36 protein-coding genes are annotated in these 46,882 nt (G+C 41.9%); 16 read left to right on the top strand and 20 right to left on the bottom strand.

Annotated elements, in window-relative coordinates; translation table 11 throughout:
• Positions 1–124: 124 nt before the first annotated feature.
• On the bottom strand, positions 125–706 hold the full coding sequence (locus RMY31_RS29745) for a hypothetical protein (protein ID WP_322663936.1): 582 nt from the start codon (positions 704–706) through the stop codon (positions 125–127).
• 29 nt (positions 707–735) lie between these two features.
• Positions 736–2,289 carry a GTP-binding protein gene (locus RMY31_RS29740; RefSeq protein WP_322663938.1) on the bottom strand — a complete coding sequence of 518 codons (1,554 nt, stop codon included), beginning with the start codon at positions 2,287–2,289 and terminating at the stop codon, positions 736–738.
• 243 nt (positions 2,290–2,532) lie between these two features.
• On the opposite strand from RMY31_RS29740, the gene RMY31_RS29735 reads away from it, so the two are divergent.
• On the top strand, positions 2,533–3,057 hold the full coding sequence (locus tag RMY31_RS29735) for a DUF937 domain-containing protein (RefSeq protein ID WP_322663940.1): 525 nt from the start codon (positions 2,533–2,535) through the stop codon (positions 3,055–3,057).
• A gap of 123 nt (positions 3,058–3,180) precedes the next feature.
• On the opposite strand, the gene RMY31_RS29730 is transcribed toward RMY31_RS29735, so the two are convergent.
• Positions 3,181–3,711 (bottom strand): pentapeptide repeat-containing protein, encoded by a 531-nt coding sequence (locus RMY31_RS29730; protein ID WP_322663942.1) that lies wholly within the window; start codon positions 3,709–3,711, stop codon positions 3,181–3,183.
• Positions 3,712–3,955: 244 nt separating this feature from the next.
• Between RMY31_RS29730 and RMY31_RS29725 the strand changes: the two genes are divergently transcribed.
• Positions 3,956–4,846, top strand: coding sequence for a hypothetical protein (locus RMY31_RS29725; protein ID WP_322663944.1), 891 nt, complete (start codon positions 3,956–3,958; stop codon positions 4,844–4,846).
• 102 nt (positions 4,847–4,948) lie between these two features.
• On the opposite strand, the gene RMY31_RS29720 is transcribed toward RMY31_RS29725, so the two are convergent.
• The 4 genes from RMY31_RS29720 to RMY31_RS29705 form a co-directional block, all read right to left on the bottom strand.
• Complete coding sequence (locus tag RMY31_RS29720) at positions 4,949–5,803, bottom strand: sulfite exporter TauE/SafE family protein (protein ID WP_322663946.1); 855 nt, start codon at positions 5,801–5,803, stop codon at positions 4,949–4,951.
• A gap of 203 nt (positions 5,804–6,006) precedes the next feature.
• The gene (locus tag RMY31_RS29715) at positions 6,007–8,613 is read right to left on the bottom strand and encodes a polynucleotide kinase-phosphatase (protein WP_322663948.1); all 2,607 of its coding nucleotides are present in this window, start codon (positions 8,611–8,613) and stop codon (positions 6,007–6,009) included.
• Between the two features lie 63 nt (positions 8,614–8,676).
• Positions 8,677–9,471 carry a HEAT repeat domain-containing protein gene (locus tag RMY31_RS29710; RefSeq protein ID WP_322663950.1) on the bottom strand — a complete coding sequence of 265 codons (795 nt, stop codon included), beginning with the start codon at positions 9,469–9,471 and terminating at the stop codon, positions 8,677–8,679.
• Positions 9,468–10,850 (bottom strand): 3' terminal RNA ribose 2'-O-methyltransferase Hen1, encoded by a 1,383-nt coding sequence (locus RMY31_RS29705; protein ID WP_322663952.1) that lies wholly within the window; start codon positions 10,848–10,850, stop codon positions 9,468–9,470. The genes RMY31_RS29710 and RMY31_RS29705 overlap by 4 nt, the downstream gene beginning before the upstream one ends.
• 496 nt (positions 10,851–11,346) lie before the next feature.
• On the opposite strand from RMY31_RS29705, the gene RMY31_RS29700 reads away from it, so the two are divergent.
• Both RMY31_RS29700 and RMY31_RS29695 read left to right on the top strand, forming a co-directional pair.
• Complete coding sequence (locus RMY31_RS29700) at positions 11,347–14,151, top strand: tetratricopeptide repeat protein (RefSeq protein WP_322663954.1); 2,805 nt, start codon at positions 11,347–11,349, stop codon at positions 14,149–14,151.
• Positions 14,152–14,488: 337 nt separating this feature from the next.
• On the top strand, positions 14,489–15,313 hold the full coding sequence (locus RMY31_RS29695) for a hypothetical protein (protein ID WP_322663956.1): 825 nt from the start codon (positions 14,489–14,491) through the stop codon (positions 15,311–15,313).
• A 566-nt stretch (positions 15,314–15,879) separates the two neighbouring features.
• Here RMY31_RS29695 and RMY31_RS29690 read toward each other — a convergent pair.
• The 3 genes from RMY31_RS29690 to RMY31_RS29680 all read right to left on the bottom strand — a co-directional run bounded on the left by RMY31_RS29690 (position 15,880) and on the right by RMY31_RS29680 (position 19,200).
• Complete coding sequence (locus RMY31_RS29690) at positions 15,880–16,857, bottom strand: aldo/keto reductase (protein ID WP_322663957.1); 978 nt, start codon at positions 16,855–16,857, stop codon at positions 15,880–15,882.
• A 102-nt stretch (positions 16,858–16,959) separates the two neighbouring features.
• Positions 16,960–17,718: a circadian clock KaiB family protein gene (locus RMY31_RS29685; protein WP_322664006.1), complete on the bottom strand. Its 759-nt coding sequence runs from the start codon at positions 17,716–17,718 to the stop codon at positions 16,960–16,962.
• Between the two features lie 180 nt (positions 17,719–17,898).
• Entirely contained in the window at positions 17,899–19,200 is a 1,302-nt protein-coding gene (locus RMY31_RS29680; protein WP_322663959.1) for a type IV pilus twitching motility protein PilT, read from the bottom strand.
• A 716-nt stretch (positions 19,201–19,916) separates the two neighbouring features.
• On the opposite strand from RMY31_RS29680, the gene RMY31_RS29675 reads away from it, so the two are divergent.
• Positions 19,917–20,291 (top strand): hypothetical protein, encoded by a 375-nt coding sequence (locus RMY31_RS29675; RefSeq protein WP_322663961.1) that lies wholly within the window; start codon positions 19,917–19,919, stop codon positions 20,289–20,291.
• A gap of 339 nt (positions 20,292–20,630) precedes the next feature.
• The gene (gene wecB, locus RMY31_RS29670) at positions 20,631–21,746 is read left to right on the top strand and encodes a non-hydrolyzing UDP-N-acetylglucosamine 2-epimerase (RefSeq protein WP_322663963.1); all 1,116 of its coding nucleotides are present in this window, start codon (positions 20,631–20,633) and stop codon (positions 21,744–21,746) included.
• A gap of 228 nt (positions 21,747–21,974) precedes the next feature.
• Here wecB and RMY31_RS29665 read toward each other — a convergent pair whose 3' ends face one another.
• The 4 genes from RMY31_RS29665 to hemC form a co-directional block, all read right to left on the bottom strand.
• Positions 21,975–22,817, bottom strand: coding sequence for an SGNH/GDSL hydrolase family protein (locus RMY31_RS29665; RefSeq protein ID WP_409878814.1), 843 nt, complete (start codon positions 22,815–22,817; stop codon positions 21,975–21,977).
• Between the two features lie 484 nt (positions 22,818–23,301).
• Complete coding sequence (locus RMY31_RS29660; protein WP_322663967.1) at positions 23,302–24,225, bottom strand: M23 family metallopeptidase; 924 nt, start codon at positions 24,223–24,225, stop codon at positions 23,302–23,304.
• A gap of 175 nt (positions 24,226–24,400) precedes the next feature.
• The gene (gene glgA / locus RMY31_RS29655) at positions 24,401–25,825 is read right to left on the bottom strand and encodes a glycogen synthase GlgA (RefSeq protein ID WP_322663969.1); all 1,425 of its coding nucleotides are present in this window, start codon (positions 25,823–25,825) and stop codon (positions 24,401–24,403) included.
• Positions 25,826–26,049: 224 nt separating this feature from the next.
• Positions 26,050–27,021: a hydroxymethylbilane synthase gene (gene hemC, locus RMY31_RS29650; protein ID WP_322663971.1), complete on the bottom strand. Its 972-nt coding sequence runs from the start codon at positions 27,019–27,021 to the stop codon at positions 26,050–26,052.
• A gap of 8 nt (positions 27,022–27,029) precedes the next feature.
• Between hemC and RMY31_RS29645 the strand changes: the two genes are divergently transcribed.
• Positions 27,030–27,233, top strand: a complete 204-nt coding sequence (locus RMY31_RS29645) for a hypothetical protein (protein ID WP_409878811.1) — start codon at positions 27,030–27,032, stop codon at positions 27,231–27,233.
• A gap of 250 nt (positions 27,234–27,483) precedes the next feature.
• On the opposite strand, the gene RMY31_RS29640 is transcribed toward RMY31_RS29645, so the two are convergent.
• Positions 27,484–27,888 carry a lysozyme inhibitor LprI family protein gene (locus tag RMY31_RS29640; protein ID WP_322663973.1) on the bottom strand — a complete coding sequence of 135 codons (405 nt, stop codon included), beginning with the start codon at positions 27,886–27,888 and terminating at the stop codon, positions 27,484–27,486.
• A gap of 195 nt (positions 27,889–28,083) precedes the next feature.
• Between RMY31_RS29640 and RMY31_RS29635 the strand changes: the two genes are divergently transcribed.
• Together RMY31_RS29635 and RMY31_RS29630 are read left to right on the top strand one after the other, a co-directional pair.
• On the top strand, positions 28,084–29,055 hold the full coding sequence (locus tag RMY31_RS29635; RefSeq protein ID WP_322663975.1) for a YegS/Rv2252/BmrU family lipid kinase: 972 nt from the start codon (positions 28,084–28,086) through the stop codon (positions 29,053–29,055).
• A 121-nt stretch (positions 29,056–29,176) separates the two neighbouring features.
• A complete protein-coding gene (locus RMY31_RS29630) occupies positions 29,177–30,772 on the top strand; it encodes a metallophosphoesterase (RefSeq protein WP_322663977.1) in 1,596 nt (531 codons plus the stop codon).
• An 86-nt stretch (positions 30,773–30,858) separates the two neighbouring features.
• Here RMY31_RS29630 and RMY31_RS29625 read toward each other — a convergent pair whose 3' ends face one another.
• The 5 genes from RMY31_RS29625 to RMY31_RS29605 form a co-directional block, all read right to left on the bottom strand.
• Complete coding sequence (locus RMY31_RS29625) at positions 30,859–33,099, bottom strand: cation:proton antiporter (protein WP_322663980.1); 2,241 nt, start codon at positions 33,097–33,099, stop codon at positions 30,859–30,861.
• 399 nt (positions 33,100–33,498) lie between these two features.
• Positions 33,499–33,906, bottom strand: coding sequence for a hypothetical protein (locus tag RMY31_RS29620; protein WP_322663982.1), 408 nt, complete (start codon positions 33,904–33,906; stop codon positions 33,499–33,501).
• Positions 33,907–34,362: 456 nt separating this feature from the next.
• Positions 34,363–34,800, bottom strand: coding sequence for a CAAD domain-containing protein (locus RMY31_RS29615; protein ID WP_322663984.1), 438 nt, complete (start codon positions 34,798–34,800; stop codon positions 34,363–34,365).
• Between the two features lie 216 nt (positions 34,801–35,016).
• Positions 35,017–35,490 carry a BON domain-containing protein gene (locus RMY31_RS29610; RefSeq protein WP_322664008.1) on the bottom strand — a complete coding sequence of 158 codons (474 nt, stop codon included), beginning with the start codon at positions 35,488–35,490 and terminating at the stop codon, positions 35,017–35,019.
• 134 nt (positions 35,491–35,624) lie between these two features.
• On the bottom strand, positions 35,625–37,220 hold the full coding sequence (locus RMY31_RS29605; RefSeq protein WP_322663986.1) for a general stress protein: 1,596 nt from the start codon (positions 37,218–37,220) through the stop codon (positions 35,625–35,627).
• 750 nt (positions 37,221–37,970) lie between these two features.
• Here RMY31_RS29605 and RMY31_RS29600 point away from each other — a divergent pair.
• From RMY31_RS29600 to RMY31_RS29570, 7 genes are all read left to right on the top strand, one after another.
• Entirely contained in the window at positions 37,971–41,111 is a 3,141-nt protein-coding gene (locus RMY31_RS29600) for an MFS transporter (protein ID WP_322663988.1), read from the top strand.
• 423 nt (positions 41,112–41,534) lie between these two features.
• The gene (gene modA, locus RMY31_RS29595; RefSeq protein ID WP_322663990.1) at positions 41,535–42,491 is read left to right on the top strand and encodes a molybdate ABC transporter substrate-binding protein; all 957 of its coding nucleotides are present in this window, start codon (positions 41,535–41,537) and stop codon (positions 42,489–42,491) included.
• A 143-nt stretch (positions 42,492–42,634) separates the two neighbouring features.
• Positions 42,635–43,303: a PEP-CTERM sorting domain-containing protein gene (locus RMY31_RS29590; protein WP_322663992.1), complete on the top strand. Its 669-nt coding sequence runs from the start codon at positions 42,635–42,637 to the stop codon at positions 43,301–43,303.
• 262 nt (positions 43,304–43,565) lie between these two features.
• Entirely contained in the window at positions 43,566–44,294 is a 729-nt protein-coding gene (locus RMY31_RS29585) for a PEP-CTERM sorting domain-containing protein (protein ID WP_322663994.1), read from the top strand.
• 622 nt (positions 44,295–44,916) lie between these two features.
• On the top strand, positions 44,917–45,063 hold the full coding sequence (locus RMY31_RS29580) for a hypothetical protein (RefSeq protein WP_322663996.1): 147 nt from the start codon (positions 44,917–44,919) through the stop codon (positions 45,061–45,063).
• A 109-nt stretch (positions 45,064–45,172) separates the two neighbouring features.
• On the top strand, positions 45,173–45,943 hold the full coding sequence (locus RMY31_RS29575) for a pentapeptide repeat-containing protein (protein WP_322664002.1): 771 nt from the start codon (positions 45,173–45,175) through the stop codon (positions 45,941–45,943).
• 158 nt (positions 45,944–46,101) lie between these two features.
• Entirely contained in the window at positions 46,102–46,722 is a 621-nt protein-coding gene (locus RMY31_RS29570; protein WP_322664004.1) for a TenA family protein, read from the top strand.
• Positions 46,723–46,882: the final 160 nt, after the last annotated feature.

The following is a 46,882-nucleotide window of genomic DNA, read 5'->3' as shown; positions in this document are numbered from 1 at the left end:
CAATCGTAGATAGCTTGGCGGAATTTTTCTAGTTGTGTCAGGATCATCACGTCAATGATTTATCGATTACTTTCATTGACTTTACGGCAGTCAGCAGTAACACTGACTGCTTTTCTCTAGCCTTTTAGTCCAAAGTCCAGTCAGGAACGCGATAAAGTTTAATATTTTCTGTAACCAGCTTCTGTTCTCTATGAAGTGTACCAAATTTCCAATCATCGCCATTAGTAACTGCTCCATATAAAATAGACGATTGATTATCTAAAGATTTATCCAGAGCTATTAATTCTACTGCTAACTGTGTAAATCCCCTTCTTATATCTGATTGTTTGGCTTTTATTACTAATAGTGAGTTAGATTTATGCAAGTAATAATCCAAAGTTCCTTTGAGCTTGTCATTTACATTCAGGGGATACTCACTATATAGTTGAGCCTGTGTCTGGTCGTATATTTCAGCAAGGATAGGAGCAATCAAAAATTCTCTAATTGATATTTCTGCTATAGGATTAAAAAGTCTTATATTACGTTGTAAATATTCTTGCAAAAACTCCAAGTATTTAATTTCATCAGAATACCTGGACAAAACCAAACTTGTACGTTCATAGCTATACTCAAATTCAGCCACAATCTCTGCTGTGGAATTAGTTAGTTGAAAATATTGGCTAAAGGTATAACTCTGGTCAGGTTTTAAGATGTTGTGTTTGCTCATGTTTGCGGTATATGATAATACTATAAATATTAATTTTGAGCTTCTTCATCATGTTCAATTACCTCAGATTTATCTGTTAACGGCTTAACTACTCGCGCGATCGCTTCTTGTACAAAAGCTTTAATAAATTCATCTCTGCGATTAATTTGAAACTGTCGTTGCACAACTTCTGTCATGCCACCATCGCCCCAATCTTGGTCATGACGAAAATATTCAATAAAACTTTTACCAGCAATCCGCGTTAAATAAGCTGCGGTTACGCCTTGAATTGCCCTACCCACAATAAAAGTGGCAGGATTAGTTTGCAAAGCGGTAGAAAGTAATTGGATCGCTCCCTTGACTATACCCAGACTGGCGATGGTTTTTGCTAAAGAAAGGGCTAACTCTCGTCCCCGTTCCATATTCAGTTCGCAGCCATAGACTTTGCCAATTTCTACAACCATTTGAGCATTGACAGCAGCTGTTGCCAATAAATCGACAACTGGTAGGGGCATGACAGATACTACACCAGCACCAATCCATTGAAACCGTTCCACAATTTTGTCGGCTTGACGGCGACGTTGGCTATCAATGAGTTTTCGCGCTTCCTCTCCTAGTCGCAACGATTGCAGGAGAATGTTATCTGCTACCAAATCTTCACCCTCAGCCCTTAAAATAGCTGCCATCCGCCGCAGCAACGGTACAATATCTGCTTCTGGCTGGAAGGTTTCGCCAGTTTCTAATTGTGCAGATTGGGGATTAGCCGCGATCGCAACTACATCACTGGTTGCAATAAATCCCCGCACCCGTTGACGCAACCGTGCTAAAATAGCTTCCTTATCATCATCTGTGTATAAATCAGTTTTGTTGAGAACAAGCAGCGATCGCTTGCCAATTTCCGCTAAACCCCGCAGTGGTTCATATTCCGAACGCCGCAGGTCATTATCTACCACAAATAATAGTAAATCTGCTGAAGTGGCTAGTTCTCTTGCTAACTGTTCCCGTTCCGTTCCTGCTACCCCTGCTTCTAAAATCCCTGGCGTATCTGTAATTAAAATCTTGCGTTCCAATCCTTTCAGCCGCAGACAATAGGTTTCACCAACCTGAGTTGTACCCATAGGCGCATCCACTTGACCCACCATGCGTCCCATAATTGCATTCACTAGGGATGTTTTGCCAGCACTCCCCGTACCAAACACTACTACTTGAATTTCACCGCGTGCTAAATTGACTTCAATTTCCCGCGATCGACTTAATAAAGCTTGCCGTGTTACTTCATCTTGAATTTGCGCTACCTGTTGTCGCACAGCTTGTAGCGTGGTAGAAGCCGCATCAGATTTGGCAGCCGGAATTTGCGCCGGAGTCACACGAGGGCGATTACGGCGAGAACGTTTCTCTCCAGCCTGCATTACCAGCACGTAATAGATAAAAGCTGCAACTAAGGCTCCTATGAGGACAACCAGCAGTAACAACAGCAAATTGCCTAATAAGGGAGAATAAGATAACTGCCAATAGAGGCGTGATAGAGAATCTATCAGCCACAGGGCTAACCCCAAAATGACGATTAGACCAACAATCAGCGTGACTATGCGGGACAGAGGCATGGGTGGCAAAAATTAGTGGGTATTCAGTAGGCAGATGCTTCTAATATTAATAGTTTCAATCTTTTTTATCAGAGCAGAAAGTAGGAAATATAGATCCTAGGGAAGTTGTGACGCGTGCAAATTTAGGGCATTAAAGAAAGTACATCCCTAGGCAGGCTTGGTTTGTATAGCCTTAGATTTGAAGTTTGAGGATTTGACAAATCAGTCTTGGGAAAGAGAAAAACATAGAAACAAAACAAACTTATGGGACTTTTCGATCAAATTCTCGGTGCTGTCAGCAATCCCAATCAACAAGGGAGCTTGGGTCAAATTGGAAGTATTATCAACGCTGTGGATCAATTGAGCGATCGCACTGGGGCAGATCCCTCAACGATACAATCTGTATTGGGTGTTGTGGGTAACTATGTGCGTTCTTCTTTACAAGAAAAGCAAGCTACAAGTGGTAATGAAGAAGCTCAAGCTTTGGTCAATCAATATAGTGGCACTTCCCCCAATCCTCAAGCTGTTGACTCCCTCTTCTCTCCAGCAATGCAGCAACAGGTGTCTGAGATAGCTGCTCAGCGCACTGGCTTGGATGCTGGTACTATCCAACAATTGCTGCCTTTAGCAGTACCTGTAGTGCTGAATTTCCTGCAATCTGGTGCAAACGCCCAGAATCCTCAAGTCGGCGGGAATCCCGTACTCAATTCCTTCTTGGATGCAGATAGAGATGGCGATGTTGATATCGCAGATGCCATCCAGATGGCTAGCCAGTATATGAGAAGGTAAGCAAAAAGGGGAGTAGGGAGTAGGGATATGAGGAAACGGAAAGTTCTTTCCCCGCGTCCCCCGAAGTTTGCTCAACGGGGGGAACCCCCGCACGCAACTTCTCTCCGCGTCCCCTCGTCTCTGTCACCCATTCTCATCCAAAATTGTTCCCTCTATATTTGCTCCATCCAAATTTGCACCGCTCAAATTAGCTTCGTTCAAATCTGCATTGGTGAGATTGGCCTGAGTCAGATCGGCGACAGTTAAATCTGCACCACTCAGGTCGGCTTTATCTAGATTCGCCGCATTCAAATTTGCCTCATGCAACTCTGCTTCGCTAAGATTAGCTTCAATTAGATTAGCGACAGTCAAATCAGCTTGACTCAAATTAGCTCCATCTAAAATTGCGCCATCTAAAATCGCTCCATCCAAGATGGCTCCAGCTAAGTTACTACTAGTGAGGTTGGCATCGCTCAAATTAGCTCCGTTCAAGTCTGCCTCAATCAGGCTAGTTTGCGCTAAATTAGCATGGCTGAGATTAGCTCCGTCTAGGATAGCTCTATCCAAAATTGCTCCACTGAGGTTAGCTTCCCTCAAGTTTGCTTCGCTTAGGTTGACAGCAGTAAAGTCTCTTACGCCTGCGGCATAGTTTTTCAGGAGTTCATCTGCTTTCATATCGTCGCTGTGTAAAGAACGTTTAGTTGAGAGACATCCAAAAAAGAAAATCCTCAGCACGCGCAACATAAGGATTATTGTGGTGACAAGCTTTATCTAGAATAGCCATCTGGAAATTATTGAGCTACTACCTGGAGTAATGAATTTATTTCTTACCTAGGAAGGATATTTAAGGATTGGAAAATTTAAATATTGGTGCAAAGCGATCGCTATACTCAATTGTGGTGTTCGTCTGGCACAGGTTATGGCAAAACCAATTCGGATTCTTTTGCAGACTACGATTCCCACAACGGAAGATGATTGGAGCATTTTTCGTTTCTCTCTGTTACAAAATTATCTGGCATCGATTCAAGACGAAGCAGGAAATCCCTTATTTGAAGTGACAGCACGCGATTATGAATCAGATGCAGAGGGTAACGATCCAGTTTTAAGCACTCTTGACAAATCAGATTTTGATGAACTTTGGCTGTTTGCCATAGAAGTCGATAAAGGTTTAACTGAAAAGGACATTGCTGGAATAAATGCTTTTCGGCAACGCGGCGGCGGTATTTTAACGACTCGCGATCATCAAGATATGGGCTGTTCGATGTGCGGTTTAGTTGATATTGGAGATGTTCACTATTTCAACACCAAAAATCCTGACCCTGATGAGTCTCGCTGGAGCCGAGATGATTCGTACACAACTTATATTTCTTGGCCTAATTATCATTCTGGAGCAAACGGCGACTATCAAAAAATTACCATTGTTGAACCTGTTCACGAACTGTTAAAAAATTCTAATTCAGCTTCCGTAACCATCGATTTTTTTCCGGCACACCCTCACGAAGGCGGCATAGGAGCGCCTTTAAACAATCCAAATGCACGGGTAATTGCTTTGGGAAAAAGTTTAGTTACAGGTCGTAAATTCAATCTTGTGGTAGCGATAGAACATCACAAAGATGCACAAGGTAATTTTCTGGGACGTGCAGTAGCTAATTCCAGTTTTCATCATTTAGTAGATTACAACTGGGATGTTGAAAAAGGCTGTCCTACTTTTGTGGATGAAGCACCAGGAGATGGAATGAAAAAAGAGCCACGCGCCTTAGAAGATATCAAAACTTATGTGCGTAATGTCGCTTTGTGGCTGGCAAATTGAATAAAGTCGGGTGCGTTGATGAAGATAACGCACCTTCCTCTAAACTCGTAGCTCTATTGTAGTTTCAGAAGTCGCCTAAATTTGATAGGAGTTTTGGAATCATTAGTCGTGGGATTTGGCTTTGTCAAAAACCCGAAACGCGGAGATATTCAAGATTACCCCTAGCGTGACTTTTAGTACTGCTGCTGGAACAATCCCGACAAGCATTCCTCCAATGACGGCTCCAATCACCGAACCTACTCCCATAGGAGCAACAGTATTGCTCAAAGCTGTGCGGTCTGTAAAAGCTCCTCGACTAGCATATTTAACAACACCCACCAGCACAGTTGGCAAGCTGACCAAAAGACTGGCTGTACCTGCTGTTTTAATATCTGCACCAAAAGCAAAAACAAGCGTTGGGATAATTATTTCACCTCCTGCAACTCCAAGCAGGCTGCTCACCAGTCCAATTGCCAGACCAAACAGCATACCTGCTGGAATACGCCAGCCCAAAGCCGGAGGTAGAAGGGCTGGTATTTGTTGAGGAAGAAAGCCCTCAACTATTAGGACAACGCCAATTAATACCAATAGCACTAAGATGATTCTCTCAAGTTGCTCATTTGAGAGCCTTCCTGCCATTGCTGCCCCAAAAAAAGCAGTGATAACCGCTCCGCAAATTAAGGACAAGACCGCAGGTAACAACGGAATCACTAGACTGAAGGAGAGCGTACTGCCCCGAATTGCTAGAGATGCAGCAATTGTCACCAAACTTACAGCTAGGTTCAAGGGTACAGCTTGCCGTACTGAATAACTCAATACACCAGCCAAGACTGGCAGCCGAAACTCTGCACCACCCAAGCCAATCAGCCCTCCTAATACTCCAATCGGCACAGCATAGAGAAAGGATAATCGGAAACGACGCACTTGCAAGACATTGACTGTTGGCTCTAGTGCAGACGATGAGTTATTCTTTTTCATTAGCTTTCTGCGTTTTAGTGCTTAAAAATACAGCTTTGCTGGGGCTGTGTCTAGCAAAGCTGTAATACCATTTCCCAAAAAAAAATAATGATACAGATCCAAACCCAGAAACCTAGACTAAATGGGACTTTCTTAATTACGAATTACGAATTACGAATTACGAATTGGTATAACCGGAAATGTGCTTCAAGTGCTTCTTTCACTCATAGTCGCGGATCTACAGGTTCGCTCTCTAATGCCAGAATACCGAAAACGCATTCATGCACGCGGCGCAGAGGAGCATGGGTGACAAATCGCTCCAAGGCTTCAACACCCAAGGCAAACTCACGCATAGCCAAAGAACGTTTGTGAGATAATCCTCTTTGGCGCAAGCGTAGCAGATTCTCTGGGGTTGAGTATTCCGGGCCGTAGATTATCCGCAGATATTCTTGTCCGCGACACTTCACCGCAGGCTGTAGGATACCGCGACTACCTTTGACAATAAATTGCATTGGCTTGACGACCATCCCTTCACCTCCTGCTGCGGTGAGTTTTTCCCACCAATGTACTCCCTCTGCTTGGCTGCTGGGGTCTGTCAAATCTATTACTTTGTAGCCAGTAGCTAGGAGTAGGGCGGGGTCTGATTGGCAGATTTTTGCTATTTGCTCCATGTGCCAGCGATGGTCTTTGTCAACATGGACAGCTTTCTCTGTTGCCAAAATGTGGAAGGGAGCGAGTTTCAGTTGTGAAATATCTGTAACTGTCCAACAGTAGCGACGGTAGGCAGTGACGTATTGCTGTGCCATCTCTGCACGTTGCTGGTAGTGATTGAGTTGGCTACTGATTTCCACGCCGCGATCGCTTGCTTGTTGTAGTAAACTAACAGCATCATTGAGAGCAACGCGCGATGCTACACCAACAGGTGCATACTGTTCTCGCAGTAGTCCTTGAGCCTTAGCTGACCAAGGCATTAATTCACAATCCAGACACACCCAATCGGTCTGAAATTCTTCCCAAAAACCACTTTGAGAAAGGGCAGCATTTACCCGCGCCAATAGTTCTGTTTCTAATGCTGGATTATCAAAAAAGCGCCTTCCTGTGCGGGTGTAGCAAATGCCGATTCCTTCATTCACCACACCAAACCGTTTTTCGGCGGCTGCTAAATCTCGACAAACAACCAACACTGCTCGTGAACCCATGTGTTTTTCTTCGCATACAACTTCCGTAATTCCTGGGTTTTGGTAGTAAGCAAAGGCTTGCGTCGGATGTTCCAAAAATCCTGATGCTTGGGATGTTTCTACAGGGGACATGGTGGGCGGTAGGTAAATCAACCATTTAGGATTAGCAGCAAAACGGCTCATCACTTCTAAAGCTGCGATCGCATTTTCTTCCCGAATGGTAATGTTGTTCTTAAGTTGGGTGTTGATGATACGTTTACCCAGTACATCGTCAATGTGCAAGACATCATCAAGTTCTTGCTGGGATGTGCGAGTTACTGTGTTTTGTACCAAAGGTTTCACAGGTTCGCAGTAAGTGCGGGCGGCGGGTACACTCACCAATTCTTTTTCTGGATAGCGTAGGGCAGTTAATTTACCACCAAAAACACAGCCTGTATCAATATCAATAGTGTTATTCAGCCATTCCGCTTCTGGTACAGGGGTGTGTCCGTAAACCACTATCGCTTCACCCCGATACTCTCCAGCCCAGTTGTAGCGCACAGGTAAACCAAACTCATCAATTTCGCCAGTACTTTCCCCATAAAGGGCAAACTCACGCACCCCACCAGAACCGCGTCCTTGCATTTCCTGTTTCATCCCGGCGTGCGCCACCACTAGCCGCCCTTCATCTAAGAGGTAGTGACTAATTAGGGAATCGAGAAACTTTTGCAGTTCTTTGGTAAATGGTTCACGCACTTCATCAGGTAACGCCTCAATCTCCGCTAGGGTTTGCTCTAGCCCATGATTTACCCGGACATTCTTGCCGCGTAGTTTCCGCAACAGCTTGTTTTCATGATTACCAGGAACGCAAAAAGCCGTACCTGCATTAACCATGTTTCGCACCAGCTTGACTGTATCTAAGATACGCGGCCCTCTGTCTACTAAATCACCAAGAAAAACAGCCCTGCGTCCTTCGGGGTGGTGGTAGGTTGGGTAGTCCCAAGATGGAGCAGACAATTCTTCCCCTCTGCTCCCCTGCTCCCCTGCCCCCCTGCCCTTCTCATAGCCTAATTGTTGAAGTAATGCTTCAAGTTCATCGCAACAGCCGTGAATGTCACCGATGATATCAAAGGGGCCGTGTTCGTGCTTCAGGTTGTTCCAAAGAGGTTGGCGTTCGATTTCAATGGATTCAATTGCTTCTAAAGAGTTGAGAGTGTAGACATAGCGGAAGCCTTCCTTTTCTAAACCCCGCAGAGAACGCCGCAACATTTGGGTATGACGACGCACCACATGGGGGCCAAACTGGCGATCGCTACGTTGTTGGTTGCGTTCGTGGCATAATTCTTCTGGTAGGTCGAGAACAATCGCGATCGCAAAACAATGATATTGTCGTGCCATTTGCAGCAGATGTTTGCGGTCTTCCATCTGCACGTTGGTAGCATCGATTACTGTCAGTTTAGCTGCTGCTAGTCGTTTGGCAGTAATAAAGTGCAGTAACTCAAAAGCATCTTTAGAGACAGCCTGGTTATTTTCGTTATTTGACACCAACCCGCGACAAAAGTCTGAAGATAGGACTTCAAAGGGTTGAAAATGCTTACGGGCAAAGGTTGATTTACCGGAACCAGAAGCACCGATAAGGACAATGAGAGAAAGTTCGGGGATAGTTATTTTCATATTTTTAACGCAAAGGAGCGCAGAGTAAGCGCAGAGAGTAAAAGAGTTTTGAAATATAGTTTCTTAAGTTTCTTCTCGGCAATTATTTATAGCGTTTTCTAGCAAGTTATTATTGTCAGTCCACCATTGTTTTAATTGCATCAACGCTGGATAAAGTCTTGAGTCTGCCATTTCTTCTGCTGCTTCAACAGCAAGTAGACCAACATAGTCAGATGATAATTCTTCTATTAAGCGAGTTAATATGCGTGAGTCTTTTCTTTTAGCTAAACCGACTAACGCTTCTGCATATATTTCATAATTTTTTTCAGTATTCTCATTCATAAAACGCTGATAAAGTGCTTCTCGAATAGCTGTTGTATCAGTTTCAATTTGTGAGCCTAATCCAAAAGTTGCCCAATTTCGTACCTCATCGTCTTGATCTGAAGACAATTCAATGAGGGTGTTAATTGCTAATTTGTCTTCATATCCTAAAAGACCAAAGACAACGCCATAACGCACAGATGAACAGGGGTGGTTTTTCAGTCGAACTAATGAAGAAATCGCTCTAGCATCGTGTAGGTGTCCGAATGCAACTGCAATTGAGTTGAGGACATCAGCATTTTGCTCACACTCAAGCAATTTTAATAGAATTGCTAAACACTCATCAGGAAAAGTTCGATCAGGTATTCCAAGTTGACCTAATATATCAGCCCCTAATTCTCTTTCTTGTGGGTTTTGACTGGCGCACAACTTTGACGCAGCTGCAAAAACTTCTTGATTTCCACGAAAGTGCAAGATACTCACTGCATCTTCATCTTTTTCCGTTAACGCAAGTTTGATCAGTTCTTGGGTTGACCGAGAATCAGTTTGCAGACTCATCTTGTAAACACCCCCATTTGTGTAGGCGAACCTACTTCTGGATCTTCTGTTCCTACTGGTTGAAATTGCACAGTATAACCAAAGCGTTCTGAAACTTGGTTTGCCCAAGTCTGGAACTCTTGGCGCGTCCATTCAAAGCGGTGGTCTTTATGTCGCAGTTTTCCGGCGGGAAGGTTTTCAAATTTGATGTTGTACTCAATATTTGGTGTTGTTACTACTACTGTTTTTGGTTGAGCAAACTCAAACAAAACCCGCTCAAATCCCCCCAAGCGTGGTAAATCAAGATGCTCAATTACCTCAATCACCGTTGCAGCATCGTAGCCATTGAGGCGTTTATCTTGGTAAGTAAGTGCGCCTTGGATGAGTTTTATACGTTCCCATTGATTGCGGGGAAGGCGCAAGCGGTCTAATCTTTCTTGGGCAACTTCTAGCGCCCTGTAAGAAACATCAACACCTGTAACTTGTTCAAAAAAGCTATCTTTGAGCAAGATTTTCAACAGATTTCCCTGACCGCAGCCTAAATCAATTACTTTCTTTGCATTACTTTGTTTCAAAGCAGTAATTACAGCATTCATCCGTTGCTGATTTAGGCTGATGGGTTTTTCTACTGCTGCTTCTTCTTGGGCATGGCTTTCTTCCGCACTATCGGGGTCGAGATTATCTTCCTCTGCAAGTTGGGCTAAAGCAAGACGAGTCAAGCGCTGCTGTCGTTTGAGGTAACGCCGAGTAATTTGTTCTCGCGCTGGATGCTGAGTTAACCAACCTTCACCATGACGGAATAACTTTTCGATTTCCTCATCGTCTACCCAGTAATGTTTATCGTCATCCAACACTGGAATCAAAACATAGAGATGACTTAACAAATCGCTTAAAGTTACTGTGTGCTGAAGTTCAACGGTAAAGTATTGGCTTTGTCCCCAATCAGGAAATTCCTCATCTAAAGTGTAACCTTGGGCACTTACACTGTAACCCAACGGCTCAAACAACTCCCGTAAAAAACTTTCACCACCGCGACAGGGTAAGACAGATATTTTTGCCACTAACGGTAAAGGAGTTTGTACTAGTTCTGGTAAGTCTTTGCAGCGACCTCCTAAAGCAGTGCTAAATACTTGAGCGATCGCTACACTTAAAAATGAAGAAGCAACATAAGGGCGATCGTTGACATATTGTTCTAGCCTAGCACTACGCCCGCGCACCAACTTTACTGGGTCAACATCCAACAACAACGCAGCCGTACATTGCTGTGTACTGGCTTCCGGGTAAAAGACATGTGCCTGTCCAAAACTCAGAGAAAAGGACTGACAGCGGTCTGGGTGTTTATGCAACAAGTAGCCTAACTCCGTTGCCGGGGAGTGTGTTGTGGTGATAGTGAGCAGCATTAAACCCAAAAATTACGAATTACGAATTACGAATTAGATAAATACCGCTTCAGGGTAAGCGATTACGGAAAGAAATGATGGTGTTGTTGAGGAATATTAAGTTTGTGGTTGGAAAGCTGTCGTTAAACAATTGTTTGTAAGTAATCGAACAGAATTAATTACACAATGTCATTGCGCTAAGCGAAGCCATGCCCAAAGGGCTTTATGCAGCGAAGCGAAATGTAGACGCGCCTTCTTCGGCTTCCCGCAGGGTAGCAATCGCAAGGGCTAGGATTGCTTCGCTTCTCCTGTCGGAGACGCTGCGCGTAGCTTGCTTAAAAGCAGGGGTACGAGACGCTAACGCGAACGCTCGCAATCACTGTAATTATTTTTGTGTGGTTACTTAGAAGATAAAGCAGTAATTTTGATGTAGATATAGGAAATGAGCGATTTCAAGTGTTGAGTCATAGTGATTGAAACTACAATCAATACAGAATAACGCTTGTATCCAGACCAGATGAAGAATCAGCAATACTACATTTCTCGTAAACCCGCTGAGGACTTTCTAAAAACCTTTGCCAAAGCTCTAACAGAACCAGATTCGCACCCTTTGCTGTTTCATATCTATGGTATTGGAGGTATCGGCAAAAGCACCTTGCTAGATGCACTGGAACACGCTTACAAGCAGCAGGCACATATTGTCAAGTTTGACTTCAGTGGTAAGACTCTCAGTAATGAAACCCCACTGAAAGTTATGACTCATTTGTATGAGCAAATACCTACACCCGATATTTGGAAACAAGATTTATTTAAGTCTGACCCCTTTAAGCAACTCATTAAGCAGTACAACGAAACATTAGAGGAACTCACAACGAAACCTGTTGAGGGAAAGGAAACTGTTGAGCAAGAACAACGCGACCTTGTAAAAGAATTAAATTCTGCTGCGGTCTATGGACTAGGAGCATTTTTCTTATCTCCAATTGAGCCTGTGAATGCAATGAGTTCGGGAGTATCGGCTGTTGCTGAGACAACAAAAGGAACTGGATCGGGGTTGAGCGCCATTAAAGAGCGTCTGCTATTGAAACATCCAGCAACTAAGCAAGATAATAAATTACAAGAACTGATGTTGGAACCCATACCACAGATGACTAAAGCATTTGTGGAAGGGTTAATCCAATTCCAAAATTCCCGACTGTTACCACTAACAAAGGCACAAAAACAGCCGATTTTACTAGTGCTAGACCACTATGAAAAAGCCACTTCCGATTTAGATTTATGGGTGGGTGAATATTTACTTAAAGAAGATAATTTGCAATCTAATCCAATTCGGATTGTGGTAGCTGGAAGATATTCTTTGAAAAAGAAGTTTTCTAGAAAGCGGGATTTAATCTATGAGCGACAGTTAGAAAAATTTGATAAAAATCAAACTGAAGAATATTTAAAAAGAATTGGTATTACTGAACCTAAAGAAATTCGCCAAATATATCAAGCTACTGATGGTTTTCCTTTTCACCTAGATTTGATTCGACAGCAGAAGGAAGAAGGTAAAACAATTAACTGTTCTCGTGATAATAAAGAACTTGCTGACCGACTGTTAGAAGGACTGACTACCACGCAAAAACAAGTCGTACAACTGGCTGCTTATTGTCGCTGGTTTGATGAGGCTTTAATTTGGGAATTAGTCGCAGATCACTACATCGATTTTCTAACAGGAGTAGATGCCAATCTCAATTGTTTTGAATGGCTAATTGAGAGAGAATTTGTTGTAGAAGAAGACCAGTTTCGTCTCAATGATGTGACGCGAGATGTTTTGCGACGCTCTCAGTTTAAAGCAAACCAACAAAAATTTCGAGAAACTCATGCTTCCATAGCGAGATATTTTGAGCAACTAGCAGATAGAGAAGTATCCGCAGATAATCCAGAACCAGAGAAATACGAGAATTCTCAATGGTGTGCATACACTGCTGAGTACATATATCATGCCTTATTTGCAGATCGAAAGGGTCAACGGTTGTTACTGAGCCATTTCTTTGCTAGTGCTTACCTAGGTCAAATGGGAATAGTCAGAGTTCCCTTCTTTGCTGTTGCTGCTGAAGGAGAATTTGAGAATAACGAACTCTTGCCCAATGATACACGGAGGTTTCTCAACGATATCAAATTAGCAGTCGAGTTTGGTAACTTCGTGTTAGGTCACGACCCAAATAATTATGAATTTAAAGATGAAAATGGTAATTCTCTTAAGTCACAGATAGAAGCATCTGTGAAAAATTGTATTCATCAAATTGATTTTCTTCAGGGGCTAGCTAAATATACTGGTTTATGTTACAAATCTCTACGCAGTTACCCAAGACAACGAATAGACTTATTGCAAAGAGCTACAAAGCAAGCTGAACAGATTCAGACTAGTATTTATCCTGAATTCAGCAGCAGTTTATTTTTTAATCTGGGCAATGCACTGGTTAACTTAGGTCGTTATGAAGAAGCGATCAATAACTACGATAAAGCATTAGCTATTAAAGATGACTTACCTGAAGCTTGGAGCAACTGTGGTGCTGCATTGCTTAACTTAGGTCGCTATGAAGAAGCAATCAATAACTGCGATAAAGCTTTAGCTATTAAAGATAACTTTCTTGAACCTTGGTTTAACCGAGGTGGTGCATTACTTAGCTTAGGTCACTATGAGGAAGCACTAGCTAGCTACGATAAAGCATTGGCTATTAAAAATGATTTTTCTCTAGCTTGGCATAACCGAGGTCTTGCACTGAATAACTTAGGTCGCTATGAAGAAGCAATCACTAATTATGACAAAGCATTGGCAATAAAAAATGACTATTCTGAGGCTTGGAACAACCGAGGTAATGTAATGGCTAACTTAGGTCGCCATGAAGAAGCAATCGCTAATTACGATAAAGCTTTAAAAATACAATTAGATCATCCTAATATTTTGAACGGCAAAGGTTTGTCCCTGAGTTTATTGGGGCATTATGACGAAGCATTAATTCACCTCAATAAAGCCTTAAAAGCCTTACCTGAATACCCATTATGGTGGGCTAATAAGGGTATTGTACTGGCTCGTGCAGGGCGCTATCAAGAGGCACTCGCTAGTTGTGAGAAAGCACTAGAACTACAACCTAATGATGAGAGTGGTTATTATGGCAAAGCTTGCTATTATGCCTTGCAAGATAATATTGATTTAGCTCTTGAAAACCTGCAACAAGCAATTAATCTTAATCCTCCTCTATGTCGTATTGAAGCAAAAACTAATCCCGATTTTGATAGCATTCGTAATGATGTGCGGTTTCAGGCTTTGCTGAAAGAATAAATGATTAGGTTACACGACAAGATATAGGGCAGACTTAGTTTGTATAGCCAAGCCAGTGCGATTTTGAATGTTCCCCTATAAGCAACTGGCGCGCGATTTGCGATCGCCAGAGCTAGGTGCAAGATATACAGCGAATATCAAGTTGAAGTACGCAACCTAGCTTTCAAAACCTGGTACAAAGCGTGTTTTACTTCTGAATGCTGCTGTAAGTAGAAGCAGAATACAGCAATAAACCTGTGTTAGTTGCAACAAAGGTGTATCCCTCAGCAATTCCGCAATAAAATATTCTACAGGAGCGCTTAAATGTAGCATTGTCTATTGGGAAAGCTTTTTTACCATGAATAGCCTCAAGACAAACAAGAACAAGGGCAATGACAATTCTCAAAGCAGAGGTTTATTTAAGGGACTTAGTCATGCAGGGGTATTCATTTTTCTGATAGCGATCGCTATGCTTGTTAGAAGCTGTAACCTCTTTGATGCAAAGGCAACTTTTACCAAGACATCTGAAGTTGCTAAGAACACAGACGAATTTATCGGTAAACCTGTGACAATTAAAAGCAGAGCGATTCAGAAAATCGGTTTGAGTTCCTTCACAGTCAGCGATGCACAATTCTTTCACGGCGAACCCATTGTAGTTATCAATGCTTCAGGTGTACCTTTCGATCTACCACTCGATCAAAATATCAAAATTCAAGTTACTGGTCAGGTGCGTAATTTGGTGATTCCCGAAATTGAGCGAGAGTTTAGTCTCAACATCCAGGACGAATATTACAGAGATTACATCAATAAACCTGCAATTATTGCTCAATATCTCGTACTAGCGCCTCAACCTGGCCAAATAACGCAAAGTCCCGAACAATACTATCGCCGTCAGGTTGCAGTTACGGGGAAACTCGAAAATATCCGCAGTCCGGTTTTATTAACGCTAGATAAAAACCAATTGTTTGGTGGGCAAGATTTACTAGTTTTATTAAAAGCACCGCCCAAAGTAGCCATAAATCAGGGTCAGACAGTATCGGTAATCGGTGAAGTTCGTCCTTTTGTTGTGACTGAAATTGAGCAAGACTATGACTTCATCTGGGATGTAAATGTGAAAAGGGCGTTAGAAGCTGAGTACGGCAACAGAACTGTTTTAGTTGCTGAAGTTGTCTACCCTTCTTAGGAATTAGAACATACTCCTACACCAACTGAGTACATTACAGTGTAGGCTTCTCAGACAATCCGACCATCAAGTAATTGTTCGTAGTGGTCAGAAATAAGGACAAATTTACAGCTATAAAAAAATAATATTTTCGACTCACTTAAAATTCATGACCAAAGTCATGGGTCTATCTGTGACTTTTGTCTGATTTAATTTTTCTATAAATAAGTTTGAATAGTAATCAGAATGTAGAGTTCATAATTAACTGTGATAAGGGCATTAGGGCGTTATTGCGCCCTTTTATTTTTTAATGTAGTTTCAACTCTTATTAAAGTGTTTTGAAGATTATTTGATATTATTACTTGATGATTTGAGAGTAAGTTTTATGTGATGAAACAGTGATGGTAATCCTATGCCATTTGTAAGAATTACGAATCAAACCTCATCTAACTTAGGAACCAGAGTTTTCTACCAATACTTTGAGATTGCTTCCTTACGTCGCAATGACAGATTTGAATAATTAGAAACTCCAGGTTTCAACATGCACAAGGTTAAAATTGAAATACGCAAATTCACTCAGAAATATTTCACTTAGTCTGAAAGATATTTTGTACCATTTTTTTATCTGTATTTGCAGCCGCTTTATCTAACTCTGCAATCTCGCTAGAGTTTAACTGCCAACCCAAAGCACCAATATTCTCCCGCGCCTGTTCTACACTTTTTGCTCCGGGGATGGGTATGGTTCCTTTACAAATACACCAGTTGATGGCAACCTGTGACATCGTTTTGTTTCTTGATTGTGCCACCTCTTGTAAAGATGCTAAAAGCGATCGCACTCCTGGCAATAACTGCCTAAATAATAAACCTCGGATGCCTTGAGGAAAAGGGCCTTTCTCGGAGAATTTTCCTGTTAATAGCCCCAACGCCAGAGGACTGTAGGCAATCAGTTTGATTCCCATCGCATCACAAATGTCTTTCAGCTCTAGTTGAGTGACAGGATATGTAGACAACAAAGAATACTGGACTTGCAGTGTAGTAATTGGAACTCCTCGTTCAGCAAACTTTTGATGCACGTATTTCAGCCGTTTCGGCCCGTAATTGGAAAGTCCCACTCCCCTAACTAACCCTTGCTGATAAAGGTCGGCAAGACCATCCAAAAGTCCTTCTTCTTGCCAAGGAGCATAGTTCGCTGTAGACCAGTGCATCTGTACCAAATCTACGTTTCTGCCCAAGCGTTGAGCAGATGCCTTACAAGCTCGTATCATTGACTGGCGCGACCATCTCCAAGGGTAAGCAGCAAGCTTGGTAGCAATGCAAATATTCTCTTTACCAAAGCCCTGATATTCTTTAGAAAATCGTCCCAAGAGTAGCTCACTTTGCCCATTTAATCTGCCAGTGCCGTAAGAATCGCCCGTGTCAAATAATGTTACGCCGTTGCTCACACAAAGGTTGAAAACCTCTTGCAACTGCTCATCCATACTTTCGTTATATCCCCAGAGCAATTGGTTTCCCCATGCCCAAGTCCCGCACCCCATAGTTGAAAGGTAGATTTGGCTAGTTTGCATCTTTACTCGGTGTAGATGTCTTGATTACAGAAGCTTTCTAAAAACTTATTATCAGACAATTCATGAGCAAACCCTTACAAAATCCCCAGTCCCCCATTGCTTTCATATTTTTTCTGTAGCACCCAACATCTGTAAAATTTTTTCTGCATTATCCAAATCTCCGACAATGCGCCGAATTGGGTGAGGCCAAACCTTGACGAGGGTAGGAGTTGCAGTTACTTGGTCAATTTCTGCTTGCTCTGGATTAGTTAAAACATCAACAACTTTCATAGTGTAAGGATACCCCAGCGATCGCTCTAACAATTCGTGCAGATTCTGGAGGATGCGTTCGGTGTTAGCACTATGTCCTGCTACAAATAGCCGTAGCACATAACATTGATTTTTTAGCTGTACTTTTCGTGCTGCAATGACTGGTGGACGGTACTTTGGTGCTGGTTCGGAAACGTCTAAGTTAACGATTAAATCGTGATCTTCCCAAAGTTGAGGAAATGAGGAGCGATAAGTGGACAATACCATGCGATCGCATAATCCCTCTTGCCAAGGAGCTGTTTGCCAAGTTAACTCTGTACCAAAAATAGCGTTGAGTACAGCCTGATGTCGGATAACCGCTGGATAAGCTTCTGCAAAAGTTCGTACTTGTTGGCTATGCGGATCTAACCAGTGGTCAATTGTCGCCGTGTAGCAAGGCACTAAAAAGTGAGGTGGTTCTGGTAAGTCTAAGATTTCTTGCAAAGCAGTGCATAAATGCAAATGCCATCGGCCTTGTTTGTTAGGGTCGATGCAGTAAATTAAATCCCCTCCTGGTGTAAATAAGGCAATGCCTTTAAACAACTGGGGTCTAGATAGTTTGTCTGTAGTCAACTCAGTTAAAGGGGCTAAGGAACTCAAAGGTAAAAATAGCAAGGGAGCAGGGGAAGTAGGGGGAGCTGGGGGAGCTGGGGAAGCAGGAGGAAATAATTCTTCACTTCTGCCTTCTGTCCGTTGCCTTCTGCCTCCTGCCTCCTGCCTCCTCAATATTTCACTTTTTACCTTTTACTGTACCTAAACTCGTCCTCGGAGAAATTGTGCCATTTCATTAGGAGTTGGTGACATTTCTAAAGCTGTTTCTTCAGTGATACGTCCATCTTGGTAGAGGTTGAGCAGTGACTGATTCATGGTAATCATGCCATCAAAACTGGCTTGCTTCATCAGCTCGCTAATTTCATCATACTTACCGTCTTTGATCCATTCTTTGATGGCTTCGGTGTTAATTAAGATATCGTGGAACGCAGCCCTCTTACCATCTGTGGTGCGGCACAAACCTTGAGCAATCACTGCCACTAAAGATTCGGAAATTGCTACCCGCATCGCATCCTGTTCCTCACCAGAGTAGAGATTGAGTATCCGCTCAATGGTTTTCACAGCGCTATTGGTGTGCAGGGTTCCCATTACTAAGTGACCAGTCTGGGCGGCTTTTAGGGCGGTGTTGACTGTTTCTTTATCCCGCATTTCCCCCACTAGAATCAAATCTGGATCTTCCCGTAAGGCTGCTTTTAAAGCATTGTCGAATTTCCGGGTGTGCATTCCGACTTCCCGTTGCTTGACAAGGGACTTACGGCTTTGATGGACAAATTCAATTGGGTCTTCAATAGTGATGATATGTTTAGCCATCTCTTTATTGATGTAGTCAATCATCGCTGCCATTGTTGTGGACTTACCAGAACCAGTCGGCCCGGTAACCAAAATTAAACCTTTGTGATGATGACAAATATCCCGAAAAACTGGGGGTAATCTCAACTGTTCCATAGTCAAGATTTTCAGCGGAATCAATCGCAGCACCATTGCTGGCCCTCTGAGGGAGCCAAAAACATTAATCCGTACGCGAGCAAAATCATACTGAGTTGCTCCGTCAAATTCGAGGTGTTCTTCAAACCGCTGAATTTCTGCTTCTGTCATTACCTCCCGCAACCAACTCATCAAACTCTCTTTATCTGTTTCTGGATAATCAGTTGATTGAATTTCTCCTCGGTTGCGGAAGCGAGGCACTTCACCTACACCTAAGTGAATATCAGAATATCCTTGATCGTAAGCTTCTCTGATCAGCTGTGCTAAAGATAATCTCGAAGTGCTATTTTTAGCTGGAATATAATTAGGCATTGGCGGTGGAGTACCTGGGCGATGAGCCGCAGCAGATGCAGAACCGGGAGGAGGTGGCGGTTGGCTGACATTTCTATTTACTGATGCCATATCCAACGTTTGTGTAGACTGGCGCTGTGTCGTTAACGATGGTGGCGGTGGCGGCATTGGAGGCACATTCCGCGGAGCAACAGAGTTGGAATTCGATGGATGCTGTGATTCTGTCATATATCTTAAAAATTTGACCTTCATTAACTCGATCGGTAAGAAGTCTCTATTAGTAACCTCTAGAGTGCTAGAAAGCAGAATTATGACCGTCCGTCCGCTCAGAATTTCAAAGTAACGGTTTGTTACGTTTTATGATTCGTACTTGTATATTTTTTTTCTTTAAATTCCAAGTTTCATTGGGTTGAAAAAAAAATCGCTTACATAAACTTGTTTAGCACACTATATTACTTTGTTACCTTCAGTATTTATATTTAGAATTAGAAGTGTTTTTTATAACTTAAAAATATATTATTAATACTTTATCTTGTTAAATGAGAAAATTTTTCCTGGCGTTCCTACAAGGTGCTAGCAAATAAACAGCCAAATCAATAGCAGATCATTTATTCAGCCTCATCTCAGAATTATGAGAATTAAAGCTTGTTTTTATAAGAAATGTTAAGCATAATCTAAATCAAGAGTTTGAAATCCTCATTAGCAACTAATGCACTTTACCTTCTATTCCTTAAGGTAGATACGAGAAACTAGTTTTCTACATAAATGTAAATTCGACTTTACATTCATAATTACAAAAAATTAACTGTAAACTTTAGTAACTAAATGCTCATTTTCCTAATAGCTTTTTATATACTGAATTTCACTGAAACAATTCAGTTTGCTCGCTACAAGCGAAATATAACTGAAGTCAAATTTTGCTGTGTAACTTAGGAGGAAAAGTCATGGTTTCGGCTCAGAGCTCTAATCTAGGAAAGACCTACTCCTTGATGATGGTCAAAAGCTTCTTAATCTGGACTTTCACGTTGGCAGTATGCTTGTTGGTTGTCGGTTTTCCATTAGTGGTGTTGATGGCTACGGTCGGATGTCTGTTGTCGATAGTGTTGCAATCTGTAATGCCTGTTAGTGCGGTTTTATTTGTAGCAGGCAGTTTGATTATGTTTAATGTCATGGCAGTTGCGATCGCGGCTGGAGTTTTGACAGCTAAGGGTGTACATCCCAGTGATGTCAAATGGTTAAGCTGGTTGCATGGAGAAGAAGACCAAGCGCAGACCACAGTCTATGCTGCTTGTCCTTTAACTTGTGACATCAAACTATAGTTCATCATTGCTAAATACGACAAACAGCGCATCTGCCCGGTTAAGCCGGGTTTTTTCATGCTCAACTAAGGGTATAAGGGGGTAAGGGTGTATAGGTAAAAGAAATGATGTTATGAGCGTTAGTTTTTATAAACATTATTCATTGCTTGGTTAAAAACCAGTTTTTGTAATCATTATTTATTGTTTGATTAAAAACCTACACTTTTCAGCCCTTTATTCCACCTACACCCTTGCACCCCTACACTCCTACACCCAGTTTTGGTCAGTTGTCAGTTGTCAGTTGTTGTTTGTACATTTGTAACGATTGACTAATGACTCTTGACCATTGACTATTAACTAATGACTAATCAAAAGCGAGTTTACATTATCTTGGGTACGCGTCCGGAAGCAATTAAATTAGCTCCGGTGATTCAAGTTTTTCAAAAATCTCTAGAGTTTGAGTTGCAAGTAATTTTAACTGGACAACACCGCGAGATGGTTGAGCAAGTGATGCAGTTGTTCGACCTGAAAGCAGATTACGATCTAGAGATTATGCAGCCTCAGCAATCGTTAAGCGATGTTACTTGTCGGAGTTTGCGAGGCTTAGAAGCCTTATTCCAAAAGAGTAAGCCAGACTTAGTAATAGTACAGGGAGATACTACTACAGCTTTTGGGGCAGCTTTAGCAGCTTTTTATCAAAAAATCCCTGTAGGTCATGTAGAAGCAGGATTAAGAACAGATGATTTATTTAATCCTTATCCAGAAGAAGCCAATCGGCGATTGATTTCTCAAATTACTCAGTTGCATTTTGCACCAACTACTTTGGCTGTGGAAAACTTGCAGCGTTCTGGTGTGTTGGGAGAAATTCATCTGACGGGTAACACGGTAATTGATGCATTGCTGAATGTGGCTGCAACCCAACCAGCTTGTGATATACCAGGCTTAAACTGGGATGAGTATCGCACCTTGTTAGTAACAGTCCATCGGCGGGAGAATTGGGGAGAACCATTACAAGCGATCGCGCTGGGATTTTTGCAAATATTAGATAAGTTTCCCGATACAGCTTTACTTTTACCATTACACCGCAACCCAACAGTAAGAGAACCTTTACAAGCGCTTTTGGGAGAGCATCCGCGAATTTTTTTAACAGAACCTTTAGACTATGCAGAATTGGTCGGTGCGATTGGGCGATCGCATTTTTTGCTGACTGACTCAGGTGGTTTGCAAGAAGAAGCACCTAGCCTAGGAAAACCAGTCTTAGTTCTCAGAGAGACAACAGAAAGACCAGAAGCCGTTGCTGCGGGTACGGCTAAGCTTGTAGGAACCACAAGCGAGAATATCGCTGCATCTGCGGCTGAGTTGCTGAGTAATCCTAAGGCCTATGAAGCAATGGCTAATGCAATTAATCCTTTTGGGGATGGTCATGCAGCAGAGCGAATATTGCAGATTGTCAAGAACTATTTAGGGCTGTCTTAAGTAAGTCGGCGTAAATATTTATCGTTAAGACAAGGCAGAAGGGAAGAGGGTTTGAGTTAACTTTACTTATCGTTACATAGTTCGGTTTATTTGCGCCTTTCTACTTAAATGCGACTTCAACAAGATTCCCGACTTATCAAACAAGTCGGGAATCTAAGCCTTTCATTTTCAAAAATTAAATAGATTGCGGTAGAGCGATCGCAGAGTTTTCTCAGTTTTAAGTAAAAGCTATAAAGTGGTTTCTGGAATCAATATTGAACGAGAATGAATCATCCTTGCCTCTTGAATCGCTGAAAAAGCATTTTCTCCTACGATCCGATGAGCCGCAGTCGTGGGATGAATGCCATCCCAAAACAAAAACTGGTCTGGATTACCACAGATGCCAGAACCAGACAGGCAAGGACTGATGACATTTGTAAAACCAAACGCTGCCGGATTTGCGATCGCATCTCGATATAAACTGTTAGCATCTAAAGTCGCAATCTGAAGCTTGGAATCTTGTTGAGTCAATACTTTGAGTGAGCGCCTTAAACCTTGATTATGTGCTTGTGTTAATGCACTTAGGCTCACAGAATTCGTAGTGGTTCTCGTCGCAGGTAACTGTCCTAAATCTGGTAAATTGGCTACCAAAATCTTTTTAGCACCTACATCTGTGAGTAAGTTGATTGCATTTATCACATTTTTCACTGGAACAGTTGCACTGCTTACTCCCTGCAAATAATCATTTGCCCCTGCCCACAACACACATAAAGCATTTGAATTTATCTTTTGATGTGTTTGTGTAAACGATTGCACTTGGTTAAATAAGCTAGGTACATAACTGTTACCAATGCTGCCAGTGGTTGCTCCTCCGTAAGCAAAATTGTTAGTTTGTTTAGCGGACAGATGTAAGCGATCGCTAAGGTACTCAATCCAAATTCGACCATTCGAGTAACGTCCCTGAAAGTAAGTAGGATTAGGTGGATATATTCCTCCTGTCATGCGGAATACCATACCTACATCTGAAAGACTGTCCCCGAATATATATACTTCTGTCAGAGGATAAGGTTTATCTATAAATTTTGTCTGCATAACCACGATCAAAATTAAAAAAGCCAGCCTTGTTGTTAAAAACCAATTTTTTCTCGGCATTAAGCCTTTCTGTGAACCTTAAAGGCTACAGTTTTTACTGTAAGTCTTGAAACTAATTACAAATTTTGTTGATGGTTAACGTTGTGACTAAAGATCGAGCTTGCAATTGGCACTTCTCTAGGCTAACAAGCGGTTCTTGAGGGCTGCTGAGTGAAACCGAATACTCATAGTGTGGATTTTGCCAATTGTCTTCAGCACCTTAGCTTATCCGGTAGTGTGCGGAATGCCACATGCTAGTTTTTCTGTATTTTAGAGTACAAATATCATAGAGCGTTTTCACTGGTAGCAGAATAAAAAAATCATAAAATTAGTGAATTTTTAAACAAAAGCGATCGCACGGTTGAGCATGAAGATTGCCATGCGATCGCAAATATCAAGAATGCAATATTTCAACTATCTTAGGTAATAAATAAACTCAATTTAACTATCGATTTAAAGTATAAAAATTATCAGTTCTAATCTGACTTCCATTACGCCATACTTCCACTCTTTCAGGGCTGACTAAGTAGGAAAAACTACCATTATCTGCTTGATATCTATCTCTGCTAATATTCCTTGCAGGAAGCTTTACAGGCTTGTTTGGGTCTTGCTTTAACTGCCCAATATAAAATAATCGACCATTTTCGTTACAGACTTTTACATGAACGCTTGCTGTCTCACCTTCAATAACTGTCAAACCACTGCATCCACTATTAGTGCTAATAGGTGCAAAACCTACTGGAATTGGTTGCAAAGGAGATACTTGCTGTGCTGTTGGAAGTATCGAGGCTTGACGACTTGAGTCACTCACTTGATGATTTCTAGAAGTAGAAGCAGTTACCTTCTGTGGTGGTATTTTGTTGGCAGTTGAGGATGCCAACAGACGAAGCGGGTCAACCGCTAGACGACCATCGGGATGAAATTCAAAATGTAGATGAGGTGCTGTACTATTGCCCGTAGATCCCATCTCGGCAATAATTTGTCCTTGACTAACCTGTTGACCTTTGCTTACCAACAAACGGCGATTGTGACCGTAAACTGTGATACTTCCATCAGCATCCTTAATATTTATGGCGTTGCCTAGTCCCCAGACATCCCAGCCAGCTTTGATAACTGTACCGGATGCCGCAGCCATAATAGGAGTTCCAGATGCACCAGCTATATCAATTCCTTCATGTTGATATTTACGGAAGCCCTGAGAAATAATTCCTTGAGTTGGCCAGATTAATTTAGCAGCAGGAATGGGAGTTTGTTGAATTGGGGAACTTTCTACTTGAGTTAAGGCAGATGTACTTGTACTTAGTAAACTAGCTAAGGATATTAAGCCAATTAAGCCATAAGTACGCTGTCGATTTGTAATTTTTTTCATAACTTGCAAGTCTATTTCAGTAATAATTTCAGATACTTTCTAGGGCAACAAGGCAATCACAATAAAAAACAGACGAGGGGAATAACAATTGACTATAAGCGATCGCCAATAAAAAAGCTCACGATTAGCTACGCTATCATGAGCCGCGATCAAAACTTTTAATCCAAAATTGGTATTACTGGTTCGTTAACACTAACTCTGGTTGTGGTACTTGTTCTTCTTCATCTGGCAAGCCAAAAATTGATCTGTATAACTTCACGTATTGCTTGGCAGATTGATACCAACTGAAGTCCTCACTCATACCACGTTTTTGTAATTCGTGCCATTGAGGTTTGAAACGGAAGCCTTCCCAAGCCCTAATCATACAGGTGAACAAATCCAGTGGCTCATAACGGTCAAAGCAATAACCAGTACCGATTTCGTTTATGGGGTCAAAATGTGATACTGTATCAACTAATCCACCTGTACGGCGGACAATGGGTACAGAACCGTAACGCAAAGCCATCATTTGGCTGATACCACAAGGTTCAAAACGACTAGGCATCAAGAAGGCATCAGTACCAGCATAGATGCGGCGAGATAGAGCATCGTTATAAAGTAGGTAAGTTGCCATGCGTCCGGGATAGCGGGATGCTAACTGCCACATTTGAGTTTCATAATAGCGATCGCCTGTCCCCAACAAGACAAATTGGGCATCTGTGTAAGCCATGAAGCGATCTAATATTTGCAATACTAAATCAATACCTTTTTGTTCTACTAAGCGAGTAACCATTCCAATTAAGAAGGCTTTGGAATTGACTTCTAATCCCACTTCTTCTTGCAGAGCAATTTTGTTAGCCTTGCGTTTCTCCAGAGTATTGCTGGTAAAGGTTTGGGCAATATATTTGTCATTTTCTGGGTCATAAACTTCGGTATCAATGCCGTTAATAATTCCAGATAACTTGCCGCTAATAAAAGACAGCAAACCTTCTATTGTTTCACCATAAGCAGCTGTCTTGATTTGCTCCGCATAGGTTGGAGAAACTGTATTCACCCTGTCAGCAAATTGCACTGCGGCTGCCATTGTGTTGTGTCCTTGCATATACCAAGGACACCAAGTAATTTTTTCCAAATACCAACGCCACGGCCCTTGATAAGCCAGATTATGAATGGTAAACACACTGGTAATATCTGGGTCTTGGTGCATCCACACGGGAATCATCCCCGTATGCCAATCGTGGCAATGGACAATTTCGGGCTTCCAGTAATTCCAGCAAAACTCTGCTGCACCATTTGCAAATAGGGTGAACCGCCAGTCTTCATCTTCTCCAGAATAAATGCGACGGGGTATGAAAGCAGGATGTCCAAATAAGTATAAGGGAACATCAGTACCAGGCAGAATGCTTTCGTAAACGGCAAAGTCCTGGAACATGGCATATCCCCTCCAGATAGGGTCTTTGGGAATCTCCATTTTGTCTGGCAGGAAGCCGTAGTAAGGTAGAAATATCCGCACATCGTGCCCCATTTGTCTGAGAATTTTGGGCAATGCTCCTACAACATCACCCATTCCTCCTACTTTCGCAACGGGAGCTGCCTCTGCTGCAACGAATAGAATCCGCATGGTAATTTTTGTTTCCCCGGTTCTGTCTACACAGTTGTCAGTGGTCAGTTGTCAGTTGTCAGCCAGTGCGGTGAATCTAGCACTGTAAGAGAATTTCCTGACCTGGATGACTGGCGTTAACGACAAAGAAAAGTCACCCGTAAGAGTCAGTTTTTCACTGCTTACTGAGTTACTGATTACTGCTCACTGATTACTTATCTAATCACATCAACTCACCCAATAACTTAAGAACCTCGCTGGATTTCGGTAAAAATCTCTTCTAAAATTTCCTGCGCTCCCTGTTGCCGCAACAGGTTCGCTAATTCTGTGCCTAAAGCTTCGGCGTTGTTGGCTTGCCCAGTGACAGTATCTTTTACTAATTTTTGACCATCCACGCTGGCAACTATACCTGTCAATGTTAAATTATCGCCATTGATTTCTGTATTTACACCAATAGGTACTTGACAACCGCCTTCGAGATCCCGTAAGAAAGCTCTTTCGGCGAGACAGCGATCGCGTGTTTCGGTATGTTCAATAGCTTTAAGTATGGAGATTAACTCAGTATCATCAGCACGGCATTCTATCCCTAATGCTCCTTGTCCAACAGCGTGGAGGGAAACTTCTTTGGATAGGACTTGATGAATGCGATCGCTCATTCCCAATCGCTCTAGCCCTGCTGCTGCTAAAATCAGAGCATCGTACTCGCCTGCATCCAATTTTGCTAATCGCGTATTTAAGTTTCCCCGTACATCTTTAAAAGTAAAGTGGGGGAACTGGTGACGTAACTGTGCTAATCGACGCAGAGAAGATGTTCCAATTACCGCACCTGCTGGCAGGGTATCAATTTGTTTATCTTTGTGCTTTTCATGCACCACTAGGGCATCTGCTGGGTTCTCCCGCTCAGTAATAGCTGCCAGTGCTAACCCTTCTGGTAAATTAGTCGGCAGATCCTTAAGGGAATGAACCGCAAAGTCAATCTCGTGGTTGAGCATTCCCACTTCGAGTTCTTTAGTAAATAGTCCCTTGTCGCCAATTTTGGCTAATGCTACATCCAGGATTTTGTCGCCTTGGGTAGACATGGTATGGACTTCAAAAGAGATATCAGGAAAGCTTTTTTGGAGTTGTTCTTGCACCCAGTAGGTTTGAACTAGAGCAAGTTGACTTTTACGAGAACCAATACGAATTGTGCGGACGGCACTGGAAATAACTGAAGTCATAAAACAATATGTCAAACCAGGCGATATATTCACTCTCATCTAGACTACCGCAGTGGGTGACCCATACTAATTTTGGATTTGAGATTTTGGATTTGGGATTTTGGATTCAAAAGCTTTCCTACAAAGCTTTTTTAGGAATCTTAAACAATATTACCTATTCCATTCCGACATCATTCGGATGGCGATCGCTTAGTTTTCAGTCAAATTTATGATTATTTTTATTTACATTTATTTACATTAATGTAAATTTTTAACTCCTCACTCATGTGTGGACGAAGGCAGTATCCTGCGGGAACGCTCTTGAAAACACCCTTGTACAGACGCGATGCCAGTCGCTACAACGGATAGCGAAGCGGTAGCGAGTCTTCTCCCAAGGGGAGACGCTACGCTTTCCGAGCGTCGGGAACCTCCGCACAGCGCTGGCTCATTAATCGCGTCTGTACTCCACACTCAGCACTCGTATTAAGGGTCGGATTGGAGATATTCCTGTAATTGTTGGGTACGCTGTTTTGCAGTCTTTTCCAAGCAACCGAAATAAATAGTAGGAGCAATACTTCCTCCCTCATACTCACTTTTTTCAAACTCGCAACTGGTATCTCGAAACTTAATCCATGCTAGCTGTGCAGCAATCAGTTTCTGTTTTCTAGAGCGATCTAACTTTGGTAGCAATTGTTGATAAGCTTGATTTAATTTTTTATCAGCACTTTGATAGGACAACTGAGTGCATCTATTGATATCTGATTGAGTTTTAGCATTATTGCAGTCTAACTTTTGAGCTAAACGCGTTGTACTTGCTACGATCGCAGTATGAATATCCAAACTGCTGAAAGTTACCATACTGATAAAAAAGAGTAATAACTGACGCATAGCAAAATTCCTTATGTAAGTATAGGCAAACGATACTAGAACATCAGGCATTGTTATTATGCCCAGATCGCATCTTGTAAGATTTCCTCCCTTTTCCTTCTTTAAGCATATCTATCGTTAGATAGAAGTAATAATTTTACTTCTATGCTGAGAATAATTTGCTATTTTATTGATAAAAGCTGAAGTTTTGATTTTATGAATCGTTCCGCCTGCCTTATATTTAATCCAGTTGCGGGTCAAGGTGACCCAGAACAAGAACTGATACAGATTCGGACACTACTAGAATCGGAAATTGACTTGGATATTTACGTAACAACCGAAGAAATCGGCGCCGATCAGCTGGCGCGGGCAGCGGTAGAACGGGGTGTAGATGCGATTATCGCTTCAGGGGGAGATGGTACACTGTCAGCAGCAGCAACAGCAGTAGTGGATACTGATATTCCCTTTGGCATTATTTCTCGGGGAACGGCAAACGCTTTTGCCACAGCTTTAAGAATTCCAGATACTATCGAAGCAGCTTGTCAGACAATTTTGCAGGGATTAACCAAAAATGTAGATGTAGCTTATTGTAATGGTCAGCCGATGGTACTGCTAGCAGGTATTGGCTTTGAAGCTGAAACTGTGGAAAAGGCAGACCGAGAAGCGAAGAAACGCTTTGGAATTATGGCGTATATCTTGGCAGGAATTCAGCAATTACGTGAATTAGAGAGCTTTGATGTCGAGATTGAAACTGAAGACAAGATAATTAAAACTACTGCCTCAGCGGTAACAGTGGCAAATGCTGCACCTCCCACTTCAGTATTAGCTCAAGGCCCAGCAGGTATCGTTTATGATGATGGATTATTAGATTTAACAATAGTAGCTCCAGCTAATAAAGCTGGTGCGATCGCTGCCACATATCACCTGTTTCAAACGGCTTCTTCAGGCAGTGCAGCCGAAAGAGATGACATTGGTTATCTGCGAACCAAACAAGTTAAAATCACGACTGACCCACCGCAAAAGGTTGTTCTGGATGGCGAGATGGTAGGCACAACACCAATTGAAGTTATATGCATACCAGAAGGCTTGAAGATTTTTGTGCCATCAGTAGAAGAAATTGAGCTAGCGGAAAAACTAGAGGGACTGCCAAATTTGGTTGTTGAACTGAAGAATCCAGTAGGGGAGTAAGAGAACTGGGGGAGCAGAAGGACAGGGGGGAATAACACTAACCACTGACCAATTACCAATTACCAATCCCCAATTACTACTGACAACTGACAACTGACAACTGACTCAGGAGTAAGTCGCTTTGAAACTTGTTTCCGATCCGGCGATCGCTAAAAAAATTCGTAAAATGCAGCAGCGGGTAAGGTGGCAAGACCCGTTAATTTTGGAAAAGAACATTGACCAAACTCGGTTAGTACTCGACGATGGTCGCGCAGATGATGAGGAATTTTCATTTTTGGTTGTGGGTGATAGTGGTTCTGGAAAACACCGAGGGCATAATCCCCAACGAAAGGTTGCTGAACTGATGCTGCCCCATCATCATGAATGCCGTTTTATGCTGCACACAGGTGATGTTATCTATCTAGTGGGGTCGAGTGAGTACTATCAGCAGAACTTTATCCAGCCCTACCGTGAGTTTATCTTGGGTGGAGACTATCCCGAAAGCATTGCTTACGATGAGATGGTTTTCACCTTGCCCATTCTACCCGTACCGGGAAATCACGATTATTACGACTTGCCGATTCTCTTGAGCTTGGCATCTCTAACGACATTTCCCATCCGTCAGTTGTTGCGATCGCGCTTAGACTTGGATGTAGGCTTGCATGGTTCGGGAAAGGGTGACGCATACGCACGGGCATTTCTAGACTACCTGAAAGCGTATCAATTTCCAGGTGATTTAGCCCAGCATTTAGATAGATACTATACTGCTAAGACAAACACTGGTCGCTGTCTTTCCTATCAACCCGGGCATTTTACCCGCCTGCCAAATCGCTACTATACTTTTCGCTACGGTGGTATTGACTTTTTTGCCCTAGATTCTAATACATTTAACGATCCGCCACCGCTACCTGCAACCAGAGAAGGTGATGCTGACCGGAAATTATTGCAGCAACGTCGTCAGGATTTAGAAAGGGAGAAGATGCAAATAATTGAAACCTCAGCAAATCTAAATCCCGATAATCCCATTGAAGCCGACCAACTAGACGACTTACACGCCAAGCTGTCACAAATTGAGGAAATTATTGTTGATATTGACAAGCAGCTAGCCACTGACAAAACAATGCTGACTGATATCGAACAACTGGACTGGTTGAAGCAGAGATTAATTGAATCCTGGAATACCAAAGAAGTTCGAGGCAGGGTAATTTATTTTCACCATCCTCCCTATGTAACAGAAGCGACAAAGTGGGAACAAGCACAAACTTTGGCAATTCGCAGTCGCTTGCGTGGCGTACTAGATGCAGTAGCAGAAGCGCTAGGTTCATTAACCCAAGAGCGTCCCTTAGTTGATTTGATATTAAACGGTCACGCTCATTGCTTAGAATATCTTCAAACTTTGGATACCGGACACGCCGATTCTCATCTCCACTGGATTGTTTGTGGTGGTAGTGGGTTTAGCTTGCGACGGCAGAGAACGGAAGGAGCAGATTTAGTAGAAACCCTTAGCGATGCTAGTAAAGAAAATAGATTAGTAGCGCGATCGCATCTTTTTGTCGGTCGCAACGGTCAAGGTTCCCAAAAGAAACGACCCTACTCAGGTCTTCGCATTGATGTTCAAGGCGATGGCTTCGCCAACGCCAAGGGCGAACGCTATCCTAAGTTTGTTGTCCGTCCCTTAATAGCCGAATGGCATCAGCGGCAGTGGCATAATTACGAAATTGAACCCTTTAAGATTTAGGCGGGATTAGGGGCAATGGGGACTGGAGGACACGGAGACACGGAGAATAACTCCTGCCTTCTGCCTCCTGCCCCCTGCCTCCTGCCTCAATTACTCGGTATAGTAATCACGGCGACGGGACAGTGTGCTTTGTTGAGGATGGCATCAGCGCGGTGACCAAAGAATACCCGACCTGAGAATGTTTGAATACTGCTGCCTAGAACAATCAAATCTACTTGCATACTGCGAGCATATTTGAGAACCTCAAACTCTGGAATTCCTGCAAGAATCTGAGTTTTGACTTCAGCGCCAAGTCCTCGCCCCACTTCAGCTTGCTGATGTACAATCTGTTGGGCAATCTCTGTTACTGAATGTATTGTCTGCTCCTCAAACAAAATATATTCCCGCTGAGTCCGGTTGACGACATTAACTAAAGTGACAATTGCCCCAGTTTGAGCAGCGATTGAACTAGCGACCTCAACCGCATATTGACTGTAATCGCTACGGCTAGTGGGTACTAAAATATGACCGAGTTTGTGATAGCCAGTTGATTGCTGCCCTGTAGGAGATAAATTTGATTTGACTACCATTGTGGCGCAAGGAGCTTCTTGAACCACCCGATCTACTAGCAAATTGAATAAAGAACCCTTGGAACGCTGAGTTCCTGTTGCACCTAAGACAATCAGGTCATAGCCTTTGTTGGCTTCTTTAAGAATCACTTCAGCCTTGTTTTGTCCTGACTCAACTTTGGTTTGCAATGGTGAGGTAGCTGGGAGATCCATTTCTTGTGCCACAGCAGTAATAGCGGTTTCTGCTGTAGTATCTTTCACAGCAGTTATTGATTTCCGTGTAGGCTTTTTATCGCTTTGGGCAAACAAAGCAGTCACTTCTAGCGGATTTTGCTGTGCCAGATGGCTGACTAATTGGGCAGCTAACCTGACATTCGGCCCTCCTTGGGTGGGTACAAGTACTCGGCGGATACGCTTGATAAAGCTGCGGCTTGCCAGTTCTTCTTGCTCTAGACGTTGAGCTTCTTCTGTACCGATTGACACCTTAGACAGTGACCAGCGCAGCAAGGGCGGTGCCATCAAGGAAGTGACGATCGCTACCATCACAATAATCGAGTACATCGGCGGATTCAGCACCCCTAAAGAAACCCCAATGGTGGCAACGATAATTTCCATCGCGCCTCTGGCGTTCATCCCCGATCCCATTGCAATTCCTTCCCAGTGACTCAAGCCACCGACACGCGAACCTATATAGGCTCCAGTAAATTTACCAAAACAAGCGATCGCCAGCACCACTACGCCAATTACAAACGTCTGGGGTACCAGCAGTTGTACTAAGTCTACCTTCAATCCCGCTGTGGCAAAGAAGATAGGAGCCAAAAACCCAGCGGTGATTAGTTCCAGAGTTAGCCCTGCTTCTCGACTAAAACGCGGCGATTGCCCAGCCAAAATCCCTGTGACAAAAGCTCCTAGCGCGGCTTCAATTCCCAAGTTGTGGGTAAAGGCTGCGGCACTCAATGCCAGTACTAATAAAGCCGACAAACTAGCTGTCGGCCCGCCAATATAATCATCTACCCAGCGTAACACCCTAGCCATCACTGTTCGCCCTAGGGTAAAGGCAATTCCCAAAAACAGTACTGCGCCTCCAATTGACCTAAATACTGTTTGGAAATCAAATTTACCGCTGGTCGCCAACCCAGACACTACTGAAAGAAGAATCCAGCCAAGGGTGTCATCAGTCATGCCAGCCGCCAGGGCAACCTGGCCAATGTCCCTGCGAATCAACCTCAAGTCCATCAACACCTTGGCAAGTACCGGTACTGCCGAGATACTCATGGCTGTGGCAATAAACAAACTGAAAATTAATCGTTCGTCAGGGTTTGCCAGAAAACTCTCTGGCAGAAACCAGCCTAGCCCCAATCCAGTGGCGAAAGGAATGATAATACCACCCAAGGAAATGAGTAGCGCTGTTTTGCCTTTACGAACAATTAAGTTGAGGTCTGTCTCTAGTCCAGTCACAATTAGTAAAAACAGCACTCCCAACCAAGAGACAACCGAAAGCAGGTTAGATTGTTCCTGACTTTTAGGAAAAATATGCTGCTGTAGGTTTGGCAGAATCCATCCGAACACCGATGGCCCTAGCAGCACCCCCGCCAGTAATTCACCGACTACCGGAGGCAGCTGGATTCGACGCATTAACTCGCCTAAACCTCTAGCGACCAGAAGCAACAAAGCCAACTCCAGCAATACTAGAAGTAATTCATGATGACCAAGGGGCTTGATCAGGCCTTTGTTGGGTAATGCATCAGCTGCAAATAAAGGGTTGAGCAGTAAATTCATGGTTTTGACGAAAATTCCTGATGATGTGGCACTTGCGCTTGTCCCTTGGGATTTTGAGCCGCAGCATATTACAGAACTCAGACAGGCTGAGTGAAGATAGTCCTGCTATTTTCAGAATAATGATATAACAGAGGCGATCGCATCAGGCTTGTTCAGAGTGTATTTGGTAACACAGCTATGTTTAAGAGCAGAAAATAAGTACATTTATCCATAGAAAAGCGATGACGGGAATTATATTCCCAATCATCGCTGTTACAGTACCATCATCAACTTCAGAGAATCGTTCAAGGGGATTAGTATTGAAAAGGCAAATGATGATTTTCTTTTGACTATTTTAAACCCCATTAATCTTCACTATGGTGGGGAAGAATTCGCCGCAATTTCTTAAAAGAATTAAGACTAAACTATTCCTGGACCTCTACCACGCTTGTCACCTCGTTCTGTCAATTCACCTTCTTTATCTTCATTGACTTCTACGAGTTCCTCAATCCGGTTTTCAGTATCCTCTGACGCTTCTTGTTGTGCATCGCCTGGTACTTCATAGTACATTTCCGGCTCAACTGCGTAGTTGTTCAACAAACCTTCTTTGTCTACCGTATAGCCATCTGTGGTGTGTATGCTCCCTGCTTCTGTTTGGTCATCGGTAGATGCATTTGCCTCTCTTTCTTCTGTAGGAAGTGTTTTATATAATTCTCCTTCTCTTTCTTTACGAGCAGCAGTTTCAGCAGGTACAATTCCTCTATCGTATGTATCAACTTCAGCTCGCTCGGATGAGTCTACACCTTTTTTAAATGATTCATTAGCCATAAATTATGTCCTCGTTAAAGAATCGTTGATAACTTTGAGAACTAGATTAGGCTGTTATTCTTGAGAAAGAAACTATCTGGAGAAGTGATTTTAAGTAAAAAAATCACGATTTTTTCTATCTTTTGGTATAATTTTTAATAAATTTTTATCAGATATGATGTAGTGCTAAGATTTTATGCACGATTAGCTAGTGTAATTTTTCTATATGTGTTGAATTTTAAAATTTGGATTAACTGAACTAACCTACTTATTATCCTCAAGTACTACTTAATTTTGACAAAAACATAAAAATTTGGGTAGGTCATACCCACCCTACAAAAGACTCATTAATGGTATTACTTGCTTAATTAGCACTAATACAACAGCGCTGTGAAAAATCTCATTGAACTGCGTCAAAAAACAAAACAAAGCTTTTTTGATTTTTGATTCTGTACAGCGCCACTAGCTTACTAGTTTTTAAACTTCTTCGCCTATAAATTGTTGTTTCAGTGATTTAATTTCCTGGTTTAATTCTTGACGATTTGAAGAATTGAGAAGATAACGGAAAACAAACCAAGTTGTATAACTAATTCCAATCAACTCAAAAATTGGTGCTAATAAGGGAATACCATTTATCGCATCTAGAACTGCAAGCACTACTCTAGTTGTAATAATCGCAGCCAAAATTAGAGATACAGTAATCAAAGATTGCTTGTTTGTCTCAAAAAAATTACCTAAATATTCAGGCAATTGCTCGAAAAACTCAGACGTTTTTCGGCTAATTCGCTGCCATTGGGTTTCAGGTTCACTAGCAGGTGGTAGCTTGGGCAAGTTTTGATTATCTGCACTTTCTAGGGCTAACATACCTTCTGGTGTAGAAGTATTAAGGGATTCTAACTGCTGTTTAGTTTCCATTGTTTTTATATCTTGGTAATCACAATAGTTCTGATAAATAAATTGAGATAAATAAACACACTTAGAATCAATATACAACAATCGTGAATTTTTATTTATAGGATAGCAGCTGTACTAGTTGTTATTAGCGAATATTTTTGGGAAAGTTCTGAGTGCAGGTTTACGACCATCAGAACTTTCCGCAAAATTTCAAATTAACTAATTAGCCAAAATTGATTATGGTTTATTTTCGTTAGTTGGCTGAGCAACAGTTGCTTTCACAACAACATTTTTGACACCTTTAATTTCCTTAGATAAAGGTTCAATTTTAGCCAATTGTTGCTGATTAGTTACAGTTCCTCCTACTGTAACTGTTCCATCTTTTGCTGCATCAACTGTTAGTTGACCATTGGGGATATTAGCTTCTAACTTAGAACGAACTTCGCTTGCTAGGTCGCCTTTGGCTCTATCTGTATCTCCGCCTGTAACATTACTCCGCTGTTCGCGGGCACGAATATCCTCATTTAATTGTCTTCTGCGAACTTCACTCTGAGCATCTTGTTGAGCAGCTTCTGTTGCTTTTACATTTGGTGCTTGTGCAGCTTCGTTAGAATTATTAGGCGCAGACTCACTTGTTTTAGATGGATTTTCACAAGCAGCAGCACCAAAAACTAGAAGGCAACTAATTAAGAAAGGAGTTAGCTTTTGCATATGTTTAATGAATTCTCGATCGCCAAGTAAAAGTTTTAGAATTTGTCGATGTTTGTAGTTGTGGTGAGGAGCAAGTTTTGAGGGTCTTGCTCCTACAATCAAAATGAATGGTTTTGACTAACAACTAACTTGCGTTAGATTTTTGGATCTCGGTGATCGACAATCACAACTGAAGGATCTTCTCGATCGCGTGTACCTGAGTAAATAGGTGTTCCGCGATCGGGGCTGTCAAAACCTTGGCGATGCTCCCTGTTTATATCATTAGCGTCATAGATGGCATATTCTTGAATGCCTCGACGTTTGAGAATTGCTTCGGCGTGGTCGATTTCAGTTTCCGTACCATCGACGATTACTAAATATTCGCCTTTTTGCAAGCGGTCATTATAAACTCGTGCCCGGTCTTCGGGAATGCCCAGACCAACAAGTCCGCCAACAATACCACCAGCTGCTGCACCTATAGCACCACCAGCTACGGTTGTCGCCAAAGCAGTTGCCACAGCACCACCCGCAATTACGGGGCCAATTCCAGGAATTGCTAAAGCGCCAAGCCCAACTAATAAGCCTCCTAAACCGCCTAATGCGCCGCCTGTAGCTGCTCCAGCTTTTGCCCCTTCGTCTGCTTTATTCCCTGTACCAACATTTCTATCTACACCAGTGGTGTGGTGACCGTTGGTATCTTTACCGATGAGCGAAACTTGAGTCATCGGAAAACCAGCATCTCGAAGGTCGCTTAGTGCTGCTTCCGCATCTCGGCGATGAGGAAATGTACCAATCGCCCGTTTTGTTTTGTGGGAAGGTGCGGTAATGCGATCGCTTGGGTTGTAAATTTGCCACTGTTGAATTCCATGGCGGCTGAGAATTGCCGCAGCACGTTGGATATCAACATCTGTGCCACTAACGGCAACAATGTAGTCCCCTTGATTAATCCGCTCATTGTAGAAGTGAGTGCGGGTATCTGGTAGTCCCCACCTCATAGCGTCAAAGCGATTGCTAACATTAACACCTACCAACGATTCTCGTTGCAAAGGTTCCCGATGAATTAAAGAGACTTGGCTCAAAGGAAAGCCTGCATTTCGCAAATCTTTGATTGCTGCTTCTGCATCTTGGAGGTGAGAAAAGTAACCTACGGCATGTTTGCTAGAAGTAACGTCCCGGTTTGTGAAATCGCCAGTTGGATATTCGCTATTTGGATGGTCATAAACGCCAAATTCTTCGACACTATGTCTATTGAAAATTGCTTCCGCTGTCGCAATCTCTGCATCTGTGCCATCTACGATGACTAGATAGTGTCCTCGTTCAACTCGTTCGTTGTAAACTCTGGCTCGCTCTTCAGGTATTCCTAAACCAATCAACGCTCCAACTAGACTACCCGCTGCTGCACCAATACCTGCACCAGCCAAAGTTGTAGCTAGAGTAGTTGCTGCTGCTCCTGCAAGCATGATTGGTCCAATTCCTGGAATAGCTAAGGTGCCAAGACCAACTAATAAGCCAGTCAAACCACCCAAAACACCACCAGAAACTGCCCCTACTGTTGCACCTTCGTCAGCTTTATCACCAACCCGTTCCTGCACTGGAGTGCCAGCAATATCATCTCTGCTGTCTGTATCTCTCGCAATAACAGAAACATTATCCATTGAAAAACCGGATTTTCTCAATTCATGCAGTGCCTTTTCAGCATCCCCGCGATTAGAAAAAACACCTATAGCACGTTTTCTTACACCTACTACCATTACTTCTCCTCCAACAAAAACATAATCAATCTATTCAAAAAATATATTGATGTCATTGCTTCAAGTAAAGCAAATTCTTATCTATTTATCATCAATCGTATGGCAGAATTATTATCTCTATCATTGGATATAGGTATTTTTAGACTAACATTTAAAGTCAAAGTAAATGAGTTATTTAAAATATCACTCTTGACTTTTATACTTGTGTGAATAACATAATCTCACTGGAGGATGAATTTTTTACTATAGCAATGGTGTTCGAGTTACGATAACTACAATTTACAGATTTAGTCAATATAATCAATAAAAAATGATATGGATTTCATAAATAAGATGTATTGCTTTTTTATTTTTATAAAACTATTAGAATTTCTTCGGTAAACTATATTTTTTAAGTTTACAACAAGGCGTAAATGAAAGTTTTGTAAATTGTCTGTGTTTTCTAGACAGAGGATCTGGACAGAAATTATTAATTAGTTTATCTATGTTTTAAATTAATAATAGATATTTGATTAAAATTACATTATAAATGTATATAAAAAGCTTTTTTATTGCAGTCGATTATTATCGCATTACACCACCAGAAGTAGTATTTACCTATCTAATTAGTAAGATGAAAACCTAACTGGTGTTCAATGGACTTAATACCTAAGAAGGTGTAAACCAAGATAACTGTTATTTAGACTGAGAAAGAAGACATAGCCTAATATCAATGGGTATTTCATCCATCAAGCAAGAAGGAAAAATACTATGTTACAAAAGTTTGAAAATATTTTGTTATCGCTCAGTTTACCCTTTGGAATAGCACCTATCAATCAAGTGCCAGAGGTTCTGACCCCAGAAGAAGGATCTCTTGTATTTTCTAGTTCTAAATTTTTAGTGGCGCTATTAGCTGGTACTTTGATGGCATTTGCCTTTCAATTCCTATTAACTAACTTTTCAGTTGCTGTAGGAATTTCATCCTGGGGAAATGACTCATATCCCGATAATGATTCAGAAACTTGGGGCGGAACAGTTCGCAAAATTGAAGCTAAAGTTGGTTCTTGGGCGCTAGTAACCGCTACTATTGCTTTATTCAGTGCTTGTTTTCTGGCAGTAAAACTTACCGTCATTGAAAGTGCAATTTTAGGAGCAATTATCGGTATTGTCATTTGGTCTACTTATTTCTCATTAGTAGTTTGGTTGGGTTCATCAGCAGCAGGCTCCTTAATTAGTTCTATTATTAGCACTACCACTTCTGGCTTACAAAGTTTGATGGGTGTAGCCACTACTGGCATCAGCACTAGTGCTGCAAGACAACAAATTGTTTCTACTGCTGAAGATGTTACAGCCGCAGTGCGACGGGAGTTAACTTCAGGTTTTACCCCAGAAAGTATTAGTAATACGCTACAAAGTTCCTTAGCTTCTCTGCCTAAGCCTCAGCTAAATTTAGATGAAATTCGCCGTCAATTTGACAAGATTTTGAGTGATGTAGATTTACAAGCGATTGCCGATAACAATCTGCTACAAAATATTAATCGCCAGACATTTGTTGATTTAGTCAGCAATCGGACAAATTTATCAAAAGACAATATTAATCAAATCGCTGACCAATTAGAAGATGCTTGGAAAGGAGTTGTATCTCGCCAAAATCCAACAGAGCGAGTAATTAATTTGCTCAAGTCTGCTACACCTGAGGAATTAAACTCAGAAAACTTAAGCGAACGGCTTCAGCAATTGGTTGGAACCAGAAAAAATGGCAATGGTAGCAATGGTGTCATGAAGCAAGCTATTCAGTATGGTGTGAGTGCTGCTGTACCACTAGTGCTGGATAGAGTAAACGTCTCAGATATCGATGTCGGAAAAATTACGAATCAACTGCAAAAGTTGAAAGAGAACGTTCAAGATATAGATATCGAAAAAATTACCCATGAACTGCAAAAGTTTGCAGATAAAACCAGCGAACAAATATCTCAAAGGGTGCCACAACAAACCTCAAATACTATCAAAGCAGATGTAGAAGACTACATACTGAATTCTTTACCTTGGCATTTCAATCGTATAACCATCAGAGATGAATTTCAAGAAGTTATTTATGACCCAAATGCTGACCCCGCAAGCATAGAACAGGAATTGCAAGAACTTAACCAAGAGTATTTTGTTAACTTGCTGACGCAGCGAGGCGATATCAGCGAAGCTTTGGTAAAAGAAATCAGTCAGCAGATGGAAACTATCCGCCAAGAAGTTTTAGAACTCGTACAACAAGCACAAGCACGAGAAAAAAGTCAAGACTTCCGCATCCGCATTGAAAATTATCTGCGTGCGACAGGAAAAGAACAACTCAATCCAGAAGCGATTCAGCAAGACTTTGCCAAGTTGTTAGAAGAGCAAGAAGCTAGTTTTGCAGATTTACAAGCTCACTTTTCCCAAATAGACCGCGACACTCTTGTACAAGTACTTCAGCAACGTCAAGATATCAGTGAAGAAGAAGCTAATAACATTATTGGTCAACTCGAAAGCACTCGCGATCGCGTCTTGAATCGTGCTAAAGAATTACAAGAACAAGCAACAACTAAAGCTAACGAACTGCGGCAAAGGCTAGAAGAATATCTGCAAAATACTAATAAAGAAGAATTGAATCCCGAAGCTATCAAACGCGAGTTCAGAGTTTTACTAGAAGATCCACAAGCAGGAATTAGCCTGCTGCGATCGCGCCTTTCACAATTTGACAGAGATACACTAGTGCAGTTGCTTTCTGGGCGGCAAGATTTGAGCGAAGAGCAAGTAAATCAAATCCTTGATACTCTAGAATCGGTACGAGATAGTATTTTGCAAGCACCGCAAGCAGTAGCGCAGCAAGCAAAAGAACAATACGAGCAAACTACAAAAGCACTCGCTGAGTATCTCCGTAACACCAACCTGGAAGAACTCAACCCAGAAGGTATCAAGCAAGATTTGCAAAGATTGCTGGTAGATCCAAAAGAAGGTGCTGCGGCGTTGCGCGATCGCTTGTCTCAGGTGGATCGAGAAACTTTAGTAAAACTTCTCAGCCAACGTGGCGACTTGAGTGAGGAGCAAGTTAATCAGATTATCGATCGGGTACAAGAGGCGATTCGTAGCATTGTAAGAGCGCCACAACGCTTAGTAAATCGTACCGCTGCACGAGTTGCTGACTTTGAAGCGAATCTCGAAAACTATCTGCGTCATACCAATAAAGAAGAACTCAATCCAGAAGGTATCAAGCGCGATTTGCAATTACTATTGCAAGATCCACGATTGGGAATTGGCAATTTGGGCGATCGCCTATCTAAAATCGACCGTTCTACACTTGTCTCACTATTGTCTCAACGCGAAGATATCTCAGAAGAAGAAGCCAACCAAATAGCAGATCGAATTGAATCTGTGCGTAACTCGATTGTTCAACAATTTCAGCAGATTCAGCAAAGATTGCAATCTGCGATCGATGGGATTTTTGGTAGAATTCGCGACTATCTCAATTCATTGGAGCGTCCAGAACTCAACTACGAAGGCATCAAACAAGACTTTGCTAAATTGTTTGACGATCCACAAGCGGGGTTTGAGGCATTGCGCGATCGCCTCAGTGAATTCGATCGCGACACCTTAGTGGCCGTCCTCAGTTCTCGTGAGGATATTTCCCAAGAAGATGCCAACCGTATTATCAACCAAATAGAAGCGGCACGGGATAGCGTACTGCAACGAACCGAACGCATCCAGCAAGAAGCGCAAAAACGCCTGAAAGCGATTCGCGAGCAAGCTAAAAAGCAAGCTGAAGAAACCAAGAGAACTGTTGCAAGAGCTGCTTGGTGGTTATTTGGGACAGCTTTAACATCTCTAGTAGCCAGTGCCATTGCCGGAGCGATCGCTGTTACAGGCATAGCTTTACCTGGGTAAGCTAGTTCTTTTACTAGGGAATTTCTAATAAAAAATAAGACGTTTCTCCGCCAAACTCTCTGAATCTCTCGTTTAATCAGCAATACCAAAAATACAAGTGACACTCAGTCATTGAAACTAAGTGTCACTTTCTTTTGGAACAGAGAGTCATAAGTTATGGTTTTTTATCTATACCAATAAAAGTAGTATTAATTTATATGGTTGGTATTTTATAGGTAAATTTTCTTGTTTTTGTAATTATTAATCGTACTAAGCAATTATTCAAAAACCTAATTATTAGGGTATTTAGGCATTTTTAGCGTTTTTGTCTTAAAGTCAGGGATTCTTGAAATACCAATTTTATAGGTAAAATATACCATTTTTTTTGGTATTGTTCTATCTAACGCCTACTTGGCGTAAGTAATCTCCCTGAGGTATTTCTTTGTGAACAAAAAAAGACTTATTACTTGGACAGCAGCGGCAGTGACTAGCTTGATAATTGCGATCGCTTTGCCGCTTTTAACCTTAATGCCTGGAGTAGCACAGACGGCTCCACCAACACCACAGTACACAACAACGGTAACATCAGGCAGTGCCACAGCTAATCTGAAAGTTTATGCTGCGGTTAGCTTACTAGAAGTGTTGACAGACCTGGAAAAAGCCTATAACAATAACGGCTCTACCACACCAAAGATCAACTTCACTAACAGCTTAGATTCTTCAGGTATTTTGTTACAAAATATTAACTATGCGCCAAACGAGACAGCAGGCATACCAGATGTTTTCATTTCTGCTGCTACATCCCAGATGACTAGCTTGCAGACCGCAGGAAAATTGGCTACGGGTTGGCCTCAAAATGTAGCTAAAAACAGACTAGTGTTGATTAAACCTAACACGCCAACCAGCCCAGCTCCGACCCCATCTAATGCTATCTCTGCCTTTAACACATTACTCAACGGCTCCGGTAGAAGCGGTATTAGAGGCATTGCTATAGGCGATCCCAGCATCGTTCCCGCAGGAGCATACGCTCAACAAGTTCTAACTAGTACTGGTACTGGTTGCGGAGGCGGTACTTATACAACACTCCTGAATAATTCAGCACCCAATAAGCTATTTTTTGCTACCAATGTCCGCAACGTTTTGAGTGCAGTTGAAACTAAAACTCTAAGTAGCAATGTCATTGATGCAGGTATAGTTTACTCAACCGATAAACAAGTTTCCACTCTGACAACCCTGGTAGCAACTTCCCCTTCAAGCTGCCTAACCACACCAATTGTATATCCAGAAGCTGTACTGACAAGAAGTACTAGTTCGACTGCTGCTAATTCTTTTGCTAACTTCATACGTACTAATTCAACAGCCCAAAGTGCCTTAACAAATCGTGGCTTCCTTCTTCCCTAACAAATATAGGCTTGCTTAGTTAAAGTGTGACACCTCTATTGATGTAGTGCTTGCAAAAAAATAGCTTTGCTCTTTTGAAGGTATTTACCGAGTATCTCCAACGGTTTGTTTACTAAACTCTTCCGCTAAACAGAATAAATCTCATGAAATCAGCTAGAAAATTCGGACTTTCTGTTTTTGCAATGACCAGTGCCTTGATGAGTACTGCTGTTATCACTAGCAGTTATATTCCCCAGGCACAAGCAGCAAATCTTGTTGTCAATGGAGATTTTACGGCAGACTCTTTATTAAATCCTACCGATATTACCCGCAATAATCCTTTCATTACAGGATGGTTTAATAGTGAGTTTGCCGATACTTACTACACTACTTACCTGGATAATTATACCGTTGATAATGCCGAAGATAAGTCTCTAAGTGTACGTTTTGGTGCTTCAACTGACTTTACTTATATTTCTCAGGATTTGAAGACTGTTGCTGGTCAGAAATATCAACTAAATTACTACTTAGCAAACATAGATGAGGAGAACCTGAATGAATTTGAGACATACGTAGGCGGACAATTACTCGATCGGAAAATTAATGTTCCCTTCCAAGGTTTCACACCATATACATACGATTTTGTAGCAACATCAGACCTGACACAGTTAAAGTTTGCGAGCAAGCAAGGTAAGGCTTGGTACAACCTAGATAATGTGAGTGTCACCGCTGCTGTACCTGAACCATCAATTCTTGGCGGAATCGCTGTTATAGGATTAATGGGAATCAGGCTCAAAAAAAAGCATTTAGCTAGTTATCTAAAGTCAAACTGATAGTCTCACAGTTTAAGCATCTGTACTATTTGAGAGATAGATTACTCTTTTAAGGGCAGGTTTTCTATATTAAGTCTGAAGCACTTATCTTAGCATTCAGAAATTTTTATTACTGCCCCTTACTATCTTCTAATACTTGGCGATGTATCTGGCTGAATCAAGAGGACAAGAGTGCAATAAATATTGTAGCGATCGCAAATCTCCCTAACCTCTTTTTGTCAAAGAAAAATCATTGTTAATTGTGGAATGTTTGGAGTAAATTATGGTGGCGCAATTAGCTCAAAAATTTGGAATTGCTGTTTTTGGAATAACCAGTGTCTTTGTGAGTACTGCTGTGATTACAGGCAGTTATATTTCCAAAGCACAAGCAGCAAATGTAAATCTTGTGAAGAATGGAAGTTTTACAGTAGACTCCCTGTTAAATCCTAACGATCCCACTCGAAATAATCCTTTCATTACAGATTGGAAAAATAGTGAATCTGATGAAGAGTTCTATACTACTTACTTAGACAATTATACTGTTGATGACGCTGAGAATAATTCTCTGAGCGTACGTTTTGGTGCATCGGATGGCTTTACTCGTATCTCACAAATTCTCGATACAAAAAAGAATAAAGAATACCAATTGACTTACTACTTAGCAAACGTAGATGAGGATAACAATAATATCTTTCGCACATATGTAGATGGACAGTTAATTGATGAAAAAATCAATCTTCCTTTCCAAGGTTTCACAGAATATACATATAATTTTGTAGCAACATCAAAACACACAAAGTTAAAATTTGCTAGCCAACAAGGCTCTGCCTGGTACAACCTAGATAATGTCAGTGTCTTCCGTGTGCATGATGAGGATCGACAGAGAATTGCTCTAGCGAGTGTTGAGCCTGTACCTGAACCACCAATTACTGGTGGAATAGCAGTTTTAGGGTTGATGGCAATCTGGCTAAAGAAAAAGCGGTTAGCTATTAGTGTCAAGCCAAGCAGATAGTAATACTAACCCGCGCATCTGACCAAGCTCCTTTGGAGCGGGTGTAGGGGTGTAAGGGAAAGAATTAGTAGGACTTACGCATTCGCAACGAAAAACTAAGCTTTGCGATTACTTCGCTACCCTGCGGGTTCACCGTACTCCTACGAACAAGCAAGCTACGCGCTAGCGGCGACATAGGAGAAGGAGTAGGCTCGTAATGACCTAAAATCGTAGTCCGTGCCTAAGTACCGATCGGATTTAAAATCAAGCAACAAGCTTTTTCAATGGAGGAAAAGCTTCTTCCGTACACCCTTGCACCCCCACACCCCTACACCCAGTCTTTGCACTTGGATTTCACCTTTTCTTAGTGCCATTCCACTTTCACACCCTACCCCCTTACACCCAACGCAAAGCGCTTTGACTGGAAAAATCCTCTAATACCCATTCTCCTAAACTTGTACTTAATAATACTCAATATTTACACTTTGGCTTATGCACTACTATGTGTGATAAGTGTCACTTAAAAATCAGATGTAAATCACTGACTGGCTATTCGGTTATCACTTAGTGTTTTCTTAAATAAATTATACTAATAAAAAACTAATTTTAACTTATTATTCAGTACTTGTGGGGAGTCACTATTATGCTGGAAAAACTTTGGCTGGCAGTTATTTTAACATTTGCTCTGAGCTTGTTTACAGAAATTAGTTGGTCTTCTCCGACCTGGATAACTGGCAAAATGAACTTGCATAACCAAGAAGTTTTTACCCTAACTCAGCTTCACAAGTAATATAGGTAACTACAGAGGGCAAAATACTCAGATTACTCATATCATAGGCTGGAGTATAAATTTGTTAGCCAAGCTTTGATGTTGAGTTAAAAAGATTACAAAACTGAGTATGAAAAGCCCAATTCTAGCCATAGCCACATTTTTAACTACGATCGGCATGACAGCGATCGCTCAAGCAGCGAATACTGAACAAGTTAAACAGTTATTGACAACCAAAAAATGTGAAAACTGTGACCTGACAGGCGCGGGTTTAGTAATGGCTGACTTATCTGGAGCCAATTTAAGCGGTGCTAATCTTACAGGTGCTAACCTCAGTCGTGCCAATTTGAGTGGCGCTGATTTAAGGGGAGCAAACTTGAGCGGTGCTGGTCTATTTGGCGTTAACTTGAGTGAAGCTAAGTTGAGTGGGGCAAATCTAGCAGGTGCTGACTTGCGAAATACCTATCTAACAAATGCAGAATTTAATAGTGCTTACCTCAATGGTGCTAACTTTCAAGGTGCAATTGGTATACCATTGCAAATTGCCCAACCAGAAGATTTTTATGCTTGGGGTGTAGCAGAGGCGCAAAAAGGTAACAAACAGCAAGCAATTAATTATTTCACGCAAGCGATCGCTGCTAAACCCGAATATGCAGGCGCTTACTTTGCTCGTGGTGTTGCTCGTTATCAAATCTTCGATCGCCAAGGTGCATTTCAAGATGCCCAAATGGCAGAAAAACTGTTTACATCCCAAAATAATAGTTCTGGTATACAAACAACTCAAGCTTTTATCAAAGAACTGCAAACACCCTATACTGAAAAAGTAACTACTGGTAAACCTAGCTTTTTCGACTTTTTAGGAAGTCTGAGTTCAGTCTTACTGCAATTTCTACCTTTTTAAGTTTTGTTAGTTATTATTCGTCGGTAGTCATCAGTTGTTGCTAGTTTTCCACTAAGCACTGATATCATATCCAGTTGAAGACTTATCATTATGGCTAACCCAAAAACGTGGAGAGATTTTAATGATAAGGATTATCCGACCCGATCGCTCGCTGACAAATGACTCTATCTACTCAATTATGGGCAGCAAATCAAGATTTAGCACAAGCTTGCTTGCAGCATCGTTTTGTGCGAGGCATTGCTGACGGCACCCTTGAGCGGGAAAAGTTTGCTTACTATGTGGGGCAAGATGCTTTCTTCTTGCAAGCCTTTGCCCGTGCCTACAGCATAGCCGCTGCTAAAGCACCAGACTGGCTAGGGTTTACTACATTTCACCATCTAGCTGCTGGAGTTTTGGAAGAACTGCGGTTACATGAAGGCTATGCTACCCAGTGGGGAGTCAATTTGCACTCCGTGGAAGTTGGAGTTGCCACCCGCCGTTACACTGATTTTCTACTAGCTACTGCTTGGGGTGGAGATGTGGGTTTAACAGCTGCGGCGATGTCTCCCTGTATGCGTCTTTATGCGTTTTTGGGGGAACAGTTGGCTCTTAATGGCATACCCGATCATCAATATACTGATTGGATTCGTACTTACAGCAGTGCAGATTTTCAGCCACTGGCACAACAATTAGAAAGTTTGGTTAACAATTACGCTACGGACAATAGTTTAATTAACTCTACTTATCGTTATGCCATGTTTTGTGAGCGCGACTTTTTCCAAGCAGCATGGACGGAATAATAGTTACAGAAGATAATCTCTCAATACGGTTCGGTTAAGCTCAAAACCAGGTAGACTGAGGGTTGTCACCCAAGTGTACTAATGTTGAATGCAACTCAAAGAATTCTTACTAATTTCACCAGTAATTGAATCAGGTACAGTACTCAAAGCTTTAGAAACA

Source organism: Dendronalium sp. ChiSLP03b (assembly GCF_034531165.2).
Classification (GTDB): domain Bacteria; phylum Cyanobacteriota; class Cyanobacteriia; order Cyanobacteriales; family Nostocaceae; genus Dendronalium; species Dendronalium minutum.
This window is presented reverse-complemented; position numbering and strand designations above follow the sequence as displayed.

Excerpts from the sequence above, each read along its gene's own strand:
- RMY31_RS29745 (WP_322663936.1), bottom strand. The coding sequence starts at position 706 with ATGAGCAAACACAACATCTTAAAACCTGACCAGAGTTATACCTTTAGC.
- RMY31_RS29740 (WP_322663938.1), bottom strand. The coding sequence starts at position 2,289 with ATGCCTCTGTCCCGCATAGTCACGCTGATTGTTGGTCTAATCGTCATT.
- RMY31_RS29735 (WP_322663940.1), top strand. The coding sequence starts at position 2,533 with ATGGGACTTTTCGATCAAATTCTCGGTGCTGTCAGCAATCCCAATCAA.
- RMY31_RS29730 (WP_322663942.1), bottom strand. The coding sequence starts at position 3,711 with ATGAAAGCAGATGAACTCCTGAAAAACTATGCCGCAGGCGTAAGAGAC.
- RMY31_RS29725 (WP_322663944.1), top strand. The coding sequence starts at position 3,956 with ATGGCAAAACCAATTCGGATTCTTTTGCAGACTACGATTCCCACAACG.
- RMY31_RS29720 (WP_322663946.1), bottom strand. The coding sequence starts at position 5,803 with ATGAAAAAGAATAACTCATCGTCTGCACTAGAGCCAACAGTCAATGTC.
- RMY31_RS29715 (WP_322663948.1), bottom strand. The coding sequence starts at position 8,613 with ATGAAAATAACTATCCCCGAACTTTCTCTCATTGTCCTTATCGGTGCT.
- RMY31_RS29710 (WP_322663950.1), bottom strand. The coding sequence starts at position 9,471 with ATGAGTCTGCAAACTGATTCTCGGTCAACCCAAGAACTGATCAAACTT.
- RMY31_RS29705 (WP_322663952.1), bottom strand. The coding sequence starts at position 10,850 with ATGCTGCTCACTATCACCACAACACACTCCCCGGCAACGGAGTTAGGC.
- RMY31_RS29700 (WP_322663954.1), top strand. The coding sequence starts at position 11,347 with ATGAAGAATCAGCAATACTACATTTCTCGTAAACCCGCTGAGGACTTT.
- RMY31_RS29695 (WP_322663956.1), top strand. The coding sequence starts at position 14,489 with ATGAATAGCCTCAAGACAAACAAGAACAAGGGCAATGACAATTCTCAA.
- RMY31_RS29690 (WP_322663957.1), bottom strand. The coding sequence starts at position 16,857 with ATGCAAACTAGCCAAATCTACCTTTCAACTATGGGGTGCGGGACTTGG.
- RMY31_RS29680 (WP_322663959.1), bottom strand. The coding sequence starts at position 19,200 with ATGACAGAATCACAGCATCCATCGAATTCCAACTCTGTTGCTCCGCGG.
- RMY31_RS29675 (WP_322663961.1), top strand. The coding sequence starts at position 19,917 with ATGGTTTCGGCTCAGAGCTCTAATCTAGGAAAGACCTACTCCTTGATG.
- wecB (WP_322663963.1), top strand. The coding sequence starts at position 20,631 with ATGACTAATCAAAAGCGAGTTTACATTATCTTGGGTACGCGTCCGGAA.
- RMY31_RS29665 (WP_409878814.1), bottom strand. The coding sequence starts at position 22,817 with ATGCAGACAAAATTTATAGATAAACCTTATCCTCTGACAGAAGTATAT.
- RMY31_RS29660 (WP_322663967.1), bottom strand. The coding sequence starts at position 24,225 with ATGAAAAAAATTACAAATCGACAGCGTACTTATGGCTTAATTGGCTTA.
- glgA (WP_322663969.1), bottom strand. The coding sequence starts at position 25,825 with ATGCGGATTCTATTCGTTGCAGCAGAGGCAGCTCCCGTTGCGAAAGTA.
- hemC (WP_322663971.1), bottom strand. The coding sequence starts at position 27,021 with ATGACTTCAGTTATTTCCAGTGCCGTCCGCACAATTCGTATTGGTTCT.
- RMY31_RS29645 (WP_409878811.1), top strand. The coding sequence starts at position 27,030 with ATGTCAAACCAGGCGATATATTCACTCTCATCTAGACTACCGCAGTGG.
- RMY31_RS29640 (WP_322663973.1), bottom strand. The coding sequence starts at position 27,888 with ATGCGTCAGTTATTACTCTTTTTTATCAGTATGGTAACTTTCAGCAGT.
- RMY31_RS29635 (WP_322663975.1), top strand. The coding sequence starts at position 28,084 with ATGAATCGTTCCGCCTGCCTTATATTTAATCCAGTTGCGGGTCAAGGT.
- RMY31_RS29625 (WP_322663980.1), bottom strand. The coding sequence starts at position 33,099 with ATGAATTTACTGCTCAACCCTTTATTTGCAGCTGATGCATTACCCAAC.
- RMY31_RS29620 (WP_322663982.1), bottom strand. The coding sequence starts at position 33,906 with ATGGCTAATGAATCATTTAAAAAAGGTGTAGACTCATCCGAGCGAGCT.
- RMY31_RS29615 (WP_322663984.1), bottom strand. The coding sequence starts at position 34,800 with ATGGAAACTAAACAGCAGTTAGAATCCCTTAATACTTCTACACCAGAA.
- RMY31_RS29610 (WP_322664008.1), bottom strand. The coding sequence starts at position 35,490 with ATGCAAAAGCTAACTCCTTTCTTAATTAGTTGCCTTCTAGTTTTTGGT.
- RMY31_RS29605 (WP_322663986.1), bottom strand. The coding sequence starts at position 37,220 with ATGGTAGTAGGTGTAAGAAAACGTGCTATAGGTGTTTTTTCTAATCGC.
- RMY31_RS29600 (WP_322663988.1), top strand. The coding sequence starts at position 37,971 with ATGTTACAAAAGTTTGAAAATATTTTGTTATCGCTCAGTTTACCCTTT.
- RMY31_RS29590 (WP_322663992.1), top strand. The coding sequence starts at position 42,635 with ATGAAATCAGCTAGAAAATTCGGACTTTCTGTTTTTGCAATGACCAGT.
- RMY31_RS29585 (WP_322663994.1), top strand. The coding sequence starts at position 43,566 with ATGGTGGCGCAATTAGCTCAAAAATTTGGAATTGCTGTTTTTGGAATA.
- RMY31_RS29580 (WP_322663996.1), top strand. The coding sequence starts at position 44,917 with ATGCTGGAAAAACTTTGGCTGGCAGTTATTTTAACATTTGCTCTGAGC.
- RMY31_RS29575 (WP_322664002.1), top strand. The coding sequence starts at position 45,173 with ATGAAAAGCCCAATTCTAGCCATAGCCACATTTTTAACTACGATCGGC.
- RMY31_RS29570 (WP_322664004.1), top strand. The coding sequence starts at position 46,102 with ATGACTCTATCTACTCAATTATGGGCAGCAAATCAAGATTTAGCACAA.